At 68.5% G+C, this 54,575-nt stretch carries 52 protein-coding genes and 2 pseudogenes (1 of these 54 cut by a window edge); 38 read left to right on the top strand and 16 right to left on the bottom strand.

Annotation, left to right across the window (positions count from 1 at the left end; genetic code table 11):
- From HDC36_RS16545 to HDC36_RS16515, 7 genes and pseudogenes are all read left to right on the top strand, one after another.
- A partial coding sequence (locus HDC36_RS16545) for an RHS repeat-associated core domain-containing protein (RefSeq protein WP_304951834.1) occupies positions 1–2,277 on the top strand: 2,277 nt, incomplete at its 5' end.
- Between the two features lie 18 nt (positions 2,278–2,295).
- Entirely contained in the window at positions 2,296–2,853 is a 558-nt protein-coding gene (locus HDC36_RS16540; RefSeq protein ID WP_179569381.1) for a hypothetical protein, read from the top strand.
- 29 nt (positions 2,854–2,882) lie between these two features.
- A pseudogene (locus tag HDC36_RS16535) lies at positions 2,883–4,319 on the top strand (RHS repeat-associated core domain-containing protein); the annotation flags it as partial.
- A gap of 221 nt (positions 4,320–4,540) precedes the next feature.
- A complete protein-coding gene (locus HDC36_RS16530; protein WP_179569379.1) occupies positions 4,541–4,873 on the top strand; it encodes a hypothetical protein in 333 nt (110 codons plus the stop codon).
- A 19-nt stretch (positions 4,874–4,892) separates the two neighbouring features.
- The gene (locus HDC36_RS16525; protein ID WP_179569377.1) at positions 4,893–5,366 is read left to right on the top strand and encodes a hypothetical protein; all 474 of its coding nucleotides are present in this window, start codon (positions 4,893–4,895) and stop codon (positions 5,364–5,366) included.
- A gap of 305 nt (positions 5,367–5,671) precedes the next feature.
- Positions 5,672–6,286, top strand: coding sequence for a pyridoxamine 5'-phosphate oxidase family protein (locus HDC36_RS16520; protein WP_179569375.1), 615 nt, complete (start codon positions 5,672–5,674; stop codon positions 6,284–6,286).
- Between the two features lie 74 nt (positions 6,287–6,360).
- On the top strand, positions 6,361–7,023 hold the full coding sequence (locus HDC36_RS16515; protein ID WP_179569373.1) for a type II CAAX endopeptidase family protein: 663 nt from the start codon (positions 6,361–6,363) through the stop codon (positions 7,021–7,023).
- Positions 7,024–7,154: 131 nt separating this feature from the next.
- Here the strand turns inward: HDC36_RS16515 and HDC36_RS16510 are convergent, their stop codons facing one another.
- Together HDC36_RS16510 and HDC36_RS16500 are read right to left on the bottom strand one after the other, a co-directional pair.
- Positions 7,155–8,480, bottom strand: coding sequence for an alpha/beta fold hydrolase (locus HDC36_RS16510; RefSeq protein ID WP_179569371.1), 1,326 nt, complete (start codon positions 8,478–8,480; stop codon positions 7,155–7,157).
- 601 nt (positions 8,481–9,081) lie between these two features.
- A complete protein-coding gene (locus tag HDC36_RS16500; RefSeq protein WP_179569367.1) occupies positions 9,082–9,801 on the bottom strand; it encodes a ThuA domain-containing protein in 720 nt (239 codons plus the stop codon).
- A gap of 223 nt (positions 9,802–10,024) precedes the next feature.
- Here HDC36_RS16500 and HDC36_RS16495 point away from each other — a divergent pair, with 223 nt between their 5' ends.
- Positions 10,025–10,759, top strand: a complete 735-nt coding sequence (locus HDC36_RS16495) for a hypothetical protein (RefSeq protein ID WP_179569365.1) — start codon at positions 10,025–10,027, stop codon at positions 10,757–10,759.
- 467 nt (positions 10,760–11,226) lie between these two features.
- On the opposite strand, the gene HDC36_RS16490 is transcribed toward HDC36_RS16495, so the two are convergent.
- Entirely contained in the window at positions 11,227–11,622 is a 396-nt protein-coding gene (locus HDC36_RS16490; protein WP_179569363.1) for a hypothetical protein, read from the bottom strand.
- 243 nt (positions 11,623–11,865) lie between these two features.
- Here HDC36_RS16490 and HDC36_RS16485 point away from each other — a divergent pair, with 243 nt between their 5' ends.
- Positions 11,866–12,276 carry a hypothetical protein gene (locus tag HDC36_RS16485; RefSeq protein WP_179569361.1) on the top strand — a complete coding sequence of 137 codons (411 nt, stop codon included), beginning with the start codon at positions 11,866–11,868 and terminating at the stop codon, positions 12,274–12,276.
- Between the two features lie 63 nt (positions 12,277–12,339).
- Here HDC36_RS16485 and HDC36_RS16480 read toward each other — a convergent pair whose 3' ends face one another.
- Positions 12,340–13,170 (bottom strand): lysophospholipid acyltransferase family protein, encoded by an 831-nt coding sequence (locus tag HDC36_RS16480; RefSeq protein ID WP_179569359.1) that lies wholly within the window; start codon positions 13,168–13,170, stop codon positions 12,340–12,342.
- A gap of 31 nt (positions 13,171–13,201) precedes the next feature.
- Between HDC36_RS16480 and HDC36_RS16475 the strand changes: the two genes are divergently transcribed.
- Positions 13,202–13,822, top strand: coding sequence for a ribonuclease domain-containing protein (locus HDC36_RS16475; protein WP_343204355.1), 621 nt, complete (start codon positions 13,202–13,204; stop codon positions 13,820–13,822).
- Between the two features lie 259 nt (positions 13,823–14,081).
- A complete protein-coding gene (locus tag HDC36_RS16470; RefSeq protein ID WP_179569357.1) occupies positions 14,082–16,232 on the top strand; it encodes a TonB-dependent siderophore receptor in 2,151 nt (716 codons plus the stop codon).
- A gap of 105 nt (positions 16,233–16,337) precedes the next feature.
- Here the strand turns inward: HDC36_RS16470 and HDC36_RS16465 are convergent, their stop codons facing one another.
- From HDC36_RS16465 to HDC36_RS16455, 3 genes are all read right to left on the bottom strand, one after another.
- Positions 16,338–16,694 carry a DUF1428 domain-containing protein gene (locus tag HDC36_RS16465; RefSeq protein WP_179569355.1) on the bottom strand — a complete coding sequence of 119 codons (357 nt, stop codon included), beginning with the start codon at positions 16,692–16,694 and terminating at the stop codon, positions 16,338–16,340.
- Between the two features lie 789 nt (positions 16,695–17,483).
- Complete coding sequence (locus HDC36_RS16460) at positions 17,484–17,969, bottom strand: hypothetical protein (RefSeq protein WP_179569353.1); 486 nt, start codon at positions 17,967–17,969, stop codon at positions 17,484–17,486.
- A gap of 146 nt (positions 17,970–18,115) precedes the next feature.
- Positions 18,116–18,313, bottom strand: a complete 198-nt coding sequence (locus HDC36_RS16455) for a hypothetical protein (RefSeq protein ID WP_179569351.1) — start codon at positions 18,311–18,313, stop codon at positions 18,116–18,118.
- 76 nt (positions 18,314–18,389) lie between these two features.
- Here HDC36_RS16455 and HDC36_RS16450 point away from each other — a divergent pair.
- The 3 genes and pseudogenes from HDC36_RS16450 to HDC36_RS16440 form a co-directional block, all read left to right on the top strand.
- A pseudogene (locus HDC36_RS16450) lies at positions 18,390–19,421 on the top strand (exodeoxyribonuclease III); the annotation flags it as partial.
- A 325-nt stretch (positions 19,422–19,746) separates the two neighbouring features.
- Entirely contained in the window at positions 19,747–20,211 is a 465-nt protein-coding gene (locus tag HDC36_RS16445) for a DUF4126 domain-containing protein (RefSeq protein ID WP_179569349.1), read from the top strand.
- A complete protein-coding gene (locus HDC36_RS16440) occupies positions 20,208–21,596 on the top strand; it encodes an FAD-containing oxidoreductase (protein ID WP_179569347.1) in 1,389 nt (462 codons plus the stop codon). Before HDC36_RS16445 ends, HDC36_RS16440 begins: the two co-directional genes overlap by 4 nt.
- Positions 21,597–21,732: 136 nt before the next feature.
- Here the strand turns inward: HDC36_RS16440 and HDC36_RS16435 are convergent, their stop codons facing one another.
- Positions 21,733–22,551, bottom strand: a complete 819-nt coding sequence (locus HDC36_RS16435; protein WP_179569345.1) for an HDOD domain-containing protein — start codon at positions 22,549–22,551, stop codon at positions 21,733–21,735.
- Between the two features lie 625 nt (positions 22,552–23,176).
- On the opposite strand from HDC36_RS16435, the gene HDC36_RS16430 reads away from it, so the two are divergent.
- Positions 23,177–23,671: a hypothetical protein gene (locus HDC36_RS16430; RefSeq protein ID WP_179569343.1), complete on the top strand. Its 495-nt coding sequence runs from the start codon at positions 23,177–23,179 to the stop codon at positions 23,669–23,671.
- Positions 23,672–23,741: 70 nt separating this feature from the next.
- Here HDC36_RS16430 and HDC36_RS16425 read toward each other — a convergent pair whose 3' ends face one another.
- Positions 23,742–24,173: a hypothetical protein gene (locus HDC36_RS16425; RefSeq protein ID WP_179569341.1), complete on the bottom strand. Its 432-nt coding sequence runs from the start codon at positions 24,171–24,173 to the stop codon at positions 23,742–23,744.
- A 46-nt stretch (positions 24,174–24,219) separates the two neighbouring features.
- Positions 24,220–24,693 carry a DUF1456 family protein gene (locus HDC36_RS16420; RefSeq protein WP_179569339.1) on the bottom strand — a complete coding sequence of 158 codons (474 nt, stop codon included), beginning with the start codon at positions 24,691–24,693 and terminating at the stop codon, positions 24,220–24,222.
- A gap of 247 nt (positions 24,694–24,940) precedes the next feature.
- Here HDC36_RS16420 and HDC36_RS16415 point away from each other — a divergent pair, with 247 nt between their 5' ends.
- The 5 genes from HDC36_RS16415 to glpK all read left to right on the top strand — a co-directional run bounded on the left by HDC36_RS16415 (position 24,941) and on the right by glpK (position 30,948).
- Positions 24,941–25,603 carry a hypothetical protein gene (locus HDC36_RS16415; RefSeq protein WP_179569337.1) on the top strand — a complete coding sequence of 221 codons (663 nt, stop codon included), beginning with the start codon at positions 24,941–24,943 and terminating at the stop codon, positions 25,601–25,603.
- A 58-nt stretch (positions 25,604–25,661) separates the two neighbouring features.
- Positions 25,662–26,516 carry a DeoR family transcriptional regulator gene (locus HDC36_RS16410; RefSeq protein ID WP_179569335.1) on the top strand — a complete coding sequence of 285 codons (855 nt, stop codon included), beginning with the start codon at positions 25,662–25,664 and terminating at the stop codon, positions 26,514–26,516.
- 320 nt (positions 26,517–26,836) lie between these two features.
- Positions 26,837–28,351 (top strand): glycerol-3-phosphate dehydrogenase, encoded by a 1,515-nt coding sequence (gene glpD / locus HDC36_RS16405; RefSeq protein WP_179569333.1) that lies wholly within the window; start codon positions 26,837–26,839, stop codon positions 28,349–28,351.
- A gap of 181 nt (positions 28,352–28,532) precedes the next feature.
- Positions 28,533–29,351, top strand: a complete 819-nt coding sequence (locus HDC36_RS16400; RefSeq protein WP_179569331.1) for an MIP/aquaporin family protein — start codon at positions 28,533–28,535, stop codon at positions 29,349–29,351.
- Between the two features lie 97 nt (positions 29,352–29,448).
- Positions 29,449–30,948 carry a glycerol kinase GlpK gene (glpK, locus tag HDC36_RS16395; protein ID WP_179569329.1) on the top strand — a complete coding sequence of 500 codons (1,500 nt, stop codon included), beginning with the start codon at positions 29,449–29,451 and terminating at the stop codon, positions 30,946–30,948.
- Between the two features lie 115 nt (positions 30,949–31,063).
- On the opposite strand, the gene HDC36_RS16390 is transcribed toward glpK, so the two are convergent.
- Positions 31,064–31,282, bottom strand: coding sequence for a hypothetical protein (locus HDC36_RS16390; protein WP_179569327.1), 219 nt, complete (start codon positions 31,280–31,282; stop codon positions 31,064–31,066).
- Between the two features lie 344 nt (positions 31,283–31,626).
- Here HDC36_RS16390 and HDC36_RS16385 point away from each other — a divergent pair, with 344 nt between their 5' ends.
- The 8 genes from HDC36_RS16385 (at position 31,627) to HDC36_RS16350 (ending at position 38,666) form a co-directional block, all read left to right on the top strand.
- Entirely contained in the window at positions 31,627–32,190 is a 564-nt protein-coding gene (locus tag HDC36_RS16385) for a TlpA disulfide reductase family protein (protein ID WP_179569485.1), read from the top strand.
- 4 nt (positions 32,191–32,194) lie between these two features.
- Positions 32,195–32,410: a hypothetical protein gene (locus tag HDC36_RS16380; RefSeq protein WP_179569325.1), complete on the top strand. Its 216-nt coding sequence runs from the start codon at positions 32,195–32,197 to the stop codon at positions 32,408–32,410.
- 104 nt (positions 32,411–32,514) lie between these two features.
- Entirely contained in the window at positions 32,515–33,159 is a 645-nt protein-coding gene (locus HDC36_RS16375) for an HAD-IA family hydrolase (protein WP_179569323.1), read from the top strand.
- 379 nt (positions 33,160–33,538) lie between these two features.
- Complete coding sequence (locus HDC36_RS16370) at positions 33,539–34,540, top strand: aldo/keto reductase (RefSeq protein WP_179569483.1); 1,002 nt, start codon at positions 33,539–33,541, stop codon at positions 34,538–34,540.
- On the top strand, positions 34,537–35,391 hold the full coding sequence (locus HDC36_RS16365; protein WP_179569321.1) for an amidohydrolase family protein: 855 nt from the start codon (positions 34,537–34,539) through the stop codon (positions 35,389–35,391). The genes HDC36_RS16370 and HDC36_RS16365 overlap by 4 nt, the downstream gene beginning before the upstream one ends.
- A 50-nt stretch (positions 35,392–35,441) precedes the next feature.
- The gene (locus tag HDC36_RS16360; protein ID WP_179569319.1) at positions 35,442–36,188 is read left to right on the top strand and encodes an SDR family oxidoreductase; all 747 of its coding nucleotides are present in this window, start codon (positions 35,442–35,444) and stop codon (positions 36,186–36,188) included.
- Positions 36,189–36,222: 34 nt separating this feature from the next.
- Positions 36,223–37,080: a fumarylacetoacetate hydrolase family protein gene (locus HDC36_RS16355; RefSeq protein ID WP_179569317.1), complete on the top strand. Its 858-nt coding sequence runs from the start codon at positions 36,223–36,225 to the stop codon at positions 37,078–37,080.
- Between the two features lie 266 nt (positions 37,081–37,346).
- Positions 37,347–38,666: an L-fuconate dehydratase gene (locus HDC36_RS16350; protein WP_179569315.1), complete on the top strand. Its 1,320-nt coding sequence runs from the start codon at positions 37,347–37,349 to the stop codon at positions 38,664–38,666.
- A gap of 692 nt (positions 38,667–39,358) precedes the next feature.
- On the opposite strand, the gene HDC36_RS16345 is transcribed toward HDC36_RS16350, so the two are convergent.
- Positions 39,359–39,736: an L-rhamnose mutarotase gene (locus tag HDC36_RS16345; RefSeq protein ID WP_179569313.1), complete on the bottom strand. Its 378-nt coding sequence runs from the start codon at positions 39,734–39,736 to the stop codon at positions 39,359–39,361.
- 1 nt (position 39,737) lies between these two features.
- Positions 39,738–41,051: an L-fucose:H+ symporter permease gene (gene fucP, locus HDC36_RS16340; RefSeq protein ID WP_179569481.1), complete on the bottom strand. Its 1,314-nt coding sequence runs from the start codon at positions 41,049–41,051 to the stop codon at positions 39,738–39,740.
- A 303-nt stretch (positions 41,052–41,354) separates the two neighbouring features.
- Between fucP and HDC36_RS16335 the strand changes: the two genes are divergently transcribed.
- Positions 41,355–42,110, top strand: a complete 756-nt coding sequence (locus HDC36_RS16335; RefSeq protein ID WP_053834697.1) for an IclR family transcriptional regulator — start codon at positions 41,355–41,357, stop codon at positions 42,108–42,110.
- A 356-nt stretch (positions 42,111–42,466) separates the two neighbouring features.
- Here HDC36_RS16335 and HDC36_RS16330 read toward each other — a convergent pair whose 3' ends face one another.
- On the bottom strand, positions 42,467–43,495 hold the full coding sequence (locus tag HDC36_RS16330; RefSeq protein ID WP_179569311.1) for an aldehyde reductase: 1,029 nt from the start codon (positions 43,493–43,495) through the stop codon (positions 42,467–42,469).
- A gap of 108 nt (positions 43,496–43,603) precedes the next feature.
- On the opposite strand from HDC36_RS16330, the gene HDC36_RS16325 reads away from it, so the two are divergent.
- The 9 genes from HDC36_RS16325 (at position 43,604) to HDC36_RS16285 (ending at position 53,465) form a co-directional block, all read left to right on the top strand.
- Positions 43,604–44,200 (top strand): TetR/AcrR family transcriptional regulator, encoded by a 597-nt coding sequence (locus tag HDC36_RS16325; protein WP_179569309.1) that lies wholly within the window; start codon positions 43,604–43,606, stop codon positions 44,198–44,200.
- Positions 44,201–44,679: 479 nt separating this feature from the next.
- Positions 44,680–46,323, top strand: coding sequence for a malonate decarboxylase subunit alpha (gene mdcA, locus HDC36_RS16320; RefSeq protein ID WP_179569307.1), 1,644 nt, complete (start codon positions 44,680–44,682; stop codon positions 46,321–46,323).
- Between the two features lie 9 nt (positions 46,324–46,332).
- Positions 46,333–46,647, top strand: a complete 315-nt coding sequence (gene mdcC, locus HDC36_RS16315; RefSeq protein ID WP_058359982.1) for a malonate decarboxylase acyl carrier protein — start codon at positions 46,333–46,335, stop codon at positions 46,645–46,647.
- A 592-nt stretch (positions 46,648–47,239) separates the two neighbouring features.
- On the top strand, positions 47,240–48,151 hold the full coding sequence (locus HDC36_RS16310; RefSeq protein WP_179569305.1) for a biotin-independent malonate decarboxylase subunit beta: 912 nt from the start codon (positions 47,240–47,242) through the stop codon (positions 48,149–48,151).
- Positions 48,151–48,855, top strand: coding sequence for a biotin-independent malonate decarboxylase subunit gamma (mdcE, locus tag HDC36_RS16305; protein WP_179569303.1), 705 nt, complete (start codon positions 48,151–48,153; stop codon positions 48,853–48,855). Before HDC36_RS16310 ends, mdcE begins: the two co-directional genes overlap by 1 nt.
- Positions 48,848–49,501 (top strand): malonate decarboxylase holo-[acyl-carrier-protein] synthase, encoded by a 654-nt coding sequence (mdcG, locus tag HDC36_RS16300; protein ID WP_179569301.1) that lies wholly within the window; start codon positions 48,848–48,850, stop codon positions 49,499–49,501. The genes mdcE and mdcG overlap by 8 nt, the downstream gene beginning before the upstream one ends.
- A gap of 743 nt (positions 49,502–50,244) precedes the next feature.
- The gene (mdcB, locus tag HDC36_RS16295; protein WP_179569299.1) at positions 50,245–51,057 is read left to right on the top strand and encodes a triphosphoribosyl-dephospho-CoA synthase MdcB; all 813 of its coding nucleotides are present in this window, start codon (positions 50,245–50,247) and stop codon (positions 51,055–51,057) included.
- Positions 51,054–51,974, top strand: coding sequence for an acyltransferase domain-containing protein (locus HDC36_RS16290; RefSeq protein ID WP_179569297.1), 921 nt, complete (start codon positions 51,054–51,056; stop codon positions 51,972–51,974). The genes mdcB and HDC36_RS16290 overlap by 4 nt, the downstream gene beginning before the upstream one ends.
- Before the next feature lie 135 nt (positions 51,975–52,109).
- The gene (locus HDC36_RS16285; RefSeq protein WP_179569295.1) at positions 52,110–53,465 is read left to right on the top strand and encodes an SLC13 family permease; all 1,356 of its coding nucleotides are present in this window, start codon (positions 52,110–52,112) and stop codon (positions 53,463–53,465) included.
- Positions 53,466–53,621: 156 nt separating this feature from the next.
- Here HDC36_RS16285 and HDC36_RS16280 read toward each other — a convergent pair whose 3' ends face one another.
- Complete coding sequence (locus tag HDC36_RS16280) at positions 53,622–54,362, bottom strand: GntR family transcriptional regulator (protein ID WP_179569293.1); 741 nt, start codon at positions 54,360–54,362, stop codon at positions 53,622–53,624.
- Positions 54,363–54,459: 97 nt separating this feature from the next.
- Positions 54,460–54,575, bottom strand: partial view of a hypothetical protein gene (locus HDC36_RS16275; RefSeq protein ID WP_179569291.1) — the 3' portion only. Its footprint extends 25 nt past the window's final position; only the last 116 of its 141 coding nucleotides appear in the window; its start codon lies beyond the right edge, outside the window; its stop codon occupies positions 54,460–54,462.

The following is a 54,575-nucleotide window of genomic DNA, read 5'->3' as shown; positions in this document are numbered from 1 at the left end:
CCGTCCGGCAACCGGTTCAAGGAAGACACCAAGGACGCGTCCGGCACGCTCAAGCACACGCTGTCGCGGATCTACAACAAGCTCGGCCAGCTGGCCACCCAGGCCACCGCCGAGGCCGATCCCACCGACTTCAGCTACGACCTCAACGGCAACGTGCAGCTGGTCACCGACGCACTCAAGCGGAAGACGCAGACCGACTACGACGCGCTGGACCGGGTCAAGCAGACCCTGCAGGACGTCGGCGGCATCGCCGCGAAGACCCAATTCGACTACGACGCCATGGACCGCACCACCAAGGTCACCGATCCCAAGGGCCTGACCACGAGCTACCAATACAACGGCCTGGGCGACCTGCTCAAGCTGACCAGCCCCGACACCGGCGTGACCAGCTACACCTACAACAGCGCCGGCAACCTGGCGACCCAGACCGACGCGCGCGGCACCAAGACCAACTACGTCTTCGACGTGCTCGGCCGCCTGGCCAAGGCGACCTACGCGGACAAGGCGCTGATCGCCACCTACACCTACGATGCGAGCCAGACCGTTTGTCCGGCCGGCGAAACCTTCGCGCTGGGGCGTCTGAGCAAGCTGCAGGACGGCAGCGGGTTGACCCAGTATTGCTACGACCGCTTCGGACGCGTGGTGCGCAAGGTGCAGACCACCAACGGCAAGGAGCTCACCGTGCGCTACGCCTACACCAAGGGTGGCCGCCTGAGCCGGGTGACCTATCCGGATGGCGCGGTGGTGGACTATGTGCGCAATGCGCTGGGCCAGGCGACGGAAGTTGGCGTCACCGCAGCCGGCGGCACCCGGCAGAAGCTACTCGGCGGCGCCACCTACTACCCGTTCGGCCCCAGCGCCGGCTGGTCCTACGGCAACGGCCGGCCGTTGCAGCGCGTGCTCGACCAGGACTACCGCCCGCTGGCGATCCAGGACAGCCGCAGAGACGGCCTCAACGTCGGCTTCGGCTTCGACCCGGTCGGCAACCTCACCGCGCTGACCGCGCCGGGCAACACCGCTCCGGTCGTGAGCCTGGGCTACGACAACCTGGACCGCTTGACCGCGTTCAAGGACGGCCCGACCGGCACCGTGATCGACGGCTACAGCTACGACGCCACCGGCAACCGACTCAGCGCCCAGGTCAACGGCGCCACCCAGGCCTACACCTATCCGACCGACAGCCACCGCCTGGCAAGCGTGGCCGGCGCCATGCGCAGCTACGACGCCGCGGGCAACACCACGGCCATCGACGGCACCGCACGTGAGTTCGCCTACGACGCGACGGGCCGCATGAGCCAGGCCAAGCGCAGCGGCACGCTGGCAATGGAGTATCGCTACAACGACCGCGGCGAACAGGTGCGCCGCTTCCTGGGCACGACCAACACCTACACGCTCTACGACGAAGCCGGGCACTGGCTGGGTGACTACGACGATGCGGGTAAGTCGCTCCAGCAGGCCATTTGGCTCGACGACCTACCGGTGGGCGTGCTGGCCGGCACCTCGTTGAACTACATCCAGCCAGACCACCTCGGCGCACCGCGGACAGTCATCGACCCGGTGCGCGACGTGGCAATCTGGAAGTGGGACATCAAGGGCGAAGCCTTCGGCAACACGCCCCCGGACCAAGACGCGGATCGCGATGGCACGGCGTTCGTGTTCGGGATGCGCTTCCCGGGTCAGCGCTACGACGGTGCAACGGGGCTTAACCAGAATTACTATCGAGACTATGATGCTTCAAACGGACGCTATTTCCAAAGTGATCTGATTGGGCTTGCCGGTGGGGTGGCAACCTATGGTTACGTAGACGGGAGCCCAATTTCGCGGATCGATCCTGCCGGTCTAGACTCAGTCGTAACCTACCAAAATCTAGGAATAACAAACTATTATGATGACAATGGCGATGTCATCAAATCATGGGAATCGCTGAGTGATGTTGCGGGTAATGCCCTGCCCGGTGCGTCTGGTGCCTATCAATCCACTGACGTATACCCTACAAGTGGCCCCTATAAGATGAACGCAAGAGCATATGGGCCCAACGACATATTGAGGACCGATGACCCGCGGGGGCGGTGGATTCATGGCGGCGGGTCTAGACTAAAAGATCCTCTGGCTCCCAGGCAGGGATGGGCTCCCGCGGTGGGCTGCACGCGTATGCAAAACGAAGACATTCAGGAGCTGGTGGATATGGTTCGCGATGCGAAGGCCCGTAATCCGCTCAAGCCATTTTCGTATCAGCGACTGAATTACGAAAGACCCGTGATTATCCCATTATTCTAAGAAGGTTGCATTTCAGCCATGAATAAATATAAGCTCACCATAATGGCTTTTAGTATGCTTATAGTCGCTTTCAAGCTGGGGGCAGAGCAACGAGGGCCGGATTATGTATCCAAGGTTTTTCATGACGGCGGTTATGTTCCCAGTGTTTACAAGGAATCTGATTTAATTAATCGCTATGGTAAAGGCAGTCAAGTTGTGGATAGTGCTGGTCTAATTCGAAGGAAGTATCGAGATCCTTCCACGGGGTTGGAGGTGATAATCACCTCCAACCCGGACATCGCGGAAAAATTCAGGACTGTTGATGAGATTCGCATTTCATCGATAGTAGCAGGTAAAAGTGCAACTGAAACAGTCGAAAGTTTAGCGGGAGTGAAGCTGAAAGGCGTGGCGATTGGCGACTCGCTTTCGAAGGCAAGTAAAGCGGCTCGTGAATATGGAACGCTCGATACATCGAAAGAAAAAATCGGTGGATCTCACGTGGAACGTATTTGCGGATTTTCTGAAGGTGGTTCAAGCATTTGTTTCTTTGCAAAGAGCGAGAAAGTAGTAGCTATGTCAGTCGGATTTGGTCCCTGATCAGCTCTTGGCAGTCGAGGTAATGCAGCTTCGGACGCATGGTGCGCAAGGTGCAGACCACCAACGGCAAGGCGCTGACCGTGCGCTATGCCTACACCTAGGGCGGGCGCCTGAGCCGGGTGACCTATCCGGATGGCGCGGTGGTGGACTATGTGCGCAATGCGCTGGGCCAGGCGACGGAAGTTGGCGTCACCGCAGCCGGCGGCACCCGGCAGAAGCTACTCGGCGGCGCCACCTACTACCCGTTCGGCCCCAGCGCCGGCTGGTCCTACGGCAACGGCCGGCCGTTGCAGCGCGTGCTCGACCAGGACTACCGCCCGCTGGCGATCCAGGACAGCCGCAGAGACGGCCTCAACATCGGCTTCGCCTTCGACCCGGTCGGCAACCTCACCGCGCTGAGCGCGCCGGGCAACACCGCTCCGGTCGTGAGCCTGGGCTATGACAACCTGGACCGCTTGACCGCGTTCAAGGACGGCCCGACCGGCACCGTGATCGACGGCTACAGCTACGACGCCACCGGCAACCGACTCAGCGCCCAGGTCAATGGCAGCACCCAGACCTACAGCTACCCGACCGACAGCCACCGCCCGGCGAGCGTAGCTGGCGCTGCACGCAGCTACGACGCCGCCGGCAACACCACGGCCATCGACGGGACGGCGCGCGAGTTCGCCTACGATGCGACGGGACGTATGAGCCAGGCCAAGCGCAGTGGCACGCTGGCAATGGAGTATCGCTACAACGACCGCGGTGAGCAGGTGCGCCGCTTCCTTGGCACGACCAACACCTACACGGTCTACGACGAAGCCGGCCACTGGCTGGGCGACTACGACGGCAACGGCAAGGCGCTCCAGCAAGTCATCTGGCTGGACGACCTGCCGGTCGGTGTGCTGGCCGGCACCGCGTTGAACTACGTGCAGCTGGACCACCTCGGCGCGCCACGCACGGTCATCGACCCGGCGCGCAACGTGGCGATCTGGACCTGGGACATCAAGGGCGAAGCGTTCGGCAACACGCCGCCGGACCAGGACGCGGATCGCGATGGCACGGCGTTCGTGTTCGGCATGCGCTTCCCGGGGCAGCGTTACGATGGTGCGACAGGGCTTAACCAGAACTATTTCCGGGACTACGATACGGGCAGTGGGCGGTATGTGCAGAGCGATCCGATTGGATTGCATGGAAATATCTCTTCATATCTGTATTCGAGCGGATACCCTCTGCACTCCGTGGACCCATTAGGACTGCGCACGGAGGTTGTCTACTGGTATGGCGTCGGCGTCGGCGAATCGCAGTTCGGACACATCTCCACTAACATCAATGGGCGCAACTTCTCATGGGGGCCGCCCGGTCAGTGGGATAGTAAGTATCCACGCGCGTCGGACTACAATGCTCTTCAAAGGAACTTCCGCGATGGGAATGGTGTCATCCTAAATCTGACACCTTTCCAGGAAAGCCAGCTTTCTGCTTGAATGAGCGGAACTGGTGGGAAATACAGCATTACGTCAAATAATTGCGGGACATCGGTACAGGATTGTTTGAAAAAGGTTGGTGTTCAATTCGAAAAAGCATTGCGACCCAAAGCGATCTTTGACAGCCTCAGTCGCTCGCCATCAGCTGCTGGAAGCACTTTTTATCCGGGTCTGCCTAGAGATGGCGAACCTCTTGATAATCCTTTCTTGTGGGGTTTTTGATGAAGAAATTTATTGGGGTCTTGTTGGTGTTGGTAGTGGCGATTGCTGCTATTGCAGGCCTTGCAGCTCGGCGGTTTGTGCTGTTGGCGAAAAGCGATGTGGCTGTAGATAGCTACCCCGTTCCTGGGCCGGCCCCAATAGCTAAAATGCGAGCAGGTGAGCGCGCTAAGGTTTTAAGCTGCGATGACTTGAAGTCTTATCAAGCTTTGCATGTGCGCTTGAAAAATGGCATTGAGGGGTATGTCATTGACGGAAGCTACGAATTGATTCCCGTATCGATATGGGACAGCTCTAGTGGGAGTTCCGTAGTTTTCTTCTGCCCAAAGTATTGAAGCCAGAGCATTGGTTGCAATGCATGTCAATCTGCGATACATGGGTGAATGGAAAATGAAATCACTTGCGAGATGTTTAATGGTGCTGATCGGCTTCCTAGTCTTCGCTCCTGCGAACGCTGCCAGTTCCTGTGATACCCGGGATTTGGTCGTCGTGGGGCTTGATGTGGTTAAAGGGAAGCAGGTGATGAAAGTCAATGACGTTGTGCCCAAGTCGGGAGCTGCGTTCGATGAATTTTTCAGTGCCTGTGCGCGCAAGACAGTAGTCTTGGCCAACCCCGACACCAAAATTTCTCAGCTGCTAAACATACGGTTCTTTCTAGGTAAGATTGGATTGACAGCCGACAAGGACAATTTCTTTGTTTTCTTCGCAGTCCCTGGTGGAAGAACCATGATCTACATGGAAACCTTTGCGACGATCAAGTACACCAATGACAAAGAAGAGCTCCTGAAGATCACGGAAAATCCACCTCAGGAGAGCAATTGGTTATAGCCATGCCTGAATATCGCTAGCTACTACCCGTTCGGCCCCAACGCTGGTCCTACGGCAGTGGCCGGTCGTTGCGGCGCGCGGCTGAAAAGGAACCTAGTCGCCAGTGCGGTCTGCTTGCGTCTGGCTTACCTGTTGGGGATGCAAGGGCGTCGGCAGGCATGGCGTTGCAGGGCCTGAGCGGTGTCGAACGCGTCGCGGCCGGTGAGCGGGCGGCTTCGCTCTACCAGGCATTCGCAAAGAGTCGGACGCCTTCGCCCAGGCCGCTATAGTGATGCCCGCATCATGAGCAACGTCAGGACATCAGCATGACCCATCGCATCGCCACCCTCGAGGCGCTCGAAGCGCTGTACGGCCAGCCCGCCGAGCGCTCGCTGCGCAAGGAAATCGATCATCTGAACGCCGACTACCAGGCGTTCGTGCGCGCCTCGCCGTTCGTGGTGCTGGCGTCGGCCGGGGACGACGGGCTGGACTGCTCGCCCAAGGGCGACTCGGCCGGCTTCGTGCAGATCCTGGATGCGCGCACGTTGGCGGTGCCGGACCGCCCGGGCAACAACCGCATCGACAACCTGCGCAATCTGCTGCACGACCCGCGCATGTCGCTGCTGTTCCTCGTGCCCGGCGTCGGCGAGAGCCTGCGGGTGAACGGGCGTGCCGAGATCAGCGTCGATCCTGCCTTGCTGGCACGCTTCGAGATCCGCGGCAGGCAGCCGCGCAGCGTGATCGTGGTGCATATCGACGCCGCGTATTTCCACTGTTCCAAGGCGATCGTACGCTCCGCCCTGTGGGATCCGACACGGCACGTGCCGCGCGAGCAGTTGCCCAGCGCCGGCACCATGCACGCGCACCTGACGGACGGCGATTTCGATGCCGCCGCCTACGATCTCGAATTGCCAAAGCGCACGCAGGACATGCTGTACTAGCGCGCCAGCCGCGCCAGCCGCGCCAGCCGCGCCAGCCACCTTCGCGTCGGACAACCGGACCACAAAGGGGATCGATGCAAGGACGCGACACGATATTTGCGGGATGGGGCGAGCTACTGGCCGTCGTTGCGATCGCACTCGGACTGCCCATCTACTGGAGCTTCTCGGCCGTGCTGGCGCCCACGGGCGAGCCGTCGTTTTCCGAGGCGAGCCTGTGGGGCATGGTCCTCTACGAACTGCTGGTCCTGGCCTTGCTCGTCCCGGTGCTGTGGTTCCGCGGATGGACGCCGCAGGTCTTGGGGCTGCATTGGCGGGGGCGCGATATCCGACCGGCGATCGGCTTGCTGATCGCGTGCATCGTGGCCTGCTATCCCCTGAACTGGCTGGGCGCGGGCATGGCCGAGGCGGTGAATCCTTCGATGGATGCCATGGTGGCCGGGAAGCTGTCGCTGACGGCGGTGGTGGCCGTTTCGCTGCTCAATCCGATCTTCGAGGAAGTGTTCGTCTGCGCCTACGTGATTCGCGTGCTGCAGCGCAGCCACAGCCCGGCATTCGCGGTGAACGTCAGCGTCGCGATCCGCGCCTCGTACCACCTGTACCAGGGACCCATCGGCGCGATCTCGCTGGTCGTCGTGGGGCTGATACTCGGCTGGTGGTTCGCGCGGACCGGCCGGCTGTGGCCCGCGATCATCGCGCACGGCCTGATGGACCTGCTCGCGCTGATGGCCTATGCATAACGTGTCCGATTGCATGAAAGACATGGCGCTCAATGCGCCGCGCCGAAGCATTCTTCCGATCGCGTAGCAGACAGCGTGCTGGGAGATCGCTACTTGCAGAGATTCCCCGGCGGGGAATCGGTCTGGGCCATTCAGTCCGCCGCCGGCATCACGATGAACCTCCCTGCCGCCGGAAGCTTGCGGTCGTCGATCCAGTCCGCGGTCACGTCGAACAGGTGCGCGGAATAGGTCTTCGCCACGCCGTCGGCGGTCTTGATCGACTCGATCAGGCCATGATCCGCGTTCGGGAACACCACCACGGCCAGGTCCGCCCGGCGTTGCTGGAGCTGCCGAAGAATGGCTTGGGTGGCGGCATTCGGGGCCTGGCGGTCGCTCCCGCCCAGCAGCCACAGTTGGCGGGGCTTGATCGCTTCGATCACCGGTTGCGGCTCGTAGTCGAAGCTCAGCCCCTGCGCGAGGGCGGGTCCGTTGGCCTGGAGTTCGGCGCTCGAAAATTTCAGGAACAGGCCGGTGTACGAGCGGGGCTGGATGGCGGCCAGCCACGGCGCGTCGGCATGGCTGGACTTGAAGGCGTCCAGCTCGGCAAAGCCGTCGCGCATGTCGGAACGCACGATCCGTTCGGTGATGGCGGTCAGTTTCCTGGCTTCGGCCAGCGCGGTCTCGTCGAACCCAGCGCGCTGCAGCTGTTGCTCCACCAGCTCGCGGTCTTGCGCGATCGGCCCTTCCGCCATCGCGAAGGCGGCCACGACGAAATCCACTGGCACCAGCGTGGCGGTCAGCGGCGCGACCCATCCGCCCTGGCTGCCGCCGATCACGCCGATCCGGCGCACGCCCGGCGCAAGCCGCCGGGCTTCCTTGACCGCGGCCGCCGTGTCGCGTGCACGCGCCTGGAAATCGGAGGAGAGGGCGCCGGCGGACGCGCCGGTGCCGCGCTTGTCGTAGACGAAGACGGCGATGCCCCTGCGCGCAAGTTCGTATTGCCAGACGCTATCGTCGGTGCTGGGATCGTTGTTCGAACCTTCGACCCATACGGCCGCCGCCGTCGCGCGGCCAGTGGCGGGCAGCACGAGCTTGCCGTGCAGCGCGATGCCGTCGCTGCTGAAGGTGGTTTCCTTCTCGACCAGGCGCAGGCGGGTGCCGGTCTCGGTGGCCTCGCCCCGGGTCAGTTGCAGCGTACCGGCCTGGCAGGGGGCGAAACGGATGTACACGGCTTCTGCGCCGTATCCGCCGCTGGCGTCCACCCGCAAGCGGCCGAACCGGCCGTTCGACAGGGTGTAGTGGAGTTCGCGCTGCTTCCCGCCGTCGCCGGTGATGGTCACCGACTGCCCCTCGGGCAGCGCATACGCTCCCAACAGGCAGCGCAGGTCGGGGTCCAGGCGGGTTTGCGGGACGGCATCCAGTGGCGCGGCCGCGGAAAGCGCGGCAGCGACGAGCGTCGCAGTCAGGAACGCCAGCATGGTCAGCCCTTGTCGTGTCGAAGCCGCACACTCGCAGCTTCGGGTGCTGCCGACAACGTGCCTAAGGTAGGGGGGACGGTTGGGCGCCTCTCGCATCGGCGATGGGGACGATGCAACGCGACCGCGCCCGTTGCGCTGCATCGCATCGTTCGGCATCCATCATCTGGCTGCGCCGCGTGCGCCACCACAAGGTAGACGCCGGTGATGGACAGCATCGCCACGATCAGGCCGCTCAGGGCGACCAGCAGTCGCCGCGGTATGCCGAGGAGGTGATCGGAGTGCAGCGAGAATTGCGACTGCACGAATGCATCGCCTGCCGTGCCCCGGCCCATCGGATTCGGTGCCACGACGCGGCCATCGGATGCGGCGACGTATAGCCAGGACGGCCCCATGCCCTCGAGCGGATGGCCGTCGCGGTTGGCGTCGGTGAACGCGACGCCGTACAGGTCCAGCGGCGTAGAGCACGTAGTGGGCGACCGGCGCGGGGAAGACGTCCTTGGCATGGGCGGTCGCACACTCCACCGCCGCGGCGCAGCCCAGGTGGCGATCGCCGCACGCTGTTGCCTTCAGGGATAGCGGCAGCCGCAGCTCCCGCACCCGTTCAACACCGCGCCTGCCGCCCCGCCGCGTAGCGCACGCCTGCACGCAGCTGCGCGAGGAAATGCGGATCGGCATACACCGCCGCGTCGTGACCCAGGCCGGTGTACCAGGCACGGCCGCCGTCGAAGGCGTGGCACCAGGCGATCGGGTGATCCGCGCCCATGGTGCCGCCTGTGTAGAGACGTTCGTCCACGGTGGCGATGACCTGCACCTGCGCGCGCGGGTTGCTGCGGTAGTTGTAGATCTCGTCGTGGATCGGCCAGGGCGTGCCGTCGGCGCGACCGTCGCGTTCGGGCTGCACTTGGGTGGATTGCAGCCCGGGCGGGTGGCCCTGGAACCAGGCACCGACCAGGCGCCCGTACCACGGCCAGGCGTAGCCGGTGTCGGCCGCCGAATGCACGCCGACGAAGCCGCCGCCGTTGCGCACGAAGCTTTCGAATGCCTGTTGCTGCGCGGGGTCGAGGATCTCGCCGGTGGTGCTGGCGAACACCACCACGCGGTAGCGGGCCAGGTTGTCGGCGGTGAAGGCGTTCGCGTCTTCGCTATGGTCCGCGGCCAGGCCTTCCTCGCTGGCCAGCTGGCGCAGCGTCGCCACCGCGGTGGGAATCGAGTCGTGGCGGAAGCCGGCGGTCTTGCTGAAGATCAGCATGCGCTCCGGCGCCGGGGCGGTTGCGGCGACGCCGGCCAGCATGGCAGCGAGCGAGAAGGCGAGTGGCGTCATGGGGGGATTCTGCCTCGGATGCTGGCTGGCGGGTAGCGCAATTGCGGTTTGGACGTCGCCGCGGACCTGCTGGCACCGCGCATGGCGCACCCAGGTGCGCGGAGCCGGCGTCGCCGCTGTCCATGCAGCACCGGGGCCGCGGCTGCGGAAGATGTCTGCCGCACTGGTCGACGGCCCGCGAGATGGGGGAAAATTGCACTCCCTTGCCGAATTTGGAACCGCCATGTCAGGACGATGGAGTTGGAGTTTGCTGCTGGGGTGCGGTGCGGCGTTCGCTGCCGCCGCGGCTGCGCCAGCGCCCGGCGAGTACGGCACCAAGGACGGCTGGGGCAGCCTGCAGATCAGCGGGCAGGGTGACGTGCGCCAGTTCACGATCGACGCGATGGGCGCCAACGGCCACAGCTGCGGGCTGTCGGGCACGCTGCGCGGCGAGATCGCCGAGGTCACCGAGGGCAGCGACACGCCGTGCCGCGTGTCGTTCAAGCGCACGCCCGGCGGGTTCGAGGTGAAGGCGCTGACCGAGGAGAGCTGCCGCGACTATTGCGGCGCGCGCGCCGGCTTCGAGGGCGAGTACCTGGCGTTGCCGGAGGGCTGCACTGCGGCGGCGAGCACGCGGCGGCGCGCGGCGTATCTGGCCGACTATCGCGGCAAGCGCTATGCGGCCGCGCTCGCGGGGATGGACGCGTTCGGCAAGGAGTGCGGCACGTTCTTCAATTGGCTGGAGCGCGACCGCTTCGCCAACGACCGCGCCATCGCCCTGCTGCGCCTGGGCCGTCCGAAGGAGTGCCTGGCCGCGCTGGACACCACCATCGCCGGCGCCAGCCGCGACGAGGACTCCTTGCAGGAGGAATTGGACAAGAACGGCAGCATGCTGCCGCCGACTGATTGGGACAGCTATCTGCCGATCGCCAAGTCCACCTGGTTCAACCGCAAGCTGTGCGAGGCGGCGAAGCCGTAACGGCGCGCGTCGGCGCGGCTACAGCCGTGCCGAACGCAGCACTGCGTGTTTCGGCGCGGATGCTGTCGGGGCGGAAGCCTCTCCCACAGTTCACCCGGCGGCCTAACCACAAGTCCCTGTGGGAGCGACTTCAGTCGCGACGAGCGAAGCCGTGGGTGTTCCGGCTGCGGATACCGTCGGGGCTGAAGCCCCTCCTACAGTGCATCCGGCGGGCTAGCCGCAAGCTCCTGTAGGAGCGGCTTCAGCCGCGACGAGCGCAGCGGTGGATGCTCCAGCTTCGGATACTGTCGGGGCTGAAGCCCCTCCCACAGTGCATCCGGCGTGCTAGCTGCAAGCTCCTGTAGGAGCGACTTCAGCCGCGACGAGCGCAGCGGTGGATGCTCCGGCTTCGGATACTGTCGGGGCTGAAGCCCCTCCTGCAGGGAGCGGTATCCCGGGGAAATCCTGCATCCCGCGCAGAGCCGCCATCAACCGCCTGCGCGCGGAATCTCCAGCGGCGACCGCGCGCGGTCCACTGCCAGGATCGAGGCGTCGTCCGGATCGTGCAGCACATGCACGCGGGTGCCGGCGATGCAGAACTGCGGCAACAGGGCTTCGTCGATCAGCGTGCGCAGCGTAGCCATGGACACGCCGCCCGTGCCGTCGAAAACGTCCAGCGTCAACTCGACCGCATGCACGGTCTGGCCCTGGCTGCCGCCGCGCGACAGCCCGTGCTCGGAGCGCTTGAGCGCGCGGATCTCGGCCTCGGCAGGGACGCCGCTGTGCTTCAGGCGTTGCCAGGTCTTCTCTTCGGCGGAGTAGAGGCCATTTTCGCGGGTGGCGACGATCACCACCGAGACGCCCAACAGCAGAACGGCGCTCATCACCACGGCGAACACGGTCCACAGCAGGATTTCGATGGCGACCGTCCTTGGCGGCGCCGGCCGCCAGCCCTGGACGCAGGCTAGGAAATCGCGATGTCATCTGCGTGACATGCGGCCGCGTGGCTGCGCCGCTCGCGCCGGGCGCCGCGTCGTGATGTAGTCCGGTTGGGGTGCACGACAATGCGGGCGTCGCGGCGCCGCATGCGCTGAACAGGCTTGGAGGACGCGAAGATGAGGAGGCTGTTGGTAGTACTGCTGGGCCTGGTGCCGTTCGCCGGATCGGCCTGCAGTTGCGTCATGTACGCCAGCGTCGAGGACGCGCAGGCGCAAGCACCCGTCGCGGTGGAGGCGGAGATGCTGTCGCTGCGGCGCGAGCAGTCGCTCGCGGCCTCGGCTCCTGCAGGCATGGTCGAGGTGGTGCGCTGGAAGGTGACGCGTTCCATGCGTGGGCCCCTGGCGCCCGCGCAGACGTTCGAAACCCGGACCGCGCTGTCGCCCGCGATGTGCGGCACGCAAGTGGCCGACCCACTGAGCGCCAGCAACACGAACGGACGCGTGCGCAAACGCTGGGTGCTGTTCTTCAACTACGCCCAAGCCAGCGGCGCTCCCTATTTCATCGCCACCTGTTCGCGCAGCCAGCCCATCGAGTCCTAGAGGCCGCGACAGACGCGACGCATGCCGCCTTGCGCCATGCTGTGCGGCGGGGCAGGCGTAGGCCTATCGCGACTCGTCGTGCGGCTGTGCGGCCAGCGCCGACGCCACGATGGCATGCACCTGCTGCGCCAGCGCCTTGCGGTCGGTGCCGGGCGCGATCGCGAGCGGGGCGTGGAAGGTCACCCTGACCGCGGCGCCGGACGCGCGCAGGAAGCGCAGGACGTGGGCGCCGGCCTGCATGCTGCCGTAGAACGCGTAGGCGTCGCGCTCGCCGCCGTGCGCCAGGCGGCGGCCATCGACGGACAGGATGTCGATAGTGAACGGTTGCAGCGTCCATGGCCGGGCGTTGGCGTCGCCGCCGAGGAACAGTGAGAACAGGCTGGACTTGAACGGGGCGACGCGCTCGCCGGACGAGGTGGTGCCTTCGGCGAACAGCACCACGTCGTGGTCGGGGCGGATCTGCGCGGCGACGGCCGCGGCCACGTTGGCCGCGTCGATCCGCCGGCGGCTGATGAACAGGGTCTGCGCCAGCGCGCCGAGCCGGCGCATGCCCGGCCAGCGCTCCATGTCGTTCTTGGCGATGAAGCGCGCGTGCAGCAGGCTGCCCAGCACCACGATGTCGAAGTGCGAGATGTGGTTGCCGACGAACAGCGTGCCGCCGCCGCGGCGCGGCGTACCCACCACCTCGACGCGGATGCCCATCGCCTTGCGCAGGCAGGCGAACCACAGCCGCGGCAGCACGAAGGCGCCGCGTCCGCGGGTGACGCGCATCAGCAGCCATTGCAGCGGCAGCAGCGGCACGCTGATCAGGACGAGTGCGGCGAGCTTGGCGGCCACGCGCAGCGCAGCGAGGGCAGTGCCCGCGACAGGGCGGGGCGGGGCGGCGTGGTTCATGGGGGGCGGATGGGCGGCGGGAGGCAGGCGTGTGCGCAGAAAGACGAGCGCCGGCTTCGGCGCGCCGCCGATGGTAGCCGAGGCGGTGGCGTCCGGCACCTGCCGGCCCGCGTGCGCGCGGCGAACGCGCCGGCGGTCGTCGCACCCGGACATCGGGTGTTCGCGGACGGGCGGCGCAGGCGTTTCTTCTCGTAGTCCGGTGCGCGGCCTGCGTGCGGTCCGCATCGGCGGCACTCCTTCCATCCGTTCCCAAGGAGTCCTACATGTATCCCTCGATCAGATTCACGCTGCTGGCCGCTCTCGCCCTGTCGGCTGGCAGGCGCAGGCGCAGAAGAGCGCAAGCTGCGGCACGCTGCCCACCCATGTGCGCGAGGCCGTTCGCGACCTGAACTATTGCATCACCACGCCCAGTCCGATCGCCGCCTGCGGCGCGGGCGCCGTCGACGTGCAGGTGTTCGGCAACAACGAGCGACGCCTGCCCCAGGCCGGCCGCGGCCAGACCTATTGCGAGGGCAAGGCACGGCGCGATCCCGGCGGCCCGGCCGGCACCTGTCGGCTGGTGTTCCTGGTCACCGACGGCGCCAAAAAGTCGGTCGTCGACAAGCGCTATCACTCGGCCGATCACTACGTCACCTTCTGCACGATCTCCTGAGCGACGGCCTGCCGCCACGCTGTCTGGCGCGGCCTCGGCGGCCAGCGATGCAACTGCGCGCGCCGATGTCTTTTTGCGCAGGCACCCATGCGCATCCGCAAGCGGCGCTTGCGCTGGCCGCGCGGCGTGCTCGTCCCGGCGGCGACGCTCGGATAGACTGCGCGGACTTGACGACGCGCAAGCCGTGTTCCTGCCAGCCCCAGTCGTGAGAATCCGCACAGGCCGCCTGCCTGTGTCTCACTTCATTCAGGGGTTTTCCATGTCCGCTTTCCCTCTTCGTGCCGCTGCCGTGCGCTTGAGCGCGCTGTCCGTCGGCTTGTCCATCGCGGTGTCGGCCGCGGCGCAGGCGGCTGCCGCCGACGATCCGACCACGCTGGACGCGATCAACGTCAACGCCGAACGCGCGGGCTCCTACACGGTCGAACAGACCGCGGCGGCGACGCGCCTGGCCCTGACCCCGCAGCAGACGCCGCAGTCGGTCAGCATCGTCACCGCGCAGCGGATCGAGGACCAGCACCTGACCTCGGTACGCGACGTGCTCGACAACGTCACCGGCGTGTCCTCCAACGCCTACGACACCGAGCGCGTGCTGTTCTATGCGCGCGGCTTCCTGGTCGAGAACATGGCCTACGACGGCGTGCCGGTCGCGCCGGGGATCAACTCCGGGTCCGCCGATGCCAGCCTGGATACGGCCATCTACGAACGCATCGAGGTACTGCGCGGGGCCAGCGGCCTGCTCACCGGCGCCGGCAGCCCGTCGGCGACGATCAACTTCGTGCGCAAGCGCGCCGACAGCCGCACGCTGCAGGCCGACGCAGCGCTGAGCGCCGGGTCGTGGAACACCCTGCGCGGTACCGCCGATGTCGCCGCGCCGCTGGCGGCAGACGGCAGCGTGCGCGGCCGGGTGGTCGGCGCCTACGAGCAGGGCGATTCCTACCTGGACCGCTACAGCAAGAAGAAGACCGTGCTGTACGGCGTGGTCGATGCCGACCTCGGCGCGGCCACCACGCTGAGCGTGGGGTACGACTACCAGAAGAACCGGCCCAAGGGCGTGACCTGGGGCACCTACCCGGTGTTCTACGACGACGGCAGTTTCCTGGAGTGGCCGCGCGGCTTCAGCAGCGCCGCGGACTGGACCTACTGGAACACCACCACCGCCACCGCCTTCGCCGATCTCAAGCACCAATTCGGCAATGGCTGGCAGCTGCGGGCGCTGGCCAGCCACCGCGCCACCGACGGCGACATGGCGCTGTTCTACGTCTATGGATTTCCCAACCGCAGCACCGGCGAAACGCTGGAACCCTACGCCTACCGCAGCCGCGACCGCGGCCGCCAGAACATGCTCGACGTGTACGCGTCCGGGCCGTTCCAGGCCTGGGGGCGCGAACACGAACTGGTGCTGGGCCTGAGCGGTTCGCGCTACACCAAGCGGTCGTGGGTCAACGCCACCGAGACGCCGGCGCCGATCGGCGATTTCCTGCAGTGGAACGGCGACTATCCGTATCCGCAGTTCGCGGCCGACGCCGACAAGGTCACCGATATCCGCACCGACCAGCAGGGCGCGTATGCCGCCGCGCGCCTGTCGCTGGCCGAACCGCTGACGCTGGTCGTCGGCGCCCGCTACAGCCGCTGGAAGAACGATACCGACGACCTGTACAGCGGCGTGTTCCGCCACGACCACCGCAAGACCGTGCCCTACGCCGGACTGATCTACGCGATCACCCCGGTGTATTCGGCGTTCGTCAGCTATACCGAGATCTTCGACCCGCAGGACAACCGTCGCAGCGACGGCAGCTTCCTCGATCCGGTGCTCGGCAGCAGCCGCGAGATCGGCCTCAAGGGCCGCCATCTCGACGGTCGCCTCAACACCGCGCTGGTGCTGTTCGACACCCGCCAGGACAACGTGGCCGAAGCCGACGTCGGCAAGACCCTGCCCGACGGCCTGACCCAGGCCTACGTGGCGGTGGACGGCACGCGCTCGCGCGGCTTCGAACTGGAAGCGTCGGGCGACCTGAGCGAAGACTGGAGCGCGTCGTTCGGCTGGTCGCATTTCGAACTGGAAGGCCCGGACGGCGCCGACCTGCGCACCGCGTTGCCGCGCACGCTGGTGCGCCTGTTCACCACGTACCGGTTGCCGGGTACCTGGAACCGGCTCAGCGTGGGCGGCGGCGCCAACTGGCAGTCCGCCAGCCATGCCGCGGTGGATGGCCCCAACGGTCCGCAGCGCGTGGACCAGGCCTCGGTGACCTTGCTCAGCGCGATGGCGCGCTATGCCTTCAGTGCGCAGGCGTCGCTGCAGCTCAACGCGAACAACCTGCTGGATCGCAGGTATTTCGTGCTGGACGAGTACAGCAACCTGTACTACGCCGCCGGACGCAATGCGACGTTGAGTTTCAGCTACAGGTTCTGAGCCGCCCCGCGCTGCGCCGTCGTCGCAGCGCGGCATGAAGCGGCATGCGCGGTCGGCATGCGCTGTCGCGGCGCAGCGCCCGTCGCATGCCGACCGCTTGCGCGCCTATTTTTTCAGTTCCAGCACCGGCACGAAGCCGCCGTAGATCATGCGCTTGCCGTCGAACGGCATCGGATTGACCGCCGGATCCATGCGCGGGTCTTCCATCATCTTCTTCATGCCGGCATCGCGGGTCGCCTTGTCCGGCCACTCGATCCACGAGAACACCACCGTTTCGTCGTCCTTGGCGTCCACCGCGCGGAAGAAGTCGGTCTGCTGGCCGCGCGACACATCGTCGCCCCAGCATTCGAGCACGCGCAGCGCGCCGAATTCGATGAAGACCGAATCGATGCGGGCATGTTCGAGGAACTTCTCCTTGTTGGCCGTGGGCACGGCCAGCACGAAACCATCGACGTACGACATGGGAACCTCCGGGTGCGGCGCGCCGGGATGGGCGCCTTGTTGCATACGACGTGCGAGAAGGCGGGAAATCGACAAGCGATTGCCGAGTGGGAGATCTTGTCCGTCATGGCCCTGTGGCCATGTGAAGCCGTGCGATGCGCGAGGCGATGAATGCGCCTGCCTGGCGTGGCGTGGCGTTGGCGCACGGCGCGCGCGAGGCAACTGGGCGCGGGCGCGCCGCTGCCGGTTCGCTAGCTCATTGGGTCGCATGGACGGAGCGCACCTGCGATTGCATCAAGGCGGGAGCGCGCCGGCGGCGCGCCTGGCGCAGTGGCGTCCTTCCATCGAACGCGCGAAGCCGTGCGGACCGGCCACGCACGCTGCGACGATGGACGCGGTTCGCCGGTATGCGCAGGCGTCGCCCGGGTGGCGGGCGGCCGCGATGCGCGGATGGCGGACCGGGCTGGAACTGCGATGGGGGCGCTTGGGCCGCGATGCATGCCACGCCAGCGATCGATGCGGTCAGGGGATTCCGATCCGCAGGACGCCCTCTGTGGGAGCGAGTTCAGTCGCGACGGGCGTTACCGGGAAAGCGCGTCGCGACTGAAGTCGCTCCTACATGGACATTGCCGCTGGGTGCGCTGCAGAAGGGACGCTGGGCGGTCTCGGGCCATCGGCTCCGACGCGTCGCCGGGGCGGTGCTTGCGCTGCTTCGTCGGTCGCGGTTGAAACCGCTCCTGCTGCGAGCGAAAGGCCGACGGAAACGCGCCGATCCGCACCCGGGCCGCCATCTCCGCGCAGGGCGGCACGTCAGTCCCCGCTGGCGCCATTCGGGCATGCAGCGGTCAGCTTCAGCGTGTAGGACTGCAGGTCCCAGCGGTGCTGCGGGCTATCGTCCGGCACGTAGTGCCACGACTGCAGGTAACCCTGCGCGCACGATGCGATGGCAATGCTGTCGCCGGGCGTGCCGGTCGCAGGCAAGGGCAGCGGCCGCGGCACCGCGCGGGTGGCGGCAGGCATGCTCACGCTGTAGCCCAGGCTCACCGCGCTGAGCTGGTCGGGATCGCCCAGGCGCTTGCCGTCGATCGTCGAGGGATGCTGCACAAGCCACGCGCGGATCTGGCGCCACTCCGGCGTGTCCTTCGCATAGACGGTCTTGGTCACGATCCGCAGCGGATCCTGCTGCGCGCTCGCGCTGCCGGCGAGTGCGGCCAGCGCCAGCACGGCGAGGCTTGCCAGCCGTTTCGGCCGCTGGCCAACGCCTGCCGCCTGATTGGTGCCGTTGTTCGACTGCATGCGTCCGCTCCTTGCCGATGGCCGTCGGGCCGAAAATACCACCGGCGTGGACGGGCGGCACGCGGTCTGCGCGGCGCCGGCTGCGGCAGGCGCCCATTGTCTACGCGGCATGCGGCAGGACAGCCGCCGCATGCCGCGCCGCTTGCTCACTTGCCGGCGGCAAGCGAGGCCTGCAACGCAGTGGCCAGCGCGGCGTCGCCGTTGACCAGGTCGCTCCAGCGCAACGCCAGGCCCTTGCGTCGGCCTTTCTCGGCGAGTTTCAGGCCGTCCGGGTCCACGGTCAGCGTATACGGCCTGCCGTCGATCTCCAGTTCGCGGCGCAGCGGTTTGTCGAGTGGGGTCATGGGCGCCTGCCGGTTTTCACGATGCGCCGAGCGTAGCTGGGCCAAGGTGATGGCCGGTTCTGCAACGGCGCATGCGATGAAGACGCTCAAGATCGCCACCTACAACGTCAACGGCATCCGCAGCCGCCTGCCGCAGCTGTTGCAATGGCTGCAGCGCGAGGCGCCGGACATCGTCGGGCTGCAGGAACTCAAGAGCGTGGATGCGGGCTTCCCGATCGCCGAACTCCACGCTGCCGGCTATGGCGCGTTGTGGATGGGGCAGTCGGCCTGGAACGGGGTGGCGGTGCTGGCCAAGGGCAGCGATCCGGTGGAGAGCCGGCGCGGCCTGCCGGGCGATCCGCGCGATACCCAGAGCCGCTACCTGGAGGCGATGGCGCATGGCGTGCTGGTCGGCTGCCTGTACCTGCCCAACGGCAATCCGCGCCCGGGACCGAAGTTCGACTACAAGCTGGACTGGTTCGCGCGGCTGCAGCGGCATGCGCAGCAGTTGGTCGCACTGCCGCATCCGGTGGCGCTGATCGGCGACTTCAACGTGGTGCCGACCGACGCGGACATCTACAACCCGGCGTCGTGGCGCCGCGATGCGCTGTTGCAGCCGGAAAGCCGCCAGGCCTACGCCGACCTGCTTGCGCAGGGCTGGACCGACAGCCTGCGCAAGGTGCACGGCGAGCGCCGGATCTACACGTTCTGGGACTACTTCCGCCAGCACTGGCAGCGCGATGCCGGCTTGCGCATCGATCACCTGCTGCTGAACCCGCCGCTGGCCGCGCGCCTGCACGACGCCGGCGTGGACCGGTGGGTGCGCGACCTGGCGCATGCCAGCGATCACGCGCCGACCTGGATCGCGCTGAAGACCGGCGCGCCGCGCGGCGGCGTCGCCGCTTCGACCGACAAGGCAGCCGGCTCGGCGAAAACCGGCGGGCCTGCGAAGACCGCGAAGGCGACGAAGCCGGCCAAGCCAACGCAGCCGGCGAAAGTCGGGAAAATCGCCAAGCCGCTCGCGCCGACGAAAGCGACCAAAGTGCACAAAGTGCACAAAGCGACCAAAGCGACCGGGGCGACCGGGGCGACCGGGGCGGCCGGGGCGGCCAAAGCCGTGCAGTTGCCCAAAGCCAGCAAAACGGTCGAGCGGGCCGGGCAGGCCAGACCAGCGAAACCAGCCAAAGCCCCCAATGCAGGCACGCCAGCCAAGGCAGCCAGGCCGGCGGAGCCGGGCAAGCGAGCGAACCCAACCAAGCGAGCAAATCCAACCAAGCGAGCAAGGCCGGCCCGAACGCCCTGACCGGCATTGCATGTGCGTGCGCAAATCGGCCCGGCATGGCGGGCGCGGTGCAGGGCTGCCTATACTCGAGGGCCGCTGCCGCCTGCCGTGCGGTACGCCGCGCTTGCCAGGTTGTCCCGGGTTTCTTTCGCCACCTGCCGGAGTCGCCGCCATGAGCCTGCTCGTCGTCGCGCTGTTGATCGGGATCGTCGCTGGCCTGCGCGCGATGACCGCGCCGGCCGTGGTCAGCTGGGCCGCCAGCCTGGGCGTGCTGCCATTGATCGGCACGCCGCTGGCGTTCCTGGGTTGGCGCTTCACGCCGTGGATCGTCTCGCTGCTGGCCATCGGCGAACTCGTCACCGATCAATTGCCGGGCACGCCCAGCCGCAAGGTGCCGCTGCAGTTCGGCACGCGCATCGTGACGGGCGGCCTGTGCGGCGCGGCGGTGGGCATGGGCGGCGGGTTGTGGGTGGCGGCGATGGTCGCCGGTGCGCTCGGCGCGGCGCTGGGCACCTATGGCGGTGCCGCGGCGCGTGCGGCGATGGCGCAGCGTTTCGGCCGCGATCTTCCCGCCGCGCTGCTCGAAGACGCGGCGGCGATCGGCCTGGGCGTGCTGGCGATGGCGCTGCTGCGATGAGCCGTCCCTTCGACGCGATCGTGGTCGGCGCCGGCCAGGCCGGACCGTCGCTGGCCGGGCGGCTGGTCGCGGCCGGCATGCAGGTGGCGCTGGTCGAGCGGCAGCTGCTCGGCGGCACCTGCGTCAACACCGGCTGCATGCCGACCAAGACCCTGGTGGCCAGCGCGCGCGTGGCGCACCTGGCGCGGCGCGCCGCCGACTACGGCGTGCAGGTGCAGGGAGAGGTCGGCATCGACATCGCGCGGGTGATGGCGCGCGCGCATGCGGTGACGCACAGCGCGCGCGACAACCTGGAGCAGTGGCTCGGCGGCATGCCCGGGCTCACCGTGTTGCGCGGCCATGCCCGCTTCGAGGCGCCGCAGCGGCTGCGCGTGGGCGAGGAGTGCATCAGCGCGCCGAAGATCTTCCTCAACGTCGGCGGACGTGCGCATGTGCCGGCGCTGCCGGGCGTGGAACGGATCGACTACCTGACCAATACCTCGATCCTGCAGCTGCAGGACGTACCGCGGCACCTGGCGGTGATCGGCGGCAGCTACATCGGCCTGGAATTCGCGCAGATCTTCCGCCGCCTCGGCGCGCAGGTGACAGTCGTCGAGCAGCAGCCGCGCCTGATCGCGCGCGAGGACGATGACGTCTCCGAATGCATCCGCACGGTGCTGGAAGGCGAGGGCGTGACGGTGCGGACCGGCGCGCAGTGCATCGCGTTCGCGCCGCATGCGCAGGGCGTGGCGGTGCAGGTGGATTGCCACGAAGGTGCGCCGCAAGTGATCGCCAGCCATGTGCTGCTGGCGATGGGGCGGCAACCCAATACCGACGATCTGGGTCTGCAGCACGCCGGCATCGCCACCGACGCACGCGGCTACATCGTCGTCGACGAGCAACTGGCGACCAATGCCGCAGGCGTGTGGGCGCTGGGCGACTGCAACGGCCGCGGCGCGTTCACCCACACCGCCTACAACGACTACGAGATCGTCGCCGCCAACCTGCTCGACGGCGGCCAGCGCCGGGTGTCGCAGCGCGTGCCCGGCTATGCGCTGTACACCGATCCGCCGCTGGGCCGGGTCGGCATGACCGAGGCGCAGGCGCGCGCCAGCGGCCGTCCGCTGCTGTTCGCCAAGCGGCCGATGACCCAGGTCGGGCGCGCGCGCGAGAACGGCGAGACCGCCGGCTTCATGAAGCTGGTGGCCGATGCGCAGACCCACCGCATCCTCGGCGCGGCGATTCTCGGCATCAACGGCGACGAAGCCATCCATGGCGTGCTCGACCTGATCAACGCCGGGCAGCCGTTCGAGACGCTGCAATGGGCGGTGCCGATCCACCCGACCGTGTCCGAACTGTGGCCGACCGTGGTTGGCGCGCTGCAGGCCGAGGCGGCCAGCGCGTAGCGCACGCGCCCGCCATCAAACCTGTAGGAGCGGCTTCAGCCGCGACCGGGCGTTACCGGTAACGCCCGGTCGCGGCTGAAGCCGCTCCTACAGGGGATCCGATCGCCTTCGTTGCCGAAGGCGCGGCGAGAAACGCTTAGCGCAGCATCTCGGTGAACGCGCGGTCGGCCTCGATCACATCCGGCAGCGCGGCGAACAGCGCGTCCAGGTCCACGTCGTCCAGCAGCGGGCCGCTGACCGCCTGCCGCGCTTCCGGGGTCGCGCCGCCGTGGCGCTCCAGCGCATCGGCGACCAGCGACGCCTGTGCCACCACGCGCGGCATCGGTTGGTCTTCCGGCGCCTGCAGCGGCCGTGCCTGGAAGGCGATCGCGGTCTGGATCACCTCCGGCAGGTGCCAGCGCCGCGCCAGCTCGGCGCCCACTTCCGGGTAGCCGAAGCCCAACTGCACGGTCTCGTCGGCGGCGCGGCCGCTGGACGAGGCATCCGGATGCAGCTGCGCGGCATAGTCCGGCGCGCCGGTCTGGATCAGCAGCTCGCCGATGTTGTGCATCATCCCGCAGGTGAACGCGGTCTCCGCATCCAGGCCCTTCTGCCTGGCCAGCAGCCGGCATACGCCGGCGACCTCGAAGCTGTGCAGCCAGAACGCGCGCAGGTCGAAATGGGCCGGCGCATGGAACGCGTCGGTCATCGACGAGGCCAGCACCAGCGTACGCAGCGTGTTGAAGCCCAGGCGCAGCGCCGCGTCCTCGACGCTGGTCGAATCGCGCGCGCCGCGGAACCGCGCCGAGTTGGCCAGGCGCAGTACCTTGGCGGCGATCACCGGGTCGCGCTCGATGCTGCGCGCCACGCTGTCCAGGCTGGTGGTGGGATTGTCGAATTGCAGGATCAGCTCCTGCGCCACCTTGGGGATGGTCGGCAGGGTGTGCAACTGGTCGAACAGCACCTCTAGTTTCATGGGGACCTCAAAACGGAACAGGAGGGGGCGCCATCCGCGCGGGCGGCGGCGCTCGCCATGGGAGCGAATCCCGCGCATCGTAGACCGAATCGCGCCGAGCGGCGTGCACACCTGGGGGTATGGTCCGTCCTGATGGCGCCGGCTGGACATGCCGCAAGACGTGTGGACAACGCGTTGCGGGAGCGGCGCTGGGCGGCCTCGGCAAGCGTTTCCGCTGCGAGCCGCTGCGAGCGGGCGCCGGCGGTCGATGCCTGGACCGGAAGATGCGCGTCGCGTGGCGCTCGAACGCGTGCGTGCGCCAGCGCCGGACCGCGAGCGTCGGTCGTCCGGCGGTCCCCCGTGGCGGTGCTTCTCGCCCGTCGCGACACGAGTGCCCAGGGGGCGGGCTGGCACGAGCGCGAACACTGGCAGCGCCGCGATGCGATCGCGCTGGCCGGTCGTCACGGCGATTAGCCGAGCGGCGGCGGCCGGCCGCATCGTTCGCTGCCGAGCAGGCGGTCCGCGATGGCGGCCGGTGCGGCGCGTCATCCAGGTGTCACCGAATTGACCCAAACTTGCCGAACTGGGGAGCCGGTCCCATCGACCGTGCGGCCTTTCTCATCCGCGAACGCGGCAGGATCGAACGATGAAATACATAGTGCTGGCGCTGGCATGCGCCCTGGCGGCACCGGCGGCGCTGGCGCAGTCGGGGTATGTGGAGATCGAGCGCAAGTTGAGCGCCGAGCAGTTGCGCGAGGTCGGGCTGACTCCGGCGCAACTGGCCACGCTCAACCGCCTGCTGCGCGACGCCGAGACGCGCGAGGCGGCACAGGCCCCGGCGCGGCCCGCGTCGGCGCCTGCAGCGGCCGTCGCCGGCGATCCCAAGGCCGGGCAGGGCATGATGATCGGCCTGGACGACGGCCCGATCAGCGCCCGCGTGCAGGGCGAAGTCGCCGGCTGGGCGCCGGGCACGGTGTTCGTGCTGGACAACGGCCAGCAGTGGAAGGTGCTCAAGGGCAGCATGACCCTGCGCACCGCGCTGGCCTCGCCGGCGATCAAGGTCGTGCCCGGCATCGCCGGACGCTGGTTCCTGCAGGTGGACGAAGACCTGCCGAAGGCGCGGGTCTACCGGATCCGCTGAGCGCCTGCGGCGTACCGCACGCGGCGCCTGGCCGGGCGCGCCTGCATTGCAGGTACCCGGCGGCATGGCCTCAATTCGCGTGTTCGAAGGCCTCGAGCAGCTTGGCGCCCAGCCGCGCGTCATCCATGCCGCAGCGGATGGTGGCCTCGTCGCTGGCCTCCCCGCCGTGGTGGCGGAAATCGACGGATGGGAGGAAGGCCACCGTATCGCCGGTCCATTCGACGCCCACGGCTTTCGCCTTCTTGCCGAAAGCGGCCCAACGCTTGACGCCGGCGGCGTGCAGGATCGGCCGCTGGATGCGCTTCCATTCGGACTGCGGCGGATGCGCGACGTCTTCGATCGAATGTTCCAGCGATTGCCTGATCGCGCGCGCCAGCCCCGCTGGATCGTCCGCACGGATGGACAGAACCTCGCCATGCGCGATCCACAGGCCGGTGTCGGTCAACGACATCGCCTGAAGCAGGACGGTTCCCTCGATCCTGTAGGCGGCCACCTTCTTCATCCTGGCTCCGGGCGGTGTCCTGCCATCGGCCGCGGCGCGGCCTGCCTCACCCCGCCGCGCGCATCCGCAGGGTCAGGCCCTTGAGGAAGTTGCGCAGCAGCTGGTCGCCGCACAGGCGGAAGTTCTTGTGCTCGGGCTGGCGGAACAGCGCCGACAGTTCCGGCTTGGACACCGGGAAGCCGGCGTCGGCGAAGATCTGGTGCATGTCCACGTCCTTCAGCTGGAACGCCACGCGCAGCTTCTTCAGCACCACGTTGTTGGTGACCCGGGTTTCCACCGGGCGCGCCGGCAGGCTGTCGTCGCGGCCGCGGTAGTGGAACACCAGCCCGTCGAGGAAGTGCGCCAGCACCAGGTCGCTGCATTCGACGAAGCCGTCCTCGTCTTCCTTCTTCAGGTAGGCCGGCACTTCGCTCTTGTCGATCGGGAAGGCGGGATCGGCGAGGTGGACCGTGTCCACGATCATCTGGTCGCTCAGGTCGAGCATGTAGCGGATGGAGCGCAGTACGTCGTTGTTGATCATGGCCGGTCCGGTGCTGCCGGTCGCGTCCGGCTGGGTGCGTAGTCTAGCCGTGTCATCCATCGCGAGCAGGCCGCCATCTGCCGGGTCCGATCCGCGCGCCGTGGTCGCTGGCGTCCCCGCTGCGCCCTTGCCCGCACGTGGCCGCATCTCCGCGTTTCCACAGCCCGCTGTTTCACAGGCGGGGCCGGGCTGCGTCTTTAGGGCTGGAGCGAATGCGCTCCGTCCCCATGGATCGCAGGAGTCGACGATGAGCAACTATCTCCCCCAGCGCAGCTACCGGCAGGGCAAGTTCGAGCTGGAGGTGTATCCCTACGTGGCCCCGCCCGACAACGTGTTCGAGGCACTCGCGGCGCTGCAATACGGCGCCGATTTCCGCCTGCGCTTCAGCCGTGCCGCGCCGCAGAGTGGGGAATTGGGGCTGATCCAGCTGATTCTTCCGCAGACCCGGGTGTTCACCCATACCGTGATCGGAAGCTGGAACGTGGACAAGCGCGCGGCCGATCCGGCGCAGCGGCCGATGCTGCGTTGCCTGTACGGCGAGCCGGACCACTTGGTCGGGCCGCATTCGGCCTACTATGAAGGCCAGCCCGTGCGCAGTACCGGCGCCACCGAGTGCAGCCTGATCGACACGCCGCGCGAGTTCAACGCCGCGATCGAGGCCGGCCGCTTCAGCGGCACGACCGAAACCCGCTTCGCCAACTATCTGGTCGACCTTGCGAGCGGCGAGGTGTACGACCAGGGCATCGTCTGGCGCTACCACGTCATCCAGGACGCGACGCATCTGACCCGTTTCGACCTCAGCATCGACCCGCCGACGCCATGCACGCTGAAGACCAGCAGCGCGCACCGCGGTGCGCTCGCGCGCTTCCTGGGCATGGAGCGTGACGAGGTCACCAGCTTCGTGCGCTGATCCGCTGGATCGCCGGCGGCGTTTGCATCCGCGCGCGCATGCGCCCCATCATCGGCGCATGGACAACACGATTCCCAAGCAGAGCCCGGTGCCGGCGCTCAATCCGCGCCAGGAACAGCTGGTGGCGCTGGTGCGGCAGCAGGGCTATGCCGAAGTGGAAGGGCTGGCCACGCGTTTCGAGGTGACCCCGCAGACCATTCGCCGCGACGTGGCGCTGCTGTGCGAGGCCGGCCTGTTGCGCCGCTATCACGGCGGGGTCAGCCTGCCGTCGAGCGTGGAGAACCTGGCCTACACCGCGCGCAAGGCGCTGCAGGCGCAGGAGAAGCGGCGCATCGCCACGCTGCTGGCGCAGCACATCCCCGACGACGCGTCGCTGTTCATCAACATCGGCACCACCAACGAGGACGTGGCGCGCGCGCTGATGGGGCACAGCGGGCTGCGGGTGATCACCAACAACCTCAACGTGGCGGTGATGATGAGCGCCAATCCGAGCTTCGAGGTGATGGTGGCCGGCGGGCGCGTGCGCGGCCGCGACCAGGGCGTCACCGGCGAGGCGACGATCGAGCTGATCCGCCAGTTCAAGGTGGATTTCGGGGTGATCGGCATTTCCGGCATCGATCCGGACGGCACCTTGCTGGATTTCGATTTCCACGAGGTGCGGGTGGCGCAGGCCATCATCGAGCACTCGCGGCAGGTGTTCCTGGCCGCCGACCACAGCAAGCTCGGCCGCAACGCCATGGTCCGGCTCGGGCCGATCGCGCGGGTCCAGGCCTGGTTCACCGACCGCGCGCCGCCGCCGGAACTGGCCGCGGTGCTGGCCGAGGCTGGCACCCGCGTGTTCGTCGCCGAGGGGGGCGTCGACGGCGAGGCCGAGGCGGACGTGGCGGCCGGCAGCCAGGCCGATCCGGACTGAGCGCCGCATCGGCAGGAGGCCGGGCGGCCCAGCGACCGCGGCGAACGACACGGCGACCCCGCATTTCGTGTGCGTTTATGTTCGTATTGTTTCGTTATTATGACGTTAAACTCTGCCGATGGTCGCTGTCGGCGGGAGCTCTGGTGCCGGAAATGAGACGGTTTGCATGTGGCTATGCCGCGAACGGCAAGGCTTTGCGTTGACTCCACGCTGCACTGCAGCGTGCTATGTTCGAAAATGTTCGTTTACGATCTTTTCGTCCTTCATCGTCGAGCCGAGCGTTCGCTCGCCCGGGGACACGACGCTTCCGGAGTCAGGCAATGCGCGAGATCTACGATGTGCTGGTGGTCGGTGGCGGCATCAACGGCGTGGGCATCGCCCGCGACGCGGTGGGCCGCGGCCTGTCGGTGTGCCTGTGCGAGCGCGACGATCTGGCCTCGCATACCTCCAGCGCCAGCACCAAGCTGATCCACGGCGGGCTGCGCTACCTGGAGCAATACGAGTTCGCGCTGGTCGGTAAGGCGCTGGCCGAGCGCGAAGTGCTGCTGCGCCTGGCCCCGCACATCATCTGGCCGCTGCGCTTCCTGCTGCCGCACCAGCCGCACCTGCGCCCGGCGTGGATGATCCGCACCGGCCTGTTCCTGTACGACCATCTCGGCCGCGGCCGTCGCACCTTGCCGGGGTCCAAGCGCATGGCGCTGCGTTCGGATCCGGTCGGCGCGCCGCTGCGCGAGGAATTCCGCACCGGCTTCGTGTATTCCGACGCCTGGGTACAGGACGCGCGGCTGGTGGTGCTCAACGCGATGGACGCAGCGCAACGCGGCGCGCGCATCCTGACCCGCACCCGCTGCGTCGCGGCGCGCCGCGTCGGCGGCGTATGGCAGGTGCAACTGGAGCATGCCGACGGGCACCGCCAGGAGGTGCAGGCGCGCGCGCTGGTCAATGCCGCCGGGCCGTGGGCGGTGCAGTTCCTGGACGACGTGGCCAAGGTCGGCCACGACCACGCGCTGCGCCTGGTCAAGGGCAGCCACATCGTGGTGCCGCGGCTGTTCGAGCACGACCATGCCTACATCTTCCAGCAGCCCGACCGGCGTATCGTGTTCGCGATCCCCTACGAGCACGACTTCACCTTGATCGGCACCACCGACGTGGACTACCGCGCCGATCCGTCCGCGCCGAAGATCGATGCCGAGGAGACGCGCTACCTGTGCGAGGCGGCCAACCGCTATTTCCTCAAGCAGATCGCGCCCAGCGACGTGGTGTGGAGCTACAGCGGCGTGCGCCCGCTGCTCGACGACGAGGAGGACAACGCCGCCGAGGTCACCCGCGATTACCTGCTGGAACTGGACACGGACGGCGGCGCGGCGCTGCTTAACGTGTTCGGCGGCAAGCTCACCACGTATCGCAAGCTGGCCGAAGAGGCGGTGGACCGGCTGGTCGCGCAGGCCGGGCGCAAGGCGCCGGCCTGGACCGCGCGCGGCGCGCCGTTGCCCGGCGGCGAGCGCCGCGACATCCGCGCGCTGGCGCAGGAGCTGGGCGCGGCGCGGCCGTGGCTGAGCGAGGCGACCGCGTGGCGGCTGGCACGCAACTACGGCACCCGTGCGGTGCAGCTGCTGGGCGACGCGGCATCGGTGCAGCAACTGGGCCAGCACTTCGGCGCCGATCTGTACCAGGCCGAAGTGGACTACCTGCGCGAACACGAGTGGGTGACCCAGGCCGACGACCTGCTGTGGCGCCGCAGCAAGCTGGGCCTGCGCATCGACGCCGCCGGCCGCCAGCGCCTGATCGACTATCTGCAGCAGGCGCCGGCCGCGGTGGCCGCCGCGCCCGCATGAGCCACGCACCGCGGCCGGCCCGCCCGCCATCGGGCGCCGGCCGTGCGTGCACAATCGCCGCGCGCATCGGCCATCGCCGCCGCGCGCGAACCTGGAAACGACCGTGGAGGGTGGCAGGCATGTGCAAACCGACGACCGGCATCGCCGGCAATGCGACGACAGCGACACGGGAGCCGCGGCCATGAACCGGCAACTGCTCGGCGAGCTGATTTCCGAAGCGGTGGCGATGGTGATCATCATCGCCTTCGGCTGCTCGGTGGCATGCATGTACGTGCTGTACGACCCCAGCCCCTACCAGCACGCCTACTGGGGCGTGTGCATGGCCTGGGGCCTGGCGGTGACGATCGCCATCTACGTCACCGCGTCGGTCTCCGGCACCCACGCCAACCCGGCGGTGACGCTGGCGCTGGCGCTGTTTCGCGGTTTCGCGTGGAAGAAGGTGTTGCCGTACTGGGCGGCGCAGGTGGTCGGCGCGTTCCTCGGCGCGGCCATCGTCTATCTGCTGTTCGCGCCGGTGATCGACCATTACAACCAGACCCAGCACCTGACCCGCGCGGCGGGCGGGGCGGCCGGCGTGTTCTTCACCGCGCCGGGCCTGGCGATCACGCCGATGCATGCGCTGCGCGACCAGGTGATCATGACCGCGTTCCTGATCTTCGGCATCTTCGCCATCACCGAGCGCTACAACGAAGCCGCGCCCGGCGCCAATGCCGGCGCGCTGATCATCGGCCTGCTGGTGGCGACCATCGGCGCCTCGATGGGCTACCTGGAAGCGTGGGCGATCAATCCGGCGCGCGATTTCGGGCCGCGCCTGTTCGCCTATTTCGCCGGCTGGGGATCCTCGGCGCTGCCGTCGGCCGACAACTACTGGTGGATCCCGATCGTCGGCCCGCTGGTCGGCGGCGTGATCGGCGGCGCCGCCTACCAGTGGCTGATCTACCCGTTCCTGCCGGCGCGGGTGAAAGCGCTCGAGGAAGAAGCGGCGTCGCGCCGGGCCTGAGCCGGCGCGCGGTATCCGGTGCCGGCGTCGCCGGCACCTCCCCAATCATTCCGGGCGCCGCCGCGGCGCGCGTCTCACGACCCCGCAGGAGTCACCGATGGAAAAGAAATTCATCCTGGCCATCGACCAGGGCACCACCAGTTCGCGCGCGATCCTGTTCGATCGCAAGGGCCACATCGTGGGCATGGCGCAGCGCGAGTTCGGGCAGATCTTCCCGCAACCGGGTTGGGTGGAACACAACCCGCGCGAGATCATGACCAGCGTCTACACCACGATCACCGAACTGCTGAACAACCAGCAGGTGGACGCCAGCGCGATCGCCGGCATCGGCATCACCAACCAGCGCGAGACCGCGGTGGTGTGGGACCGCGCCACCGGACAGCCGATCTACAACGCCATCGTCTGGCAGTCGCGGCAGACCAAGGACATCTGCGAGCAGCTCAAGGCCGCCGGCCACGAGGACATGGTGCGGGCCAAGACCGGCCTGCTGATCGATGCGTATTTCTCCGGCACCAAGGTCAAGTGGATCCTCGACCATGTCGAGGGCGCGCGCGAACGCGCGCAGCGCGGCGAGCTGGCGTTCGGCACCATCGACAGCTGGCTGATCTGGAACCTCACCGCCGGCAAGGTCCACGTCACCGACTACACCAACGCCTCGCGCACGCTGCTGTACAACATCCACGAACTGCGCTGGGACGAGGAGTTGTTGCAGATGCTCGACATCCCCGCCTCGATGCTGCCGGAGGTGCGCTCTTCCAGCGAGATCTACGGCACCACCCAGGGCCAGTATTTCTACGGCCACGAAGTGCCGATCGCCGGCATCGCCGGCGACCAGCAGGCGGCGCTGTTCGGCCAGGCCTGCTTCGAGCCGGGCATGGCCAAGAACACCTACGGTACCGGCTGTTTCATGCTGATGAACACCGGCGAGAAAGCGGTGGAATCCAAGAACGGCCTGCTCACCACCATCGCCTGGGGCGTGGACGGCAAGGTCGTGTACGCGCTGGAAGGGGCGATCTTCGTCGCCGGCTCGGTGGTGCAGTGGCTGCGCGACGGCCTGCGCATGCTCGGCAAGGCCAGCGACTCGGAAGAGTACGCCGAGCGCGCCGGCGACAACGACGGCGTGTACTTCGTGCCGGCGTTCGTCGGCCTGGGCGCGCCGTACTGGCGCAGCGACATCCGCGGCGCGGTGTTCGGGCTGACCCGCGGCACCACCAAGGAACATTTCATCCGCGCCGCGGTGGAGTCGATGGCGTATCAGACCCGCGACGTGCTGACCGCGATGCAGGTCGATTCGGGCATCGAGCTGAAGGAACTGCGCGCCGACGGCGGCGCGATCAGCAACGACTTCATGGCCCAGTTCCAGAGCGACATCCTCGACGTGCCGGTGCTGCGCCCGGAAGTGGCGGAAACCACCGCGCTGGGTGCTGCCTACCTGGCCGGCCTGGCGACGGGTTTCTGGAAGGATCGCGCGGAGATCGCGCAGCAGTGGGCGGTGGACCGCCGCTTCGAACCGCGCATGCCGGCCGACCGCCGCGAGGAACTGTACGCCGGCTGGCAGCAGGCGGTGGAAGCGACGATGGGGTTCCGCATTCGCTAGCAGTCGCCAGCGCTTCCGTTGCTTCCTGTAGGAGCGGCTTCAGCCGCGACCGAGTCCTACCGGGACGCCCGGTCGCGGCTGAAGCCGCTCCTACAGGGGGTTGCGGGGCCTGACGCTACACGTACTGTGTCGGCCCGCGCGGCCCCGGCACCGGGGCGTCGACGCCACCGACCGGATCGCTGATCGGCGGGATGGTCGGATCGATCGGCTGGTCGGGGATCGGATCCACCGGCCGGTCCGGCGTCGGGTCCACGCCGGGATTGGGTACCTGGCCCGGCACCTCGTTCGGTGGCTGCTGCGGATCCTGGCCGGGGTTGGGATTCTGCATCTGCATATGCGCCTCATGATTCGGGAACCAGGCTGCACCGTGCGCGCCGCCGCGAACGCAGCGCGTGAAGCCCGGGGCAAGGGCGGATGAAGGTGCGCAAGCGCTGCTCCCTGCGGAGGGTGCTCCATGCCTTGGGGAAAGCACGGCATGCAGGCGGTGCGCGCGCGCGCGACGCGGCGCACGCCATTGGAATGCGCAGCTGCGGCAAAGCGTGATTGCTTCCCCAGCATCGCCACGCGGCCGCAAAAACCGCACGCCAGGCGTTGACCGAACCCGGCGCAGCTGCGCAGCCTGCGAGCGACATCGCACGGGATGCACAGAGCATGGCACGTCGTTTTCCCTGGAGTTGGCTGGCCTTGCTCGCGGCGTGCGCGCTGCTGGCGGTGCTGGCCTGGCAGAACCGCACGCTGCGCGAAGAGCGGCGCTGGTTCGTGACCCGCACCACCGAACCGTATCTGGGCATGTATGTGCCGAAGATCGCGGCGACCGCGCTGGACGGTTCTGAGCTGACCTTAGGCGTGCCGGCGGCGGATTCCCAGGTGTTGTTCTTCTTCACCACCACCTGCCCCTATTGCAAGCGCTCGGCGCCGACGGTGGTGCAGGCGGCGCAGCGCCTGGCCGAGCAGGGCGGCGGCCGCGTGCAGGTGCTGGGGGTGTGCCAGTGCAGTCCCGACCAGGCGCGCCGCTATGCCATCGAACACCGCTTCGCCTTTCCGGTGACCACGCTCACCGAGCGCCGTGCGCTGATGCTGTTCCGCGCGCGCAACGTGCCATTGATGCTGGCGCTGGATCGCGATGGACGGGTGCGCTATGCGCGCGTCGGCGTCTTCGATACCACGGAGCGGGTGCAGGACCTGATGGCCGCAGTGCGACGCACGGACGCGCCGGCGGCCTTGGCAACTCTCGAGGAGTGACGACATGAAACAGCGTTGGACAGCGTTGCGTAACGGAATGGTCGCGGCCGTGTTCCTGGCCAGCATGGGCTTCGGCGCGATGCAGGCGACCGCGGGCGACGGGATCGAGAAGGATGCATCGTGTAGCGCCTGGGCCTGTCAGCAGGAATGCGCGCCGTTCGGCGGCGAGTTGGGGCCGGGCGGTCCCGGCAAGCCGCTGGTCTGCTACTGCTGCGGTTGAGCCAGCGCCGGGGCCGGCCACGGCCGGCTCCGGCTTAACCGCATGCAGGCGCGGAGCGCGGCGGTGCTGGCGACGCGGCCGGTGCTGCGGCATGCTGCCGCCGCATGCGCCGCTATGACCTGATCATCTTCGATTTCGACGGCACCCTGGCCGATTCCTTCGCCTGGTTCCTGGACACCATCAACGACGTCGCCGACGAGTTCGGCTTCCGCCGCTTCGAGCCGGAGCGGCTGCAGGAAATCCGCAGCCTGAGCGCGCGCGAATTGATGGCGCGCAGCGGCATCCGCTGGTGGCGGGTGCCGGCGGTGGCGCGGCGCATGCGCGCGCTGATGGCCGCGCAGATCGAGCGTATCGCCCTGTTCGACGGGGTGACCGAAGTGCTGGACGCGCTCGCGCGGGCCGGCGTGCAGCTGGCGCTGGTGACCTCCAACAGCCGCGACAACGTCGAGCGCGTGCTCGGCGCCGAACTGACCGCGCGCTTCCGCCACATCGGCTGCGGCGCCGCGGTGCTGGGCAAGCGCCGCAAGCTGCGCGCAGCGCTCAAGGCATGCCGGGTACCTGCCGCGCGTGCACTCTGTGTGGGCGACGAGATCCGCGACGCCGACGCCGCGCGCCAGGCCGGCATCGCCTTCGCCGGCGTCGGCTGGGGCTACACCTTGCCGGCCGCGCTGCAGTCGCACACGCCGCTGCCGCTGCTGCAGCGCCCGGAGGACGTCTGGGACCGGCTGGGCCTGCCGATCCCGGCCTGATCTAGCGAGCTGCGCCTGCGACCCAGCTCCCGATTCCCGCCCCGCCGTTGTTTCCTGCCTGCTCGCAATCCCTCCGCGCCGGGTAGCCGCTTCTATCCATTCCCGACTCCCCATTCCCGATTCCCAGCCCCATGCTGCACCGCGTCGTTGATTGTTCACTTATGATTGCTATATTCATATACGAACAGCCGACAAGCGGCGCCAGCGGCCAGGGCGACGCGATCCGGCCATCATCCGATCTGGCCCCAGGTGGGCGGAGGCGTGGCATGCGCAATTCCAGCGGTCCCCGATCCTGCAGGTCGAGCGGGCGCCTTGAGTCGGCAAACGGTCGAGGCCAGTGCCAGTGAACGCCGCGGTCGCTGCCGCCGAGCCCGGCCCAATCGCGCAGCGCCCGCTGGGCCGCAGCGGCGTGCGCATCGCCACGCTGGGCTTCGGTGCCGCGCCGATCGGCAATCTGTATGCGGAAGTGGATGAGGCGGTGGCGTTGGCCGCGGTCGCCGACGCCCATGCCGCCGGCATCCGCCATTTCGACACCGCGCCGTATTACGGCTATGGGCTGAGCGAGCGCCGGCTCGGGCAGGGCCTGCGCGGGCTGCCGCGCGCCAGCTACACGCTGTCGACCAAGGTCGGGCGCCGCGTCTACGACGAGGCCGGTGCCGCGCCGGGGCGCGACGGTTTCGCCGTGGCCGGACGCGGCGCCGCATTCGACTACAGCCGCGACGGCGTGCTGCGCGAATTCGAGGCCAGCCTGCAGCGGCTCGGCACCGACCACGTTGACATCCTGCTGCTGCACGACATCGGCCGCCTGACCCACGGCGAACGCCACCCGGCGATGCTGCGCCAGGCGCTGGACGAGGCCCTGCCGGCGATGGCCGAGCTCAAGGCCAGCGGCGCCTGCCGCGCGATCGGCATCGGCGTCAACGAGGAAGACATCGCGCTGGAACTGATGCCGCTGTTCCCGCTGGACTGCGTGATGCTGGCCGGCCGTTACACCCTGCTCGAACAGCACGCGGCGCAGCGGATCATGGCGCAGGCGCTGCAGCATCAGGTCGGCATCCTGGTCGCCGGCCCGTACAGCTCGGGCCTGCTCAGCGACGCGCGCGGCCCCGGCGACACCTACAACTACGCGCCGGTGGATCCGGCCACGCTGGCGCACGCGCAGCGCCTGTTCGCCGCCTGTGCGGCGCAGGGCGTGGACGTGGGCGCAGCCGCGCTGCAGTTCCCGCTCGCGCACCCGGCGGTCGCCGCGGTGGTCGCCGGCATGCGCACGCCGGCCGAGGTGGCCAGCGCCGCCGCGCGCCTGCAGGCGCCGATCCCGCCGCTGCTGTGGCAGCAGCTGCGCGACCAGGGCCTGCTGCAGGCGCAGGTGCCGACGCCGTGAACGTGGTCGATGCGCACGTGCACTTCTGGCAGCTGGCGCGCGGCGACTACGACTGGCTGACGCCCGAACTCGCCGCGCTGTATCGCGATTTCGTGCCCGAGGACCTGATCGCCGCGCTCGATGCGCACGGCGTGGATGCGATCATCGCCGTGCAGGCGGCACAGACCGAAGCGGAGACCCGCTACCTGTTGCAACTGGCACGCGCGCAGCCGCGCATCGCCGGCGTGGTCGGCTGGATCGAGTTCGAGGCCGCCGACGCGGCCGCGCGCATCGCCGCGCTGTGCGCCGAGGGCGACGGCCTGCTCAAGGGCCTGCGGCCGATGGTGCAGGACCTGGCCGATCCGCAGTGGCTGGCGCGGCCGCAGCTGGATCCCGCGTTCGACGCGATGCTGCGGCACGACCTGGCGTTCGACGCGCTGGTCAAGCCGCTGCACCTGCCCGCGCTGCAGGTGCGGCTGCAGCGCCATCCGGCGTTGCGCGTGGTGCTCGATCATGCCGCCAAGCCGGCGATCGGCAGCGATGGTTTCGCCGCCTGGGCCGACGGCCTGGCACAGCTGGCGCAGCATCCGAACGTGCTGTGCAAGCTGTCCGGCCTGCTCACCGAACTGCCTGCCGACGCCGACGCGACGGCGATCGAGCCGTACGTGGCGCAGGTGTTCGCCTGCTTCGGCGCGCAACGGGTGCTGTGGGGCAGCGACTGGCCGGTGCTGACCCAGCGTGCCGGCTACGGCGACTGGTTCGCGCAGGCGCAGGCGCTGGTCGCGCGCCATGCCGCCGGCCACGCCGCCGACGTGTTTGCCGGCACTGCGCGCCGTTTTTACCGTTTGTCCGACCCGATTCCTTCCCCCTGATTGAGAGTGCCCACCATGACCACGTCCGCATTCCTTCCCCGGAGCCGCGCATGAGCGGCCGCCTGCAAGGCAAGCGCTGCCTGATCACCGCCGCCGGCGCCGGCATCGGCCGCGAGAGCGCGCTGGCCTGCGCGCGCGCAGGCGCGCAGGTGCTGGCCACCGACATCGATGCCGCCGCGCTGCAGGCGCTGGCCGCCGAATCCGATGCGATCGTCACGCAGACGCTGGACGTCACCGACGCCGCGGCGATCCAGGCGCTGGTCGCGGCGAACGCGCCGTTCGACGTGCTGTTCAACTGCGCCGGCTACGTGCACCAGGGCAGCATCCTCGACTGCGACGAACCGGCGTGGCGGCGTTCGTTCGCGATCAACGTCGATGCGATGTACTACCTGTGCCAGGCGGTGTTGCCGGGCATGCTGGAACAGGGCCGCGGCAGCATCGTCAACATGTCCTCGGTGGCGTCCAGCATCAAGGGCGTGCCGAACCGCTTCGCCTACGGCGTGACCAAGGCCGCGGTGATCGGGCTGAGCAAGGCCATCGCCGCCGATTACGTGGCCAAGGGCATCCGTTGCAACGCGATCTGCCCGGGCACGATCAAGACGCCGTCGCTGGGCCAGCGCGTCAAGGCGCTGGGCGGCGACGAGCAGGCGGTGTGGAAGAGTTTCACCGACCGCCAGCCGATGGGCCGCCTCGGCGATCCGCGCGAGATCGCGCAGCTGGTGGTGTACCTGGCCTCGGACGAATCCTCGTTCACCACCGGGCAGACCCACATCATCGACGGCGGCTGGTCGAACTGACCGCTCGCCCATTTCCCTTCAGAGAGGATCTCCCATGAAACTGCTGCGCTATGGCGAACCCGGCCACGAACGTCCGGCCCTGCTCGACGCCGATGGTCACCTGCGCGACCTGTCCGCGATCATCGACGACGTCGCCGGCGAGCACCTCACCGCCGCCGGCCTGGACAAGCTTCGTGCGCTCGACCCGGCCACGCTGCCCAAGGTGCAAGGCGAAGTGCGCTACGGGCCGGCCGTGGGCCGCGTCGGCAAGTTCATCTGCGTCGGCCTGAACTACGCCGACCACGCTGCCGAGTCGGGCATGGCGGTACCGGAGATGCCGGTGTTGTTCATGAAGGCCACCACCGCGATCAGCGGCCCCAACGACACCGTGACGATTCCGCGCGGCTCGAAGAAGAGCGACTGGGAAGTGGAACTGGGCGTGGTGATCGGCGACGTCGCCCGCGACGTATCGTTGGAAGACGCGCTCAAGCACGTCGCCGGTTACGCGGTGATCAACGACCTGTCCGAGCGCGAGTTCCAGCTCGAGCACGGCGGCCAGTGGGTCAAGGGCAAGAGCTGCGACGGCTTCGGCCCGCTCGGCCCGTGGCTGGTCACCCGCGACGAAGTGGCGGATCCGCAGAACCTGTCGATGTGGCTGGAGGTCAACGGCCACCGCTACCAGAACGGCAACACGCGCACGATGGTGTTCGGCGTGGCCGAGCTGGTCAGCCACATCAGCCGCTACATGACGCTGATGCCGGGCGACGTGATCAGCACCGGTACGCCGCCGGGCGTGGGCTTGGGACAGAAGCCGCCGATCTACCTGAAGCCGGGCGACGTGATGGCGCTGGGCATCGAGGGCCTGGGCGAGCAGCGCCAGGCCGTGGTCGCCCACCCGCGCGACGCAAGCTAAAGCCGTAAAGCCCCTCTCCCCCGGGAGAGGGGTTGGGGTGAGGGTACGAGGCGAAGCCACCTCGCCATCCATCCGGATGCGGTCTTCGCTCGCGCCACCACACTCCAAGTGTGGGACGGAGCTGCGTGCTTTTACTTCGTTCGTGTTCTGGATGGGCGGCGGCAGTCGTGCACTCCCGCACCCTCACCCCAACCCCTCTCCCGGGGGGAGAGGGGCTTTTTCATCGCATTTTCTTTTTCTCTACCGCCTCACCGACCAGGATCCCCATGAGCAAAATCGTTGCCCTCGAGACCTTCGACGTGCGTTTCCCCACTTCGCGCGAACTGGAGGGTTCCGATGCGATGAATCCGGATCCGGACTACTCGGCCGCCTACCTGCGCCTGCGCACCGATGCCGACGACGGCCTCGCCGGCTACGGCCTGGTGTTCACCATCGGCCGCGGCAACGACGTGCAGAGCGCGGCGATCGCGGCGCTGTCGCACCATGTGATCGGGCGCGACGTGGAAGAAGTCATCGGCGACCTGGGCGGCTTCGCGCGCAGCCTCACCGACGATTCGCAGTTGCGTTGGCTGGGCCCGGAGAAGGGCGTGATGCACATGGCCATCGGCGGCGTCATCAACGCCGCCTGGGACATGGCCGCGCGCCGCGCCGGCAAGCCGCTGTGGCGCTATATCGCCGAGCTGTCGCCGGAACAGCTGGTGGCCACCATCGACTTCCGCTACCTCACCGACGCGCTGACCCCGGACGAAGCGCTGGCCATGCTGCGCGCGGCCGAGCCGCTGCGCGCCGAACGCCTGCAGACGCTGCTTGAGCAGGGCTATCCGGCCTACACCACCTCGCCCGGCTGGCTCGGCTACTCCGACGAGAAGTTGGTGCGCCTGGCCAAGGAAGCGGTGGCCGACGGCTTCCGCACGATCAAGCTCAAGGTCGGCGCCAACGTGCAGGACGACATCCGCCGTTGCCGCCTGGCGCGCGAAGCGATCGGCCCGGACATCGCGATGGCGGTGGATGCCAACCAGCGCTGGGACGTGGGTCCGGCGATCGCCTGGATGCGCCAGCTGGCGGAATTCGACATCGCCTGGATCGAGGAGCCGACCAGTCCCGACGACGTGCTCGGCCATGCCGCGATCCGCCAGGGCATCGCGCCGGTGCCGGTGTCCACTGGCGAGCACACGCAGAACCGCGTGGTGTTCAAGCAATTGCTCCAGGCCGGCGCGGTGGACCTGATCCAGATCGACGCCGCGCGCGTGGGCGGGGTCAACGAGAACCTGGCGATCCTGCTGCTGGCGGCGAAGTTCGGCGTGCGCGTGTTCCCGCATGCCGGCGGCGTCGGCCTGTGCGAGCTGGTGCAGCACCTGGCGATGGCCGATTTCGTCGCCATCACCGGCAAGATGGAAGACCGCGCGATCGAGTTCGTCGACCACCTGCACCAGCACTTCGTCGATCCGGTGCGGATCGCACACGGCCGCTACCTGGCGCCGACGCTGCCGGGCTTCTCGGCCGAGATGCACGCGCAGTCGGTCACCCAGTACCTGTACCCGGACGGCCCGTTCTGGAGCGCGGACCTGGCGGCGCAGCAGGCATAACGCGGCAAGCGCGCGCGGCCCAGGACCGCGCGCGCCCCCTGTAGGAGCGGCTTCAGCCGCGACAAACGAAGCGGCGGACTCGACGGCTTCGGACGCCGTCGGAACTGAAGTCCTTCCCACAGTGCACCCAGCCGGCTCGCCGCAGCTTCCTGTAGGAGCGGCTTCAGCCGCGACGAGCGAAGTGGCGGACTCGACGGCTCCGGAAGCCGTCGGGACTGAAGTCCCTCCCACAATGCACCCAGCCGGCTCGCCGCAGCTTCCTGTAGGAGCGGCTTCAGCCGCGACAAACGAAGCGGCGGACCCGACGGCTCCGGACGCCGTCGGGACTGAAGTCCCTCCCACAGTGCATCCAGCCGACTCGCCGCAGCTTCCTGTAGGAGCGGCTTCAGCCGCGACAAACGAAGCGGCGGACTCGACGGCTTCGGACGCCGTCGGGACTTAAGTCCCTCCCACAGTGCACCCAGCTGGCTCACCGCAAGTTCCTGTGGGAGCGACTTCAGTCGCGACGAACGAAGCGGTGGCCCTGACGGCTTCGCAAGCTAGCGGGACCGAAGTGCTTTCGCAGTGCCATTGCCTGCAGTGCACACACCCCTGTAGGAGCGGCTTCAGCCGCGACGCGCTTTACCGATCGATCTGTCGCGGCTGAAGCCGCTCCTACAGGGTGGTTTCGGCAGCGCGGGGAACCGCTTGCCTCAGTCGCGCTCCTGCCTCCGCGCCTGCGCCGCTACCGCCGCCTGCAGCGAAAAGATCTGCAGCGCTTCGCGCCATTTCTCACCTGGTGCCGAACCCGGCAGCGGCTTCTGGAAGCGCCACATCAACTCCTCCCACGCCTGCACGCGCGGATCGGCCGCATCGGCCGCGGCCTTGGCCGCGGGCGAATAGTCCTCATCCACTTCCATCAGCATCACCAGGCGGTCGCCGCAGCGGTGGATGTCCAGCTCGCGGATGCCGGCGGCGCGCAACGAGGCGACGATCTCCGGCCACACCGTGTCGGGGCGATGCCAGCGTTCGTATTCGGCGATCAGCGCCGGGTCGTCGTGCAGGTCGAGCAGATAGCAGTGACGCGGCATCTCAGGCTCCCGCGACGGTGGCGCGCGCCGCGGCCGCGCGGTCGCGCGCATAGGACGCGAACACCAGGATCACCGCGAAGCACAGCGCCGGCACGGTCATCGCCCAATGGATGCCGGCGCGGTCGGACAGCGCGCCCATCAGCGCGGTCAGTGCGGCGCCGCCGATGATCGACATCACGATCAGCGACGAGCCGAGCTTGCGTGCGTCGTCGTTCAAGCCGTCCAGGCCCAGCGCGAAGATGGTCGGGAACATCACCGACATGAACGCGCTGCTGGCCACCAGCGCATACAGCCCGGTCCAGCCCGGCAACGCGATCGCCACCCCGCACAGCAGCAGGTTGAGCAGCGCGAACGCGCCCAGCAGCACCGCCGGCGCCACGTAGCGCAGCAGGAAGGTGCCGATGAAGCGGCCGGCCATGAACAGCACCAGCGACACGGTCAGGAAGCTGGCGGCGGTCTTTTCCGGGGTGCCCGGCACCGCGTCCTGCAGGTAGCGGATCAGGTAGCTCCAGATGCCGACCTGCGCGCCGACGTAGAAGAACTGCGCGACCACCGCGAACACGAAGCGGCGGTTGCGCAGCAGCGGACCGAAATAGGCCTTGCCGCCGCTGGCCGCGGCGCCGCTGTCGCGGGTGACCGGGAAGCGGGTCAGCCCGATCAGCAGCGCCCACAGCACCACCACCGCGCCGATGATCAGGTACGGGGTCTGCACCGCCGCCGATTCGGCGGCGAAGAAGCTCGCGCGCGCGGCCGGCGCCATCGCCGCCAGTTCCTGCGGCGTGTGCTCCACGCCGGACAGGATGAAGTGCTGGCCGATCAGCACGCCGGTGATCGAACCGAGCGGATTGAACGCCTGCGCCAGGTTCAGCCGCCGCGCCGCGCCTTCGGCCGGGCCGAGCACGGTGACCAGCGGATTGGCGGTGGTTTCCAGGAACGCCAGGCCGCTGGCGATCACGAACAGCGCCAGCAGGAACAACCCGTAGGTGTGCTCCTGCGCGGCCGGGTAGAACAGGAACGCGCCGGTCGCGTACAGCAGCAGGCCGAGCACCACCGCCGCCTTGTAGCTGAAGCGGCGCATGAACATCGCCGCCGGGATCGCGAACACGAAGTAGCCCAGGTAGAACGCGCTCTGCACCAGCCCGGCCTGCAGGTCGGACAGCTCGAAGGCCTTCTTGAACTGCTTGATCAGGATGTCGTTGAGGTTGTTCGCCATGCCCCAGAGAAAGAACAGGCTGACGATCAGGACCAGGGGCACGATGGCGGTACGCGCCAGGCTGCCGGGCGCCGCTGATGCGGTGTCGCTGCTGTAGTGCATGCCGCCTACCCCTCCCAGGATGTGCCGCGTCGCGTTGAAGTTGTCGCCGGAGCGTACTGCGGTCGCTGTCGCCATGCAAATATAAAATACGTGTTTATATTTGCATGGCGCGCCATGGCGTGCGTCGTGTCCGAACACTGACGCGGGCGGTCTTCGCAGGCGTCGGCGCAGGCGTGCACGCGTCGGACCTGGCAGGCCATGCGGACATCCGCGCGCCAGGCGCGGGCCGGTTTCGCCGCGCTTCTGTCCGCGGACATTCCCTGTACCCTAGCGCCCTTCCACCCCCCGCTTGGCCTCGACGGAATGACCACGCCCCCGCCCAAGTACCGTGCTCCCGCCCTGGACAAGGGCCTGGATATCCTGGAACTGCTGGCGCGCGACGCGCGGCCGATGACGATGAGCGAGATCTCGCAGGGCATCGGCCGTTCGCGCGGCGAGATCTTCCGCATGCTGCAGGTGCTGGAAGAGCGCGGCTACCTGACCAAGGGGCCGGGCGAGGGCGGCTATGTGCTGACCAACCGCCTGTTCATGCTCGGCATGCAGCAGCCGCAGGTGCAGAACGTCACCGAGGCGGCGCTGCCGGTGATGCGCCGGCTGGCCGATGCGATCCGCCAGCCCTGTCACCTGGTGGCGCCGTCGGACGACCAGATCGTGGTCATCGCGCAGATGGACGTGCCCAGCGACCTGGGCCTGGTGGTGCGCCCCGGCCACCGCCGCCCACTCGCGCATTCCACTTCCGGCCTGGTGCTGTTCGCGTTCCAGCACGAAGACGCGCAGGCGCGGTTGCTGCAGCGCCTGGACGCCGGCGACGTGGCCTACGACCGCGCCGCGTTCCTCGCCGCCGCCGCGCAGGTGCGCGCGCTGGGCTACAGCATCCACCCCAGCGAAGCGGTGGTCGGCGTGATCGACCTGACCGCGCCGATCCTGCAGCACGGCAGCGCCATCTACACGCTGACCGTGCCGTTCATCGAACGCCGCCCGCAGGAAATCGATGCGCAGGCGGCGATGCAGGCGGTGTGCGCGGCGGCGGCGGAGATCAGTGCGGCGTTGGGCGTGTAGCCGGACGTACGCTGCGCAGCATGGGCCGCCGTCGTGCCGGCCGTGGCGCACGCGGCCGCACGGCGGCCGCGCCACCATCGGGGGAGGGGCGCGCTTGAATGCAGGGCGAGGCAGCGTCGGCTTCGCTGTCTCCGTCGCCAACGTCGCGTTGGTGGTTCTGCTCGCATGGCGGCAGCGTCGTCGCGAGCGCCAGGCGGAACGCTCGGCGGAGCTGTCGGTCCGGCGCATCGGCAGCGCTTGGCCGCCGCCGCCGGCCGCCGGTTCAGGACCTCAGTCCTGGCAGGCGCCGGGCCCTCCCGTGATGGCGCGGGCATGGCGGGCCGCGCCCGCGGCATCGGCCAGGCTCGGCCGCGCCGTCATGCCGTCTGCACCAGCCCCAGCCTGATCAGGCTTTCGGCGGTTGCGACGATGGCGTCCTCCCGGGAGCGCGGCGTCCAGCCCAGCAACCGCCTCGCCTTCTCGCTGGTGGCGTTCATGTTCCGCCCCAGCAAGGGCACCGAGCCGCGCATGGCTGGATCCTTCAGCGCTCCCAGGCGCACCACCCAGTTGGGGATCACCCGCGTGTTGACCTTGCGCGCCGCGGCTCCCATGCGTTGCTTCAACACCTTGGCCACCTCGCCCAGCCACAGGCTGTCGCCGGCGATCGCGATGAAACGCTCGCCGTTGGCGGCCGGATTGGTCATCGCCCGCAGGTGCAGGTCCGCGACATCGCGCACGTCGACGATGCCGCAGTTGATCTTCGGGCAGCCAGGCTGGCCTTCCAGCAGGCGCTTGATCAGGCGGATCGAGTGCGAATAATCCGCGCCTAGTACCGGACCCAGCACCGCGGTCGGGTTGACCACGGACAGCTCCAGGCCGTCGCCTTCGCGTGCGATGAAGTCCCACGCGGCGCGCTCGGAGAGCGTCTTCGATTTCTGGTAGAGCCAGACATCGCCGGACAGGTCGCTCCAGTCGGTCTCGTCGAACGGCCGGTCCCGCGTTCCATGCCCCGCGCAGATCGCGCCGAAGGCGGATGTCAGCACGACGCGGGCGACGCCGGCCGCGCGCGCGGCGCGCAGCACGCGCAGGTTCCCGTCCACGGCGGGCCTGACCCAGTCGTCCTCGGACGTTTGCTGGCCGGTCGGCGTCGGCGAGGCGCCATGCAGGACGTAGGCGCATCCCGCCGCCGCCTCCGCCCAGCCCTCGTCCCGGTCCAGCTCGGCCTGGACCAGGGACAGGCGCTCGCCAGGCTCGGCGCCGCCTGCCCGCAGCTGCCGCCGCACTTCCGCCTCGCGCGCCAATGTGCGGACGGTGGCGCGGACCCGATAACCCGCATCGAGCAGCGCCAGGATGCAGTGCTGCGCGATGAAACCGGTACCTCCGGTGACCAGGACTGTCGTGCTCATGTCTCATTCCTCCATGCCGCCGCGCGGGGTATCCGGCGCTCGAAGCTGCCATGTCTACACATGTATACCTGCGGCGAATGCGCTTGTCTACGCGTGTATACTCTGGGCATGAAGAAAGCGGCCAGTTCCCCTCCCAAGCTCCGCGCGCGTGACGCCGAAGCCACGCGCGAGGCGATCCTCGCCTCCGCCCGCCGGGCGTTCGCCCAGTCCGGCTACGACGGTGCGGGAGTGCGCGAGATCGCGGCGGGTGCGGGGGTGACGGCGATGATGGTGAACCGCTACTTCGGCTCGAAGGAGCAGCTGTTCGCGGAAGTGGTCGAAGCGACCATGACCCAGGGCAGCCTGATCGCAGGCGGCATCATGGATCGTCCGAATCCGGGCCGGGCGCTGGCTGAAGCGCTTGTCAGGATGACGCGCGCCGACGCTACGCCGCTGGACGGCTTCCTCATCACGTTCCATTCCGCATCCAGCCCGCTGGCCGCGCAGATCGGCCGCGACAAGATCGCCGCCCACCATCTGAAGACGGTCGCCGCCGCCCTGGACGGCCGCCTTTCCGCCGAGCGTGCGGCGCTGATCCTGGCCATGATCTCGGGCTTCCAGGTCATGCGCCAGATGATCGCCTTGCCGGCGCTGGCCGATGCCGATGAGGCCGAGCTTGCGCAGCTTCTTGGCCAGGTGTTCGATCGGCTGATTCGCCCGGCGTAGTCGGCACGTTGTCCGCTTCCGACCGCGGATGCGACGGAGCGACGAAGACCCGCGGGCAGCCGTGCTGCAGACCAGGCGCAGGAGGAGGGATCTGTCGGCGGCAGCCGGAAGGCGTCGATCTCCCAGCGCGGGTAGCCAGGCCAGCCCGGTGCGTCAGGCAGCCGCCTTTGCAATGGCGCCATTGCCCCGTGCGCGGCTGGCGCCGGAGCTTGAGAGACCGTCGCGCGTTCCACCCATCGCCCGGGGCTTGAAGCCCTGACCGGAGTTGGCCGATCTTCGGCGGACAGGGGATCGGACCGCTCACCGCCGCATTCCGACGATGCAGAACCCACCGCCGGAAGTCGCCTGCGCCCTCTGCACAGCGGGGCTGCTGCACCGCAGCGTGCATTGGTCACGGTTTCATAATTATATCGTAATTACAATTTTGGCCGACCCGCCAGCCTGCGCGGGCCACCCTCCATTCGCCGACGGAAAGCCTTATGCCTCAGGACTGGAACACGCTCGCCGACAATCGCCGGCAACGCCTGCAGCGCGCCGAAGGGCTGGCGCGCGGGCGCCTGGTGGAGGCCAAGGACGCCGTGGCGTTGCTGGAGGCGGTGATCGAGCCGGGCGACCGCGTGTGCGTGGAAGGCAACAACCAGAAACAGGCCGATTTCCTCTCGCAGTGCCTGACCGAAGTCGATCCGGCGCGAGTGCACGGGTTGCACCTGCTGCAGTCGGTGCTGGCGCTGCCCTCGCACCTGGACGTGTTCGAACGCGGCATCGCGCAGCGCCTGGATTTCTCCTTCTCCGGGCCGCAGGCGCTGCGCCTGGCGCGGCTGGTCGCCGACAAGCGCATCGAGATCGGCGCGATCCACACCTACCTGGAACTGTTCGGACGCTACTTCGTCGATCTGACTCCGCGCGTAGCGCTGGTCGCCGCGCAGGCCGCCGACCGCCACGGCAATCTCTACACCGGGCCGAACACCGAGGACACGCCGGTGATCGCCGAGGCCACCGCGTTCAAGGGCGGCATCGTCATCGCCCAGGTCAACGAGATCGTGGACACGCTGCCGCGCGTGGACATCCCCGCCGACTGGATCGGCTACGTGGTGCAGGCGCCGCGCCCGCACTACATCGAACCGCTGTTCACCCGCGACCCGGCGCAGATCTCCGAGATCCAGGTGCTGATGGCGATGATGGCGATCAAGGGCATCTACGCCGAGTACGGCGTGGACCGGCTCAACCACGGCATCGGCTTCGACACCGCGGCGATCGAGCTGCTGCTGCCGACCTACGCCGAGTCGCTCGGCCTGCGCGGCAAGATCTGCCGGCATTGGGCGCTGAATCCGCATCCGGCGCTGATCCCGGCGATCGAGTCGGGCTTCGTCAAATCGGTGCACTCGTTCGGCTCGGAACTGGGCATGGAGAAGTACATCGCCGCGCGCGCCGACGTGTTCTTCGCCGGCCCCGACGGGTCGATGCGTTCCAACCGCGCGTTCTCGCAGACCGCCGGCCTGTACGCCTGCGACATGTTCATCGGCTCCACGCTGCAGATCGATCTGCAGGGCAACAGCTCCACCGCCACCCGCGACCGCATCGCCGGTTTCGGCGGCGCGCCGAACATGGGCTCGGACGCGCGCGGCCGCCGCCACGGCAGCAACGCCTGGCTCAAGGCCGGGCGCGAGGCTGCGCGCCCGGGCGAGATGCCGCGCGGGCGCAAGCTGGTGGTGCAGATGGTGGAAACGTTCCGCGAGCACATGGCGCCGGCCTTCGTCGACCGGCTCGACGCGTGGGAGCTGGCCGAGCGCGCGAACATGCCGCTGCCGCCGGTGATGATCTACGGCGACGACGTCAGCCACGTGCTGACCGAAGAGGGCATCGCCAACCTGCTGCTGTGCCGCACGCCGGAGGAGCGCGAACAGGCGATCCGCGGCGTGGCCGGCTACACCGCGGTGGGCCTGGGCCGCGACAGGCGCATGGTCGAGAACCTGCGCGACCGCGGCGTGATCCGCCGCCCCGAGGACCTGGGCATCCGCCTGCGCGACGCCAGCCGCGACCTGCTGGCCGCGCGCAGCGTCAAGGACCTGGTGCGCTGGTCCGGCGGCCTGTACGCGCCGCCGCAACGTTTCCGCAACTGGTAAGGGATGTCGATGGAAACCCTTCGCTATCGCTACGACGGGCGCCTGGCGCCGAACGGCCGGCGCGACCACGTGCTGGTCGGCGTGGTGTCTTCCGGCAATCTGGAAGTGCTGATCGAGCCGCAGGACCTGGGCGGCGCGATGCAGATCGAGATCGTCACCGCCGCCGACGGCTTCGGCACGATCTGGCAGGCGGTGCTGGACGACTTCGCCGCGCGCCATCCGCTGCGTGACGTGCGCATTTCGATCAACGATGTCGGCGCCACGCCGGCGGTGGTCGGGCTGCGCCTGGACCAGGCGGTGGAAGCCTTGCAGGAGGAGGCGTGATGCGTTCGATCCGGACATCCGCAATCGCCACGCTCTGTGTAGGCGCGGCTTCAGCCGCGACAGTGTCCGGAGCCGACGATAGTTCGGCTCCGTTCGTCGCGACTGAAGTCGCTCCCACAGGTGATGTCGCTCGGTTTCTTCCTGTAGGAGGGTCTTCAGTGCCGACTGTGTCCGGAGCCTGGGACATTTCGACTCCGTTCGTCGCGGCTGAAGCCGCTCCTACAGGGAGCGCTGTGCTTGCATGGGGAGCTTCGGTGCCGAAGGCATCCGCGACAGTCGCGGTTCGGGCTTCGTTCGTCGCGACTGAAGTCGCTCCCACAAGTGATGTCGCTCGGTTTCTTCCCGTAGGAGGGGCTTCAGTTCCGACTGTGTCCGGAGCCTGGGACATTTCGACTCCGCTCGTCGCGGCTGAAGCCGCTCCTACAAGGGATGCCGTGCCTGCGGGGAGCCCTGTTGTGGGAGGGGCTTCAGCCCCGACGCGATCCTCCAGCAGCGCCTGGATGGCGCCGGCCGCGATCCAGGCGCCTGCTGCAATGAACGAGCGTCCCGCATTGTCCATCCGGCGAGTAAGCCACCCACACCGGAGCTGCGCATGAGCGCGATCCCGAACAACCGCCGCCCGCGCAGTTTCTACGAAGCCGACGCGCGCGAGCGCATCGCCGGCCTGCTCGATCCTGGCGCGTTCCGCGAGTTCGTCGGCCCGCGCCAGCGCGCGATGAGTCCGCACCTGGCGCAGCTGGACCAGCCCGGTGCGTTCGACGACGGCATCGTCGTCGGCGAGGGCCGGCTCGACGGGCGCACGGTGCTGATCGCCGCGCAGCAAGGCCAGTTCATGGGCGGCGCGGTCGGCGAGGTGCACGGCGCCAAACTCACCGGGCTGCTGCAGCGCGCCGCGGCGACCAAGCCGTCGGCGGTGCTGCTGCTGCCCGACACCGGCGGCGTGCGCCTGCACGAAGCCAACGCCGGACTGATCGCGATCTCCGAAATCATGCGCGCCACCCTGGACGCGCGCGCCGCCGGCGTGCCGGTGCTGGCGCTGATCGGCAGCGGCAATGGCTGCTTCGGCGGCATGGGCATCGTCAGCCGCTGCTGCTCGCGCATCGTCATGTCCGAGGAGGGGCGGTTGGGCCTTTCCGGTCCGGAAGTGATCGAGACCGTGCGCGGCGTGGAGGAATTCGATTCGCGCGATCGCGCCCTGGTGTGGCGCGTGACCGGCGGCAAGCACCGCTATCTGCTCGGCGAGGCGCAGGCCTTGGTCGCCGATGCCATCGAGGATTTCCGCGCCGCGGCGATCGCCGCGCTGGCGCCGCCGCCGGCCGAAGACGACGACGGCCTGTCGCGCATCGCCGCAGAACACGCCGCGCTGCGCCAGCGCCTGGACGCCTATGGCGACTGCCGCGACGGCATCGACATCTGGCGCCGCCAGGGCATCGCCGATCCGGAAGCGCTGCCGCTGCTGGACACCGCCGCCTTCCTTGCCGCCGTCGCCGACCGGAGCCCGTGATGGAACTGATGCCTTTGCTGGAAGCGTTGTTCCCGCTCGGCCACCGGGTCGAGGTGCGCGATGGCGTGATCGGCGGCAGCGCCAGCACCGCGCTCGGCGATGTCACCGTGATCGGCAGCGCCGACAAGCTGGAAGTGGGCGTGGAGCACGCGCTGGCGCTGGCCGCCGCGGTGCTGGACAGCACCCGCACGCACCCGCAGCGGCCGATCGTGATGCTGGTCGATACCGCCGGCCAGCGGCCGTCGCGCAAGGACGAACTGCTCGGCATCAACGGCTATTTCGGCCATCTGGCGCAATGCCTGGACCTGGCGCGGCGGCGCGGCGCGCGGCTGCTGACGCTGGTCTACGGCGAATCGGTCAGCGGCGGCTTCCTCGCCTTCGGGCTGATGGCCGACGCGATCTACGCGCTGCCCGAGGCGCAGGTGCGGGTGATGGACCTGCGCGCGATGGCGCGGGTCACCAAGCAGCCGTTGGAGAAGCTGCAAGCCTTGAGCAAGAGTTCGCCGGTGTTCGCGCCGGGCGTGGAGAACTACGTGGCGATGGGGGCGGTGGAAGCGCTGTGGCAGGGCGATCTGGCGCAGGCGCTGGTCGCCGCGCTGCAGGCGCCGCTGCACGGCGATGTCCGCGCGCAACGCGGCGCCGAACGCAATGGCCGCCTGCTCGCTGCGCCGATCGCCGCGGAGGTCGCCGCCGGCCATGCATGAGCCGCTCGCCCGGCACGACCTAGTCTGGCTGGCGGCCGATGCGCCATGGCAGGCACGCACGCCGGGCGCGCAGGCGCGCCTGCGCGACTGGTTCGCGGCCGGCCATCCGGCGATCGTCGCGCGCGGCGATCGCAGCGACGACGCGCAACTGCTGCGCCTGGGCGTGCCGTTGCCGCCGGCCGAAGGCAAGCAGCGCCTGTCGCTGTCGGCCGAGCGCGATGCGGTGGTGCGGCAGCGCGCGCCGCTGACGCTGGACGAAGTCTGCGCGCAGCGGCCGGCAGTACCGGCGTGGCAGGTGCCGCTGCGCGAGTTGCAGGCGCTGGCCGCCACGCATGGCCTGGTCCCGCGCGTATTCGGCGCCTTCGCCTGGCAGGCGCTGACCGGCTTGCCCTACGTGCAGGCCGGTTCGGACATCGATCTGCTGTGGCCGGTGCCGTCGCCGGCGCAGGCCACAGCGCTGCTCGCCGACCTGGCGCGCTGGGAACAGCGCCACGGGCATCGCGTGGATGGCGAAGTGCTGCTGCCCGACGGCAACGCGGTGAGCTGGCGCGAGCTGGCCGGCGACAGCGCGCAACTGCTGGTCAAGGCGCTGCGCGACTGCCGGCTGCAGCCGCGCGCCGAGCTGTTGCGGGCATGGGGGGCGTGATGGATCTGCAGGCTGAGCGCGGCGCGGCATACGGTTGTTTCCCGGCGTCGGCAGCGCCCGCAAGTGCGGATGTGTCGGCGGAAGAAGCCGTCGGGACTGAAGTCCCTCCCACAGCGCAGATAGCCAGCCACCCGCGCGTCCCTGTAGTAGCGGCTTCAGCCGCGACGAACGCAGCGTCGGAGCTTCCGGCTTCGGAAGCTGCCGGGACTGAAGTCCCTTCCACAGCGCAGGTAGCCAGCCACCCGCGAGCCCCTGTAGGAGCGGCTTCAGCCGCGACGAACGCAGCGTCGGAGCTTCCGGCTCCGGAAGCCGTCGGGACTGAAGTCCCTCCCGCAGTGCAGGTAGCCAGCCACCCGCGCGTCCCTGTAGGAGCGGCTTCAGCCGCGACGAACGCAGCGTCGGAGCTTCCGGCTTCGGAAGCTGCCGGGACTGAAGTCCCTCCCACAGCGCAGGTAGCCAGCCACCCGCGCGTCCCTGTAGGAGTGGCTTCAGCCGCGACGAACGCAGCGTCGGAGCTTCCGGCTTCGGAAGCTGCCGCGACTGACGTCCCTGCCAAAGTGCGGGTAGCCAGCTATCCGCCAGCCTTTGTGGGAGCGACTTCAGTCGCGACGAACGAAGCAGGAGTCGTTAGAACGTCGAAAGCGCTCGTGGCCAAAGTCGCTCCTGCAGTGCAATTCGCCGGCGTTCCGCAAGTAGCCTCTGCCGCGGCGAAGACCACAGCGAATTTCCCCGACGCGGCGGCCATGCCGCACCGCCTCGGCCGTCTCGCCGTCGCCAGCCTGCATGCCGAGCTGGCCTGCGCGCCGAAGCCCGGCCTGGTCACGCCGTTCGATCGCGGCAGCCACGACGACATGGACGCGTCCACGTTCCTGCGCAGCCTGTTCGCGTTGCGCGGCTACTTCGTCGCGATCGCCGCCGCCGCCGCGGCCGGTGCGGCGTTCCCCGCGCTGCGCGAACTCGGCATCGGTGCCGAGCGCGCCATGCTGCGCGCCACGGGCGGGGTCAATACCCACCGCGGCGCGATCTTCAGCCTGGGCCTGCTGGTCGCGGCGGCGGCGCGGCTGCGCAGCCGGAATCAGGCGATGCCGGATGGCGTGGCGGTCTGCAACGCAGTCGGCGTCTGGCGCGATGCGCTGTTGGACGCGCCGCTGGACCCGCACAGCCACGGCCAGCGCATGCGCCGCCTGCATGGCGTGGCCGGCGTGCGCGAACAGGCGGCGGCCGGGTTCCCGCTGCTGCGCCAGGTGGCGCTGCCGAGCCTGCGCGCGGCGTTGCGCGCAGGCCTGGCGCAGGATGCAGCGCTGGCGCAGACCCTGCTGCAGCTGATCGCGCAGACCGACGATCTGAATCTGCTGCATCGCGGCGGCCGCGACGGGCTTCGCTTCGCGCAACGCCGCGCGCGTGCGTTCCTCGAGGCTGGCGGCGCGGCGCAGCCGGATTGGCGGCAGCAGCTGTCGCGCATCGGCGAGGCCTTCGTCGCGCGCCGGCTCAGCCCGGGCGGCAGCGCCGACCTGCTCGCCTGCGCCTGCTTCCTGCAGCGCCAGGAGGGCGTATGAGCCTGGCGCTGCTATGCCCGGGACAGGGCGCGCAACATCCGGCGATGTTCGACTACGTCGTCGGCGAACCTGCAGCCGAGGCGGTGCTGGCCGCGGCGGCGCAGGTGCTCGGCGCCGATCCGCGCGCGCTGGCCGGCGACGACGCGCGCTACGACAATGCGATCGCGCAGCCGCTGGTGTGCGCTGCGGTGCTGGCCAATGCCGCGGCGCTGCTGCCGCAACTGTCGACGCCGGCGTTGCTGCTCGGCTACAGCATCGGCGAGCTGGCCGCGCATGCCTTGGCCGGCGGCATGGACGCGTCCGCCTGCCTGGCGCTGGCGGTGCGGCGCGCGCAGCGCATGGATGCGGCCAGCCGCAATGGCGACGGCCTGATCGCGGTGCAGGGTCTGCTGCGCGACGCGGCCGAGACGCTGTGCGCGCAGACCGGGCTGCATATCGCCATCGTCAACGGCGACGATCACCTGATTCTCGGCGGCCATGCCGATGCGCTGGCGCACGGCGAGCGGCAGGCGCGTGCGCAGCGCGCACGGGTCACCCGCCTGCCGGTGGCGGTGGCTGCGCACACGCCGTTGCTGGCGAGCGCGGCGCAGGCCTTCGCCGCCGATCTGCGCGCCGCGCCGCTGGCGGCGCCGCGCGCCGCGGTGCTGGCCGGCATCGACGGACACCGCATCGGCGACCGCGACGACGCCATCGGCGCCTTGTCGGCGCAGCTGGCGACGACGCTGGATTGGGCCGGAACGCTGCGCCAGGCCGCCGAACGCGGCGCGCGCGTCTTCCTGGAACTGGGACCGGGCGGTGCGCTGGCGCGCATCGCACGCGAGTTGCTGCCGGAGTGCCAGGCGCGCTCGGTGGAAGAGTTCGGCAGCCTGGCCGCGGCGGCGGCCTGGGTGCGGCAGGCGGAGCAACGCATGCAGTGATGCAACCGTGGCGGCGGGAGGGGGCGGCGATGGGAGCCGTCGCGCCGCCACGGCGGTAGGCAGTTGGCGAACGACCCAGGATGGCGGGTGGCCATTCGCGGCAGTGGTACGGATCCAGCAAGCTCGGGAGGGCGCATGAGTCCACAAATCGCGACGATCATCGGCTTGATCGTCATGTTCATCGTGGCCACGGCGTTGCCGGTCAACATGGGCGCGGTCGCGTTCGCGTTGGCCTTCATCATCGGTGGCGTCTGGGTCGGCATGGACGGGAAGGAGGTCTTGGCCGGATTCCCCGGCGACCTGTTCCTGACCCTGGTCGGCATCACCTATCTGTTCGCGATCGCGCGCAACAACGGCACCATCGATCTGTTGGTGCATTGGGCGGTGCGCGCGGTCCGCGGCAAGATCGTGGCGATCCCGTGGGTGATGTTCGTGGTTACCGCGGTGCTGACCGCCTTCGGCGCGCTCGGTCCTGCGGCGGTCGCGATCATCGGCCCGGTCGCACTGCGCTTCGCCAAGCAGTACAGGATCAATCCGCTGCTGATGGGCCTGCTGGTGATCCACGGCGCGCAGGCCGGCGGGTTCTCGCCGATCAGCGTGTACGGCGGCATCACCAACAAGGTGGTGGAGAAGGCCGGGCTGGATGTCACCGAAATGGCGGTGTTCCTGACCAGCCTCGGTTTCAACCTGCTGATGGCGCTGATCTGCTTCTTCGCCTTCGGCGGCCTGGCGCTGCTGCGGCGCGAACAGACGCCGTCGCTGGCCACGGCGGAGTACGTGCCGGTGGGCGATCAGTCCTCGCACCGCCAGTTCGCGATCGAAGGCCATGGCGCATTGCTGTCGGCCGGCGGCGGCACCTTGTCCACCGATCCGGTGGCGCTGGACGCGGTGAGCCTGAACCGCGATCGCGTGCTGACCCTGTTCGGCCTGCTTGGCCTGGGCATCGCCTCGCTGATCTACAACCTCAACGTCGGCCTGGTGTCGATGACCGTGGCGGTGGCGCTGGCGCTGCTGTCGCCGAAGGCGCAGAAGGGCGCGGTGGACGGCATCAGCTGGTCCACGGTGCTGCTGATCAGCGGCGTGGTCACCTACGTGGCGGTGCTGCAGGAGAGCGGGGCGGTGGACTACATCGGCAACGGCGTGTCCGACATCGGCATCCCGCTGCTCGGTGCGCTGCTGGTGTGCTACGTCGGCGGCATCGTCTCCGCGTTCGCCTCCTCGGCGGCGGTGCTGGGCGCGACCATCCCGCTGGCGGTGCCGTTCCTGCTGCAGGGCCACCTCGGCGCGGCCGGGGTGATCTGCGCGCTGGCGATCTCCTCCACGGTGGTGGACGTGAGCCCGTTCTCGACCAACGGCGCGCTGGTGGTGGCCTCGGCCGCCCCGGACGAACGCGAATCGCTGTACAAGCGCTTCCTGATCTACAGCGGCCTGGTGGTGCTGTTCGGCCCGCTGCTGGCGTGGTTGCTGCTGGTGGTGCCGGGGTGGCTTTGAGGCCGGGATTGGGGATTGGGAATTCGGGATTCGTTAAAGCGGATCGCGGTTGCTGATCCAGCGTGAGTTGCACAAAAAAGCGCCGGCCCTTGGTCGGCGCTTTTTTGTGTGGGGTTTCAATCAGCGCATCTGCTCATCGCGCAGCAGATGCCGCTGTTACGAATCCCCAATCTCCAATCCCGAATCCCGGCCCCTGGGCAATGGCGCCGGCACATTCAACTTGCCGCCGGCGGCCACGTACATCGCCAGGGCGTTGCCCTGGCTTTGCAGGTGGCGGTTCATGGTGCGCTCGGCGCCTTCGGCGTCGCCGCGGCGGAAGCAGTCCATCAGTTCGCGGTGTTCGGACAGCGATTGCTGCATGCGTCCGGGCGCCAGCAGCTGGCGGCCGCGGTGCATCTTGAGGATGCGGTGCAGGTCGTGGGTGACGCGGATCAGCCACGGGTTGCCGGCGAATTCCTGCACCGATTCGTGGATCAGGTAGTTCTGCCGGTAGTACTCGGCCAGGTCGCCTTCGTCGGCGGCCTGCTCCATGCGCGCGTGCAGCGTTTCCAGCCGCGCCAGGCCGGCGGCGTCGACCTTGCGCACCGCCTCGTAGGCGCAGCGGCCTTCCAGCAGCGCCATCACCGGGAACAGCTCGTTGAGGTCTTCCAGGTTCAGCCGGGTCACGCGCGCGCCGCGGCCCGGTTCGATCTGCACCAGGCCTTCGGCGGCGAGCAGCTTCAGGCTCTCGCGCAGCGGGGTGCGGCTGATGCCCAGTTCGGCGACCAGTGCCGGCTCGTCGATCCACTCGCCCGGCGGCAGCACGTAGTCGTAGATCTTCTGCCGCAGCCGCTCGGCCACGTCTTCGTACAGCGCCACGCGCTTGCGCGGTGCGCGGGTATCGGGCGCGAGAGTCATCGGCGGATCGGAACGCTCTGGAGCCTGTAACGGCGATGCAACCATTCTAGCGGCCGGCAGCAAACGCCGTCGGTGCGGCGTTTGCTGCCGGCACGGCCTATTTGCCCTTCTTCTTGTCCGGGCGCTGCGACAGCGCCGACGCCGCGGCGGTCTTGCTGTCCTTTCCGGTGCGTCCGTCCTTGAGCACCTTGGAGGCGGCCTTGCCCGCCTTGT

The organism is Xanthomonas sp. JAI131, assembly GCF_013410075.1.
GTDB classification, from domain to species: Bacteria; Pseudomonadota; Gammaproteobacteria; order Xanthomonadales; family Xanthomonadaceae; genus Xanthomonas_A; species Xanthomonas_A bonasiae.
Note: the sequence above shows the minus strand (reverse complement) of the source record. Positions and strands in the feature narration are given on the sequence as shown.

Coding starts and splice junctions, on each gene's coding strand:
- HDC36_RS16400 (WP_179569331.1), top strand. CDS start 28,533: ATGAACCGGCAACTGCTCGGCGAGCTGATTTCCGAAGCGGTGGCGATG.
- HDC36_RS16515 (WP_179569373.1), top strand. CDS start 6,361: ATGCAAGGACGCGACACGATATTTGCGGGATGGGGCGAGCTACTGGCC.
- HDC36_RS16325 (WP_179569309.1), top strand. CDS start 43,604: ATGAAGAAAGCGGCCAGTTCCCCTCCCAAGCTCCGCGCGCGTGACGCC.
- HDC36_RS16490 (WP_179569363.1), bottom strand. CDS start 11,622: ATGAGCGCCGTTCTGCTGTTGGGCGTCTCGGTGGTGATCGTCGCCACC.
- HDC36_RS16455 (WP_179569351.1), bottom strand. CDS start 18,313: ATGACCCCACTCGACAAACCGCTGCGCCGCGAACTGGAGATCGACGGC.
- HDC36_RS16420 (WP_179569339.1), bottom strand. CDS start 24,693: ATGATCAACAACGACGTACTGCGCTCCATCCGCTACATGCTCGACCTG.
- HDC36_RS16510 (WP_179569371.1), bottom strand. CDS start 8,480: ATGCTGGCGTTCCTGACTGCGACGCTCGTCGCTGCCGCGCTTTCCGCG.
- HDC36_RS16495 (WP_179569365.1), top strand. CDS start 10,025: ATGTCAGGACGATGGAGTTGGAGTTTGCTGCTGGGGTGCGGTGCGGCG.
- glpD (WP_179569333.1), top strand. CDS start 26,837: ATGCGCGAGATCTACGATGTGCTGGTGGTCGGTGGCGGCATCAACGGC.
- HDC36_RS16435 (WP_179569345.1), bottom strand. CDS start 22,551: ATGAAACTAGAGGTGCTGTTCGACCAGTTGCACACCCTGCCGACCATC.
- glpK (WP_179569329.1), top strand. CDS start 29,449: ATGGAAAAGAAATTCATCCTGGCCATCGACCAGGGCACCACCAGTTCG.
- HDC36_RS16425 (WP_179569341.1), bottom strand. CDS start 24,173: ATGAAGAAGGTGGCCGCCTACAGGATCGAGGGAACCGTCCTGCTTCAG.
- HDC36_RS16310 (WP_179569305.1), top strand. CDS start 47,240: ATGAGCGCGATCCCGAACAACCGCCGCCCGCGCAGTTTCTACGAAGCC.
- HDC36_RS16330 (WP_179569311.1), bottom strand. CDS start 43,495: ATGAGCACGACAGTCCTGGTCACCGGAGGTACCGGTTTCATCGCGCAG.
- HDC36_RS16500 (WP_179569367.1), bottom strand. CDS start 9,801: ATGACGCCACTCGCCTTCTCGCTCGCTGCCATGCTGGCCGGCGTCGCC.
- HDC36_RS16345 (WP_179569313.1), bottom strand. CDS start 39,736: ATGCCGCGTCACTGCTATCTGCTCGACCTGCACGACGACCCGGCGCTG.
- mdcE (WP_179569303.1), top strand. CDS start 48,151: ATGGAACTGATGCCTTTGCTGGAAGCGTTGTTCCCGCTCGGCCACCGG.
- HDC36_RS16390 (WP_179569327.1), bottom strand. CDS start 31,282: ATGCAGATGCAGAATCCCAACCCCGGCCAGGATCCGCAGCAGCCACCG.
- HDC36_RS16280 (WP_179569293.1), bottom strand. CDS start 54,362: ATGACTCTCGCGCCCGATACCCGCGCACCGCGCAAGCGCGTGGCGCTG.
- HDC36_RS16380 (WP_179569325.1), top strand. CDS start 32,195: ATGAAACAGCGTTGGACAGCGTTGCGTAACGGAATGGTCGCGGCCGTG.
- HDC36_RS16530 (WP_179569379.1), top strand. CDS start 4,541: ATGAAGAAATTTATTGGGGTCTTGTTGGTGTTGGTAGTGGCGATTGCT.
- HDC36_RS16335 (WP_053834697.1), top strand. CDS start 41,355: ATGACCACGCCCCCGCCCAAGTACCGTGCTCCCGCCCTGGACAAGGGC.
- HDC36_RS16360 (WP_179569319.1), top strand. CDS start 35,442: ATGAGCGGCCGCCTGCAAGGCAAGCGCTGCCTGATCACCGCCGCCGGC.
- HDC36_RS16540 (WP_179569381.1), top strand. CDS start 2,296: ATGAATAAATATAAGCTCACCATAATGGCTTTTAGTATGCTTATAGTC.
- mdcG (WP_179569301.1), top strand. CDS start 48,848: ATGCATGAGCCGCTCGCCCGGCACGACCTAGTCTGGCTGGCGGCCGAT.
- HDC36_RS16290 (WP_179569297.1), top strand. CDS start 51,054: ATGAGCCTGGCGCTGCTATGCCCGGGACAGGGCGCGCAACATCCGGCG.
- HDC36_RS16520 (WP_179569375.1), top strand. CDS start 5,672: ATGACCCATCGCATCGCCACCCTCGAGGCGCTCGAAGCGCTGTACGGC.
- HDC36_RS16375 (WP_179569323.1), top strand. CDS start 32,515: ATGCGCCGCTATGACCTGATCATCTTCGATTTCGACGGCACCCTGGCC.
- HDC36_RS16465 (WP_179569355.1), bottom strand. CDS start 16,694: ATGTCGTACGTCGATGGTTTCGTGCTGGCCGTGCCCACGGCCAACAAG.
- HDC36_RS16430 (WP_179569343.1), top strand. CDS start 23,177: ATGAAATACATAGTGCTGGCGCTGGCATGCGCCCTGGCGGCACCGGCG.
- HDC36_RS16285 (WP_179569295.1), top strand. CDS start 52,110: ATGAGTCCACAAATCGCGACGATCATCGGCTTGATCGTCATGTTCATC.
- HDC36_RS16445 (WP_179569349.1), top strand. CDS start 19,747: ATGAGCCTGCTCGTCGTCGCGCTGTTGATCGGGATCGTCGCTGGCCTG.
- mdcB (WP_179569299.1), top strand. CDS start 50,245: ATGCCGCACCGCCTCGGCCGTCTCGCCGTCGCCAGCCTGCATGCCGAG.
- HDC36_RS16525 (WP_179569377.1), top strand. CDS start 4,893: ATGCATGTCAATCTGCGATACATGGGTGAATGGAAAATGAAATCACTT.
- HDC36_RS16470 (WP_179569357.1), top strand. CDS start 14,082: ATGTCCGCTTTCCCTCTTCGTGCCGCTGCCGTGCGCTTGAGCGCGCTG.
- HDC36_RS16460 (WP_179569353.1), bottom strand. CDS start 17,969: ATGCAGTCGAACAACGGCACCAATCAGGCGGCAGGCGTTGGCCAGCGG.
- mdcA (WP_179569307.1), top strand. CDS start 44,680: ATGCCTCAGGACTGGAACACGCTCGCCGACAATCGCCGGCAACGCCTG.
- mdcC (WP_058359982.1), top strand. CDS start 46,333: ATGGAAACCCTTCGCTATCGCTACGACGGGCGCCTGGCGCCGAACGGC.
- HDC36_RS16480 (WP_179569359.1), bottom strand. CDS start 13,170: ATGAACCACGCCGCCCCGCCCCGCCCTGTCGCGGGCACTGCCCTCGCT.
- HDC36_RS16440 (WP_179569347.1), top strand. CDS start 20,208: ATGAGCCGTCCCTTCGACGCGATCGTGGTCGGCGCCGGCCAGGCCGGA.
- fucP (WP_179569481.1), bottom strand. CDS start 41,051: ATGCACTACAGCAGCGACACCGCATCAGCGGCGCCCGGCAGCCTGGCG.
- HDC36_RS16355 (WP_179569317.1), top strand. CDS start 36,223: ATGAAACTGCTGCGCTATGGCGAACCCGGCCACGAACGTCCGGCCCTG.
- HDC36_RS16415 (WP_179569337.1), top strand. CDS start 24,941: ATGAGCAACTATCTCCCCCAGCGCAGCTACCGGCAGGGCAAGTTCGAG.
- HDC36_RS16350 (WP_179569315.1), top strand. CDS start 37,347: ATGAGCAAAATCGTTGCCCTCGAGACCTTCGACGTGCGTTTCCCCACT.
- HDC36_RS16410 (WP_179569335.1), top strand. CDS start 25,662: ATGGACAACACGATTCCCAAGCAGAGCCCGGTGCCGGCGCTCAATCCG.